The 57,671-nt window shown below is 49.0% G+C and carries 40 protein-coding genes (2 of these 40 cut by a window edge); 33 read left to right on the forward strand and 7 right to left on the reverse strand.

The features are described 5' to 3' along the window. The 5 genes in view from U9S71_RS02570 to U9S71_RS02590 are tightly spaced (at most 37 nt apart) and all read left to right on the forward strand, a layout consistent with a single transcriptional unit that may run on beyond the window. Positions 1-1,045, forward strand: the 3' portion of a protein-coding gene (locus U9S71_RS02570; protein WP_326325009.1) for a RagB/SusD family nutrient uptake outer membrane protein. The gene continues 851 nt to the left of window position 1, outside the view; the window shows 1,045 of its 1,896 coding nt (coding positions 852-1,896); the start codon falls outside the window, past its left edge; its stop codon occupies positions 1,043-1,045. Positions 1,046-1,079: 34 nt separating this feature from the next. Then, positions 1,080-2,276, forward strand: coding sequence for a DUF5000 domain-containing lipoprotein (locus tag U9S71_RS02575; protein ID WP_326325010.1), 1,197 nt, complete (start codon positions 1,080-1,082; stop codon positions 2,274-2,276). A gap of 24 nt (positions 2,277-2,300) precedes the next feature. After that, on the forward strand, positions 2,301-3,542 hold the full coding sequence (locus tag U9S71_RS02580; protein ID WP_326325011.1) for a DUF4998 domain-containing protein: 1,242 nt from the start codon (positions 2,301-2,303) through the stop codon (positions 3,540-3,542). Positions 3,543-3,548: 6 nt separating this feature from the next. Next, positions 3,549-5,192 carry an L-lactate permease gene (locus U9S71_RS02585; protein ID WP_326325013.1) on the forward strand — a complete coding sequence of 548 codons (1,644 nt, stop codon included), beginning with the start codon at positions 3,549-3,551 and terminating at the stop codon, positions 5,190-5,192. Between the two features lie 37 nt (positions 5,193-5,229). Beyond that, positions 5,230-6,726 carry a BNR-4 repeat-containing protein gene (locus U9S71_RS02590; RefSeq protein WP_326325015.1) on the forward strand — a complete coding sequence of 499 codons (1,497 nt, stop codon included), beginning with the start codon at positions 5,230-5,232 and terminating at the stop codon, positions 6,724-6,726. Positions 6,727-6,766: 40 nt separating this feature from the next. Here U9S71_RS02590 and U9S71_RS02595 read toward each other — a convergent pair whose 3' ends face one another. Genes U9S71_RS02595 through U9S71_RS02605 form a run of 3 tightly spaced genes read right to left on the reverse strand, consistent with a single transcriptional unit; the run spans position 6,767 to position 8,647 of the window. Then, entirely contained in the window at positions 6,767-7,165 is a 399-nt protein-coding gene (locus U9S71_RS02595; RefSeq protein ID WP_326325017.1) for a hypothetical protein, read from the reverse strand. Between the two features lie 27 nt (positions 7,166-7,192). Further along, a complete protein-coding gene (locus tag U9S71_RS02600; protein WP_326325018.1) occupies positions 7,193-8,026 on the reverse strand; it encodes a hypothetical protein in 834 nt (277 codons plus the stop codon). Positions 8,027-8,086: 60 nt separating this feature from the next. Next, entirely contained in the window at positions 8,087-8,647 is a 561-nt protein-coding gene (locus tag U9S71_RS02605) for a hypothetical protein (RefSeq protein ID WP_326325019.1), read from the reverse strand. A 409-nt stretch (positions 8,648-9,056) separates the two neighbouring features. Here U9S71_RS02605 and U9S71_RS02610 point away from each other — a divergent pair, with 409 nt between their 5' ends. From U9S71_RS02610 to U9S71_RS02620, 3 genes are all read left to right on the forward strand, one after another. Beyond that, a complete protein-coding gene (locus tag U9S71_RS02610; RefSeq protein ID WP_326325021.1) occupies positions 9,057-10,985 on the forward strand; it encodes a GxGYxYP domain-containing protein in 1,929 nt (642 codons plus the stop codon). Between the two features lie 134 nt (positions 10,986-11,119). Then, the gene (locus tag U9S71_RS02615; RefSeq protein WP_326325289.1) at positions 11,120-11,767 is read left to right on the forward strand and encodes a 3-keto-disaccharide hydrolase; all 648 of its coding nucleotides are present in this window, start codon (positions 11,120-11,122) and stop codon (positions 11,765-11,767) included. A 27-nt stretch (positions 11,768-11,794) separates the two neighbouring features. Continuing rightward, positions 11,795-13,162 carry a Gfo/Idh/MocA family oxidoreductase gene (locus U9S71_RS02620; RefSeq protein WP_326325022.1) on the forward strand — a complete coding sequence of 456 codons (1,368 nt, stop codon included), beginning with the start codon at positions 11,795-11,797 and terminating at the stop codon, positions 13,160-13,162. A gap of 6 nt (positions 13,163-13,168) precedes the next feature. Here U9S71_RS02620 and U9S71_RS02625 read toward each other — a convergent pair whose 3' ends face one another. Beyond that, positions 13,169-14,899, reverse strand: coding sequence for a hypothetical protein (locus tag U9S71_RS02625; RefSeq protein ID WP_326325023.1), 1,731 nt, complete (start codon positions 14,897-14,899; stop codon positions 13,169-13,171). Positions 14,900-15,151: 252 nt separating this feature from the next. Here U9S71_RS02625 and U9S71_RS02630 point away from each other — a divergent pair, with 252 nt between their 5' ends. Further along, entirely contained in the window at positions 15,152-16,822 is a 1,671-nt protein-coding gene (locus tag U9S71_RS02630; RefSeq protein ID WP_326325025.1) for a sodium/sugar symporter, read from the forward strand. 34 nt (positions 16,823-16,856) lie between these two features. On the opposite strand, the gene U9S71_RS02635 is transcribed toward U9S71_RS02630, so the two are convergent. Next, positions 16,857-17,762, reverse strand: a complete 906-nt coding sequence (locus U9S71_RS02635; RefSeq protein ID WP_326325026.1) for an AraC family transcriptional regulator — start codon at positions 17,760-17,762, stop codon at positions 16,857-16,859. Positions 17,763-17,979: 217 nt separating this feature from the next. Here U9S71_RS02635 and U9S71_RS02640 point away from each other — a divergent pair, with 217 nt between their 5' ends. From U9S71_RS02640 to U9S71_RS02690, 11 genes are all read left to right on the forward strand, one after another. Then, on the forward strand, positions 17,980-18,735 hold the full coding sequence (locus U9S71_RS02640) for an SDR family NAD(P)-dependent oxidoreductase (protein WP_326325027.1): 756 nt from the start codon (positions 17,980-17,982) through the stop codon (positions 18,733-18,735). 2 nt (positions 18,736-18,737) lie between these two features. Then, positions 18,738-19,490 (forward strand): SDR family NAD(P)-dependent oxidoreductase, encoded by a 753-nt coding sequence (locus tag U9S71_RS02645; RefSeq protein ID WP_326325029.1) that lies wholly within the window; start codon positions 18,738-18,740, stop codon positions 19,488-19,490. Positions 19,491-19,772: 282 nt separating this feature from the next. Next, positions 19,773-21,962 carry an alpha-galactosidase gene (locus U9S71_RS02650; RefSeq protein ID WP_326325031.1) on the forward strand — a complete coding sequence of 730 codons (2,190 nt, stop codon included), beginning with the start codon at positions 19,773-19,775 and terminating at the stop codon, positions 21,960-21,962. Between the two features lie 45 nt (positions 21,963-22,007). Continuing rightward, on the forward strand, positions 22,008-25,127 hold the full coding sequence (locus U9S71_RS02655) for a SusC/RagA family TonB-linked outer membrane protein (RefSeq protein ID WP_326325032.1): 3,120 nt from the start codon (positions 22,008-22,010) through the stop codon (positions 25,125-25,127). A gap of 26 nt (positions 25,128-25,153) precedes the next feature. Further along, a complete protein-coding gene (locus U9S71_RS02660; RefSeq protein WP_326325033.1) occupies positions 25,154-27,052 on the forward strand; it encodes a RagB/SusD family nutrient uptake outer membrane protein in 1,899 nt (632 codons plus the stop codon). A gap of 29 nt (positions 27,053-27,081) precedes the next feature. Then, complete coding sequence (locus U9S71_RS02665) at positions 27,082-28,272, forward strand: DUF5000 domain-containing lipoprotein (protein ID WP_326325034.1); 1,191 nt, start codon at positions 27,082-27,084, stop codon at positions 28,270-28,272. A gap of 26 nt (positions 28,273-28,298) precedes the next feature. After that, positions 28,299-29,546 carry a DUF4998 domain-containing protein gene (locus tag U9S71_RS02670; RefSeq protein WP_326325036.1) on the forward strand — a complete coding sequence of 416 codons (1,248 nt, stop codon included), beginning with the start codon at positions 28,299-28,301 and terminating at the stop codon, positions 29,544-29,546. A 36-nt stretch (positions 29,547-29,582) separates the two neighbouring features. Continuing rightward, positions 29,583-32,108, forward strand: a complete 2,526-nt coding sequence (locus U9S71_RS02675; RefSeq protein ID WP_326325038.1) for an alpha-galactosidase — start codon at positions 29,583-29,585, stop codon at positions 32,106-32,108. Between the two features lie 20 nt (positions 32,109-32,128). Continuing rightward, positions 32,129-33,865 carry a glycoside hydrolase family 140 protein gene (locus U9S71_RS02680; RefSeq protein WP_326325040.1) on the forward strand — a complete coding sequence of 579 codons (1,737 nt, stop codon included), beginning with the start codon at positions 32,129-32,131 and terminating at the stop codon, positions 33,863-33,865. Positions 33,866-33,900: 35 nt separating this feature from the next. Then, positions 33,901-35,118, forward strand: a complete 1,218-nt coding sequence (locus tag U9S71_RS02685; RefSeq protein WP_326325041.1) for a glycosyltransferase WbsX family protein — start codon at positions 33,901-33,903, stop codon at positions 35,116-35,118. A gap of 36 nt (positions 35,119-35,154) precedes the next feature. After that, the gene (locus tag U9S71_RS02690) at positions 35,155-36,081 is read left to right on the forward strand and encodes a DUF4886 domain-containing protein (protein WP_326325042.1); all 927 of its coding nucleotides are present in this window, start codon (positions 35,155-35,157) and stop codon (positions 36,079-36,081) included. A gap of 59 nt (positions 36,082-36,140) precedes the next feature. Here the strand turns inward: U9S71_RS02690 and U9S71_RS02695 are convergent, their stop codons facing one another. Beyond that, positions 36,141-37,040, reverse strand: a complete 900-nt coding sequence (locus U9S71_RS02695; protein ID WP_326325043.1) for a helix-turn-helix domain-containing protein — start codon at positions 37,038-37,040, stop codon at positions 36,141-36,143. Positions 37,041-37,309: 269 nt separating this feature from the next. Here U9S71_RS02695 and U9S71_RS02700 point away from each other — a divergent pair, with 269 nt between their 5' ends. From U9S71_RS02700 to U9S71_RS02755, 12 genes are all read left to right on the forward strand, one after another. Beyond that, complete coding sequence (locus U9S71_RS02700) at positions 37,310-40,366, forward strand: SusC/RagA family TonB-linked outer membrane protein (protein ID WP_326325045.1); 3,057 nt, start codon at positions 37,310-37,312, stop codon at positions 40,364-40,366. Positions 40,367-40,381: 15 nt separating this feature from the next. Next, a complete protein-coding gene (locus U9S71_RS02705) occupies positions 40,382-42,028 on the forward strand; it encodes a RagB/SusD family nutrient uptake outer membrane protein (protein ID WP_326325047.1) in 1,647 nt (548 codons plus the stop codon). Then, the gene (locus U9S71_RS02710; protein WP_326325048.1) at positions 42,021-44,723 is read left to right on the forward strand and encodes a glucosidase family protein; all 2,703 of its coding nucleotides are present in this window, start codon (positions 42,021-42,023) and stop codon (positions 44,721-44,723) included. The genes U9S71_RS02705 and U9S71_RS02710 overlap by 8 nt, the downstream gene beginning before the upstream one ends. Positions 44,724-44,726: 3 nt before the next feature. Continuing rightward, positions 44,727-46,349, forward strand: coding sequence for an SLC5 family protein (locus U9S71_RS02715; RefSeq protein ID WP_326325049.1), 1,623 nt, complete (start codon positions 44,727-44,729; stop codon positions 46,347-46,349). Positions 46,350-46,368: 19 nt separating this feature from the next. Then, complete coding sequence (locus tag U9S71_RS02720) at positions 46,369-47,136, forward strand: PIG-L deacetylase family protein (protein ID WP_326325051.1); 768 nt, start codon at positions 46,369-46,371, stop codon at positions 47,134-47,136. After that, positions 47,120-48,046 (forward strand): DUF5107 domain-containing protein, encoded by a 927-nt coding sequence (locus U9S71_RS02725; protein WP_326325053.1) that lies wholly within the window; start codon positions 47,120-47,122, stop codon positions 48,044-48,046. Before U9S71_RS02720 ends, U9S71_RS02725 begins: the two co-directional genes overlap by 17 nt. 36 nt (positions 48,047-48,082) lie before the next feature. Beyond that, positions 48,083-49,258 carry a mandelate racemase/muconate lactonizing enzyme family protein gene (locus tag U9S71_RS02730; RefSeq protein ID WP_326325054.1) on the forward strand — a complete coding sequence of 392 codons (1,176 nt, stop codon included), beginning with the start codon at positions 48,083-48,085 and terminating at the stop codon, positions 49,256-49,258. A 43-nt stretch (positions 49,259-49,301) separates the two neighbouring features. Continuing rightward, positions 49,302-50,075 (forward strand): SDR family NAD(P)-dependent oxidoreductase, encoded by a 774-nt coding sequence (locus U9S71_RS02735; protein WP_326325055.1) that lies wholly within the window; start codon positions 49,302-49,304, stop codon positions 50,073-50,075. 8 nt (positions 50,076-50,083) lie between these two features. Then, on the forward strand, positions 50,084-50,839 hold the full coding sequence (locus tag U9S71_RS02740) for an SDR family NAD(P)-dependent oxidoreductase (RefSeq protein WP_326325057.1): 756 nt from the start codon (positions 50,084-50,086) through the stop codon (positions 50,837-50,839). A 436-nt stretch (positions 50,840-51,275) separates the two neighbouring features. Then, positions 51,276-51,539 (forward strand): hypothetical protein, encoded by a 264-nt coding sequence (locus U9S71_RS02745; protein ID WP_326325058.1) that lies wholly within the window; start codon positions 51,276-51,278, stop codon positions 51,537-51,539. A gap of 19 nt (positions 51,540-51,558) precedes the next feature. Then, positions 51,559-54,999: a pyruvate carboxylase gene (locus U9S71_RS02750; RefSeq protein WP_326325059.1), complete on the forward strand. Its 3,441-nt coding sequence runs from the start codon at positions 51,559-51,561 to the stop codon at positions 54,997-54,999. Positions 55,000-55,146: 147 nt separating this feature from the next. Next, entirely contained in the window at positions 55,147-56,556 is a 1,410-nt protein-coding gene (locus U9S71_RS02755; RefSeq protein WP_326325060.1) for a sugar MFS transporter, read from the forward strand. Here the strand turns inward: U9S71_RS02755 and U9S71_RS02760 are convergent. Beyond that, positions 56,553-57,257 carry a GntR family transcriptional regulator gene (locus tag U9S71_RS02760; protein WP_326325061.1) on the reverse strand — a complete coding sequence of 235 codons (705 nt, stop codon included), beginning with the start codon at positions 57,255-57,257 and terminating at the stop codon, positions 56,553-56,555. The two genes, U9S71_RS02755 and U9S71_RS02760, sit on opposite strands and share 4 nt — an antisense overlap. Positions 57,258-57,596: 339 nt before the next feature. Between U9S71_RS02760 and U9S71_RS02765 the strand changes: the two genes are divergently transcribed. After that, on the forward strand, positions 57,597-57,671 hold the beginning of the coding sequence (locus U9S71_RS02765) for a hypothetical protein (protein ID WP_326325063.1). It continues 1,374 nt past the right edge of the window; 75 of the gene's 1,449 nt are visible here — the first part of the coding sequence; the start codon lies at positions 57,597-57,599; its stop codon lies beyond the right edge, outside the window.

The raw sequence follows: 57,671 nt of genomic DNA on the forward strand, positions 1-57,671 counted from the left end.
ATACACGTTTGAATCCGGCATCAGCCAGTACACCCTATCGGAAGCAACCACCACTCAGATGAGCATCCGAAATAGCGTCGCAGAGCGGTGGAATTCGGAAATTATCTGGGGGAATACGAACAGTACGTCCACCTCGTTGCAGCGGCAAGCCACGCCGCCGTTGGACCCGTCGAACAGCGTCAACCAGAACACGTTGGGGAACCTGGCACCGCCGATTAAAATCGCCGAGCAGTTCTATTCGAAGAATGGCGTACCCATCGCGGAAGACGTTACGTACGACTATGCCGGGCGTTTTGACCTGCGCGAAGCCGAGGAAGCGGACAAGTATCACTTGCAAACGGGATATACGACCGTGGGTCTCCATTTCGATCGCGAGGAGCGGTTTTACGCTAGCTTGGCCTTCGACGGTGGACTATGGTACGGCCAAGGCCGGTTGAATGACAACGATCAGTGGACCATTCAAGCGAAACTGGGGCAGGCGCAAACCCGCGTATCCAACAACCGTTTCTCCGTAACCGGTTACTGGCCAAAGAAATTGGTCAACTATGAAAACATCATCGGGGATGGAAACACCTATACCATTCAATACTATCCCTGGCCGGTGATCCGGTTGGCCGATATGTATCTATTGTACGCCGAGGCGCTCAACGAAGTGAATGGCCCGAGTGACGAAGCGTATGATTATGTGGACAGGGTGCGTAAACGGGCAGGGCTACCCACTGTGGAAGAAGCGTGGACCACCTTCTCCCGCCAGCCGGATAAATACACCACGAAAGAAGGGTTCCGCAGTATTATCCAGCAGGAGCGGCTGAACGAGCTGGCGTTTGAAGGGAAGCGCTTCTGGGACCTCCGGCGGTGGAAGCGAGCGCATATTGAGTTGAACAACCTGATTACCGGTTGGGATATCGACCAGGAAAATCCGGAAACATACTATCGCCAACGGGTACTGTATAACCAAACGTTTATGATGCGCGATTATTTTTGGCCCATCAGGGAACACAACCTGATTGTGAACCGGAATCTGGTGCAGAACCCGGGTTGGTAATGTAAGTGTAAAATTGATAATCAATAGGATAATCATGAAAAAGATAAATGTTTATGTTTGGACCGTATTGGTGGTGGGTATGATGATTGGAGGGCAGGCATGTAAGGAGGAAGCCCAGCATACGCCCATCAATAAAAACGAGGATAAGCCGTTGAGCGTCCTCAATCCAGAAGTCGAAAACCTCCCCGGCGCGGCCGAGATCACTTACAATCTCCCCCAAAGCGAGGGTGTATTGTATGTCAAAGCGGTTTATGAAATCCGACCGGGGGTTATCCAGGAGGCCAAGGCGTCGTTTTACAGCAATTCGATTCGTGTTGAAGGGTTCGGAGAGGCCGGGGAATACGACGTCAGCCTGTATACGGTGGGTCGAAATGAACAGTACTCTGACCCGTTGGTTGTTCGGGTGGAGCCGTCTACCCCCCATCTTGTTGGCGTATTTGAGTCAGTGGAGGTGGTAGACAGTTGGGGCGGCGCCATGGTGACGCTGACCAACGAGGCCGAAGCCAATATGACGGTGGAAGTCCTTACCACCGATGAATTGGGCGACTTGATTGTTGCCGAGACCTTCTACACCAAAATGAAAAACGCGAAGCTGCCGGTGCGGGGTTATGACCCCGAAGAGCGCCTATTCGGGGTCGTTGTACACGATCACTGGGACAATTACTCCGATACGCTGTTTACCGAAGTGGTGCCTTGGTTTGAGGAAGAAATACCGGAGGGGTCATTTAAAAAACTAAATCTGCCGACCGATTATACCACGGCGCACAACGGTGGTTCGGCAACCCTTGAGAAGATTTGGGATGGTAATTACGGCGGTTCGGATTACGTATCGGTGCCGGGCCATGGCATCCCGCAATGGTTTACCTTCGATATGGGCGTGCAAGCTCGCTTGTCGCGTGTCGTCACTTTCAATCGGACGCAGTCTCAATACCTGTACCAATCGGGGTCGATAAAGAAATGGAAGATTTACGGGTCTAACGACCCCAACCCCGATGGCAGCTTTGACGACAGCTGGACGTTGCTGCTGGAGTGCGAATCGATCAAGCCGTCAGGGCTGCCTACGGGTAGCAACACCGAGGAGGACAAGGCATACGCCGCTGCAGGTGAAGAATTCACCTTTCCGGAAGACATGGAGCCCGTGCGTTACCTCCGTTGGCAGGTAACGGAAAATTGGGGTAAGGTGACCCACGTGAACATCGTCGAAATCGATCTTTTCGGCCAAGTGCAATAAGTTTTACTTTAAATGTCAAAACTCATGAATACTAATTGTCAAAGCTTGCGGTTATTCGTTTGCCTGATAATCGCCATCGTCATGGCGTCCTGTGGAAAAATGGACGCCCTTTACAGTGACTTTTTGGAAGAAGGCGAGTTTATTTACCCGGGCAAAGCAGATTCGTTGCGCGCCCACCCCGGATACAACCGGATACAATTGTCGTGGATTGTCCTTGCTGACCCGAATGCGACCAACGCCGTTATCTACTGGGATAACCGTGCCGATTCGCTGGAAGTGGACTTGGGGCAGGTGGCCCGGCCGGATACCATGCGGGTGATTTTAAACGATATGGAAGAAAAGGCGTACACCTTCCAAGTGGTGACGCGTGATGAAAAAGGCAACCTCTCGGTCACTTCCGAGGTGTTGGGTACGGTCTACGGCGATGTCTACCAAAATTCGTTGTTGACCCGGGCTGTCCGGAACCTGTCGGTCACGAAGGATACGTTGGTGATCGACTGGGTATCCTCGGATGAGACCAGCGTGGGTGATTCGCTGGTTTATCAAGATAAAGAAGGTAGAATAAACCGGCTGTTTGTGCCGCCATCCGACGATACGACCAAACTGCCGTTGTACGCACCCGATTATAATTTTGTGCATTGGACCATGTTTTTGCCAGATTCACTCGCCATTGATACGTTCGTGACTGCCGATTTCGAGGTGGTTGTTGACCCTGACTTATTCGGTGGCGAAGTGGAGTTGAACAAGTCGTTGTTCGCCCAAGTTGAGTTGCCTACTGATACGTACGAGCCAAATTCGGGGAGCTCAACAATGGAACATATTTGGGATGGAACACTGAATAAGGAAAGCCCCACATTTATCACGAAAACCAGCGGGGATATGCCGCAGTGGTTTACGTTTGATTTGGGCGTGACCACCGAGTTGACCCGGATGCAGATTAATCAGCGGGGGACGAAAACAAATGGTCGTCTTTATGCCGGTGGGAATGTGCGAACAGCGGAGATCTGGGGCTCGGCGGATCCAAATCCGGATGGTAGTTGGGACAGCTGGATTTTGCTGGGCACCTTCGAGTCGGTTAAACCATCAGGTGAAGGACCGCTTACCGCGGAAGATATCGACCATGCCTTAGCGGGCGAGATGGTGACGTTTGGCGAGGATTTGCCGCCGGTACGGTATATCCGGTTTAAAACCCTTTCCAATTGGGATTCTCAAAACCGGGGCTATATAAATATTGCCCAGTTGACTTTTTGGGGCTTGGAAAATTAATTGAAGATGAGCTTGACAATACAGGCCGCATTAGCGTTCTCTCCGATTTTACTAGCGATGGTATTGTTGGTCGGTTTCCGGTTCCCGGCAAAATACACCATGCCCTTGGTGTTGCTGCTGACCGGTTGGTTGGCGTTGCAATACTGGGGCATGGATATCGCCGATGTGGTGGCGTCCACGATACAGGGGTTGTTCATCACGTTTGACGTGTTATATATTATCTTCGGGGCACTGCTTTTGCTGTCTGTGCTCAAGTACTCGGGGGGGCTGGCCAGTATCCGGTATAATTTTACCTTGATTAGTCCCGACAGGCGGGTACAGATTATCGTCATCGCCTGGCTTTTCGGTTCCTTTCTCGAAGGGGCTTCCGGCTTCGGGACACCCGCAGCTATTGTAGCGCCTCTGCTGCTGGCCTTGGGCTTTCCGGCGATGGCGGCCGTATTGATGGGCCTGATGGTCCAAAGCACGGCAGTGACGTTCGGCGCCATTGGCACTCCAATATTGATCGGGGTGAACAATGGATTGGCAGCAGGTTTTGGCGGGGCAGGAGAAAAGGAGGTTTTCTTACAGGCCGTTACCACGCAGGCTGCCGCTATCCATGCCATCATCGGTACGTTCATACCATGGTTGATGGTGGTGATGACGATTTTCGTCTTTGGAAAACGGGAAGACTGGAAAAAAAGCGTAACCATTGCGCCATTTGCCATTTTTGCAGGGTTGGCATTTACCATTCCGTACCTCTGTACGGCGGTTTTGCTGGGGCCGGAGTTTCCGTCGCTTTTAGGCGCAATGATTGGGCTGGGCATTGTTGTTTTTGCGGTCAAGCGTAAATTTTTGATCCCTAGAGACACCTGGGATTTTCCGCCAGCCGACCGATGGCAGCCATCTTGGTCCGGACAAGTAGCCATGGAAAAGGATGGGCTGGACAGTGGCACCCCCATGAGCATTTACAAAGCCTGGATGCCTTATGTGCTGGTGTCGATATTGTTGATCGTTACTCGGTTGCAGAACTTGGGGATTGGGCAGTATTTGCAAAGCCTGAAGGTTGATTGGCCATCGGTTTTGGGGACGACCATATCCGCTTCATCCTCGCCGTTGTATTTGCCCGGAACGATGTTGATTATGGCAGCTTTGGTGGCGGTGGTCGCCCATAAGTTGCCTTCATCGGGCCTTATGAAAGCAAGTAAGGAGTCGTTATCCACAACGCTGGCGGCCGCGTTCGTGCTGCTGTTTACCATCCCCATGGTGCGGATATACATCAATTCGGGGATCAACCACTATGAAATGGCGAGTATGCCCGTGGTGCTGGCCGACTGGGTAGCATCTAAAGTGGGTCAATTCTGGCCGTCGGTTTCCCCGTCGGTAGGAGCCTTGGGTGCATTTATAGCGGGCAGCAATACGGTGAGCAACTTGATGTTTGCGGAATTCCAATACAGTATTGCATCCAAGCTCCAGCTTTCTACCGTATCGGTCGTTTCCCTTCAGGCGGTGGGCGCTGCTGCCGGTAATATGATTGCTATCCATAATGTGGTCGCAGCGTCTGCGGTGGTGGGCTTAATGGGAAAAGAGGGAGTTATATTAAGGAAGACCATTGTCCCCACCATATACTATGTGCTTGTGGCGGGGCTAATCGGAATGCTATTAGCCTAATGTCTGTTAATGAAAATTTGAAATTAAATAAGCTCGTATGTTATTAAAGACTCAAACTGTATCTGTCGGGAAACGGATGTTTTTATTGGGGTTGTCATTGGTTATCTTCTTTAGTGCGGCCCAGGCGCAATCGCCCGAAGACATTTATGGAAAAGCAAAACTGATCAACCAGCCTGCCGAAGGGTATCGCGGCATCTGGTATGCGATTGGCGGTGCAGGGCAACGGGGAGCAGTACCTGCACCTTATAACTTTAAGTATAGCGGTGGACTGGGAACTTACCCCGCCAATCATTACCCTTTTTCTGTTTACTCAGCGGAAGTGGACAAGACGTTTTTCTGTTACGGCGGCACCGACGATTCGGGAAAGACGTTGTACCACATGGTTTCTTATTTTGACCACAAGACCGGTGAAGTACCACGTCCTACCATTGTGCTTGACAAAGCCACGAATGATGCGCACGACAACCCCGTGATGCAGATTGATAAGGACGGGTACATCTGGATTTTCTCTACCTCACATGGAACCGGTCGCCCGTCTTTTATCCATCGTAGCAAACAGCCGTATGATATTTCTACGTTTGAACGGATAGCGGCTACCAAGTTGGTGGCTGGAAAGAAAGTGCCGATGGATAATTTTTCTTACTTGCAAATGTATTATTCAAATGACGACGGCTTTACCGGACTATTTACGCACTACGAGAAAAAAGGAGGCCGGGTAATCGGTTGGATGACCAGCAAGGATGGCGTGGATTGGTCTGAATGGAAAGATCTTTCGCTGTTGGACCAAGGGCAATATCAAACCAGTGGTAACCAGGACCGCCGCATCGGCACGGCTTTTAATTATCATCCAACACGCAAAGTCAGGGGAGGGCTCGACTTCCGTACGAATCTGTATTATTTGCAGACAAACGATTTCGGGAAAACCTGGCACACGGTTACTGGTGCTGAAGTAACCCTGCCGCTTACGGAAGTTGCCAATGCGGCTTTGGTACACGAATATGATTCCAAAAATAAAAATGTCTATATCTGCGATGTGAACTTCGATAAACGTGGGCGGCCCATTATCCTTTATCTGACCAGCGGGGGGCCAATGCCCGGTCCGGAAGACGGACCAAGGGAGTGGCACACGGCCTATTGGACCGGCAAAAGATGGGACATCAGGAAAGTAACCGAATCCGATAATGCGTACGACATGGGGTCGATTTATATCCAAGGGCGGAAGTGGACGATTATTGCGCCCACAGCGAAAGGGCCCCAGGAATATAATACGGGCGGGGAGATGGTGCTTTGGCAGTCTAAAAACAAAGGCAAGCGGTGGAAGCGCGTGCGGCAGCTGACAAACGAAAGTGAGTTCAACCACACGTATGCGCGTCGGCCTGTCAATGTCCATCCGGATTTCTATGCATTTTGGGCTGATGGGAATGGCCGTGAAAAGTCTGAATCCAGACTTTATTTTTCCGACCGGGATGGGAATGTCTTCCAACTGCCCCAACATATGGATGGGCCATCGGGCAAGCCAATCCCGTATAACTAAGGCGATAGGAAGATGAACCGATAAAAAAAGGGATGTCCATTTAACGCTGGACATCCTTTTTAACACCTGCAAGGATTACCGAAGAAGATCGATGCTTCATCCAAAGCGAAGCGGTACCTTCCGCTAGGTGCTCGGTTCTGATGTAGCCAATAATCTTGATGGTTTTATGTCCAGTAAAGTCCGGGGCAATTAATCCCGTATTGACTAGTCCGGGACTTTTTTCACCTTGGTACTTAGCGGCAATCGAAACGCTAACATTGCCGCTGTGCTTTATCGCGGTGTCCAGCAAAAAGAGATGTGTGTTTTTTTTGTTTTGGAGACTCCAACCGATAGGCATCCGCCTGAAGTCAATTTGTTCGAAATCCAAATTCCGAACAATTTCTTGTGAAAATGCGTGAGCACTGACGATTACCAAAAGGGTTGATAAAAAAGATCGCATAAGATGATGAATTGGCTATAAATTTCATTAATACATAATCACGTCGGTATCTTTTTGAAGCACCCATTGACTATTTTTAAAGCGGAGGTCTGCCTCGCAACTCTTATTCCTAAACGAATACTGTACGAGCGCACTTTTGAGGTCGTGGTCGAAGATAATCCGGTCGATGAATAAACTGTAATGGAACGTATAGGTAGCGGGCCTTATCTTAACTTGCCCGCCTTCGGCTTCAAATAGTTTTAGCTTGTTATCTAAAAAAACAACTTTACGCAAATGCTCCCGGCGTTTGGAGCGGTCAGCACTCAGAAAAGCCCTTACCGCCTCAACAAAAGAGGTATCCGTTACGATGACCTGATAATCACCAACTGTTTTCACGGTTTGCAGCCGGTACGTTGCACAGTCAACCAATCGATCAAATTCGGTATAATTTGCCGACATAAAGAAGGATCGGAAACCCCGATGCGGGTAAAAGACCACCTCATTCAACGGGGTTGAGTTTTGCCGCCTTCGGATATCCGTCGAATCGAGATTCGATGTATTCGTAAAGCAAACGGCTACTTCAGGTTGAACGACAATGTACACTTCATTGTATGGTGCGCCATCAGCATATGGCTTTTGCCCCCCCTCGCTGACATATTCTTGAAGTAATGTGGTCACGATACTCCTGATGCTGTGTTGGACCTTGTTGTCGGAAGCATCGCGGCCATTGAGATCGTTTGCGATGATAAATGAATCCAATAGTTCCTGGGACTTGTGCTTGTATGCATTAACTAAATCGAAGGCTTGCTGACCAGAACCGTCGTAATGCATAAGAAAAAAGACAAATAAAAAGTAGTATGTTTTCACGCTTCTATCTACCATTCTCAATTTATTATAAGACGATTATTAGGATATCATCTCGCGATTAATAGGTGTAAAAATTTAAAGTAGCCGCTGGTCCGTGGAAGCTGGTTTCGCGCGCCCGGGATAGTAGACTATACCAATGTACAGGCTATCGGTCATATTGCTCAAGAAAATATCGAAATTGGCTGACTGAGGACGATTGAATATGAAAAGGTGTTCATCGTTAAGGTCAAGCGATATCGACCTAGTGGATTTGAACGTATAATAATCGTGCCCATCACGGAAATCTTTCTGACAACTACCGCCGAGAAAAGACAGCGACACACGGGTAGGGGTGTCGGTAAAGATATGATTGCCCGTCAGCTGATAGCGTGATTTTACCTCAGGAAACCTAAAGGGGTCAAACCCCGAATCCCATTCGTTGGATGCTTTTAGCTCGTTAACGAATACCGTGTCGGGAGAGGGAATCGGTAGTTTAAGCACACGTAACATGGCCTCACGCCCGTCTAACTTGATGAGTTCCCCGCCGGTTTTGAATTTAAGAAACGAATTAAAGTCTACATCTGATAACCTAGGGGCCTTTACCGACGTATCAAAGTCGCTGGGATAATTAGCGGCCTTGACAATCGAAGTCAACATGATTGTTTGGCATGCTTTATAGACAAAGAATAAAAAGGGGAGTACTAAGATTGCACTTAATATCCTCACCAAGTTCTTTTTGGATAGCATAAGTTTTAGATAGCATAAATTATCGAATGGCTATAGCAGGAGTGCCGAGCGTTCCCAGTTTCATGTTTCTTGTATTGATTAATAATTGAGTCACCTGCAATATCGTAAACTAACTTGGAATAGCAAAATTAATTTTTACGGAGATGGTCGCTCGGACAGAAATAGTTATTCGCGAGAAGAAGTTGCTTCGGAAGCTTTTTTTTGCAAATATTGCTGTCATGAACCCGACATGATTAAAATAATCATTAAGCACACAGGGCAATGATTATCTTAATCATCAAAGGCTCCATATGACAACTGAGAAACAAAAAATAAACAGATGAAAGTAGGTAAGCATTCGTTTAAAAACACCTTATTTGGAATTACCTTAGGATTCATGGCGTCCAGCCTGTTATATGGGCAGACGAACGCACCCCATACCCTTGCGGTATTCGATTTAGGATATACATTGGAAGGCGCTTGGGAAAAGCCACAGGAGGTGAAGCAGGCTTGGGACCATGCGCATACACTGGCTACCCTGCAGGGCTTGGTTAATCGAGAGGCACCTCGTCTTTACACTTATTTCGTTAAAAATGGAACGCACGATATTGATCGCTATTGGTGGGATACCTACCGGGCGGAAGGAAAGTGGTTGGCGGGTAGCGACACCGTGGTTTATCCAGATATCATCTCATTGATTGCGGCATTCAAGGATGACATCAAGGGGGTTGTCGTTTACGACCCGAGCGTGCCGGCGACCAGCAACGTCGCATCGGCGGTGGCCGGTGCTGACGGGCTGATTGCCGTCCGTTACGATCCCGATGAGGGGAGCCTCTATCATCAGCTGGTGGAAACCGGGCTGCGTTTACCGGTAAAGGTTTGGCTGGTAAAAAAGAACGGGAAACCGTTTTTCACAGGCTCGGGGAAGATACCCGGTACTTCGCGCGCTTCGAGCGGGTCGGCAAAGAATGACGCTTACCGATGGTTCATTGAGCACTACCTGAAAAAGGGGAAATGTAATACTGCTTTTGGTGCTTATTACATCGACCAATATTGGATGACCAATCCGACGCGGATAAATCGAAATCACCACACGTTATCCAACCATGACTACTTTGTCAGCCGAAAAGCCTTTTTCTTTGACCTTAGCCCCTGGGCGGATGAGCCGGCCACCGATGATCCTGCCCAGCGGCCGGGGACAGACTTGGAAACACTGAAAGAATTTTTGCTACTGGCCTATCAGCAAAATGACAACGGCAATACCTTTACCCATATCGGCGGATTCCCGCCATGGGCCTTTAAATATACACAACATGCTGGCGGAAAGCATGAAGACGTATCTACAGAATGGGAATACTCCCGTATCATCAGCGCCTACAATGCGTTTAAGGATGCAGATGCCATCGGCTACGGCGCGTTGGCCAATGCTTCTTTTTGGCAACATTATCCGCTGAAGGAAACCTATCCGCAGCACCGGGTCACGGACGACGAACTCGTAGCGCGCGGTTACCTCACGGCAGACGGTCAACTGGTGGAAAACGGAAAGGAATACCTTGTGTTTTACGTGGGCGATTACGACGCGGCCTCTTGGCTTTCGCAGACCACGCCCACGCTGTGGGACGACCCGAACCGGGGGAAGGTACCCCTCATGTGGTGCATCAGCCCGGTGTTGGCGCGACGCGCCCCGATGGCGATGGAATACCGACGGTTGTCGGCTACGGCAAACGATTATTTCGCTGCGGCCGATAATGGGGCAGGGTACCTCATGCCGGGGATGCTACAAGTCCCGCGCGAGATATCCCGATTGCCAGATGGGACCAAACAATGGGCGGCTCATAATATTCCATATTACCGAAAATGGGGCCTTTCCATTACGGGATTTGTTATTGATGGGGAGGCGCCGGGGCTGGATGAAGCCGGACTGGATGCCTACGCACAGTTCAGTCCGGACGGTATTGTGCCACAAAAGGTACCCATGACACTATTGCATGGCGAAATGCCGGTGCTACGCTCGGATGCGGACGTGAACCAGGCAGACCCAGCCGTGGCAGCACAGGTTGTCATCGACCGGGTGGATAAACGGCCATTGCGTTTCCATTGGTTCCGAAACATCTTGAAGTCGCCGACCTGGTATGTACAGGTCGTGGATGAAATCCATCAGCGCAATCCGAATATCGAACTGTTAGACGGCGCTACTTTTTTTGCTTTGTACCGCAAGTACCTGGAAGGCAACCCCGATGCAGCCAAAGGGCGATGGCCGAATCACTAAGTTAGCATATCACTACTTTCAAATTTTATGTGCATCGTACATTTTAATCCGTAACTTAACCGCTGTGAAGGTTGCCGGCAACGAGGACTTAATTTAAGATGATGATGATGCGTATAAACAGGTTGTATTTGACTGTGGTATGTATGTTTTTCTGCCTCGGCACCTATGCCGGTAATGGCGGTCGTGCGACAGTTGCGGAGGTGCCCGGGCCGGCGGTGGAAGCCGGATGGATAGCCCTTTTTGACGGCAAAACCCTAGCCGGGTGGCGGGTAAATGAAAACCCCGAAACGTTTAGTGTTAAAGATGGCGCCATCGTGGTGAATGGCCAGCGATCGCACCTTTTTTACGCCGGCGGTGTTGAGGATCATGATTTCAAGAATTTCGAATTGAAGCTGGAGGTAATGACCTTTCCGGGGTCGAACTCGGGCATTTACTTCCATACGCAGTTTCAGGAGGAAGGGTTCCCGGCTATTGGCCACGAGGTGCAGGTCAACATTTCGCATACCGATTGGCGGCGATCGGGCAGCATCTACGGCGTAGTGCATGTAGATACAGTGCCTGTGGTCGATAACCAATGGTATACACAACATATTATCGTCAAGGACAAAACGGTTCGGATATTGATTGATGGGAAGCTTATCCTGGAGTATAACGAACCGAATACCAAGACGGCACCTCATACGGGGCGTACCATTTCAAGCGGAACCTTCGCTTTGCAAGGCCACGACCCGGGGAGCAAGGTACTGTTTCGCAACATTCGCGTGAAGATACTGCCCGATTAGACGTTTAACCAAATTCTTTTATAAGCCATGAACGATAACCATTCAACATCGCGAAGAGATTTCCTCCGCACCGCCGCCGCGGCTGCTGTCAGTGCACCGTTTATTTTGGATACGGCTTTTGCCGCTCCACCCGCCCGCAAGCTTCGGCATGCCTGCATTGGTGTGGGCGGTATGGGTGCCCACGATTTACAGAATTTTAAATCCCACCCCAATGTCGAAATCGTGGCGCTATGTGATGTTGATGAAAACCATTTAAAGAAAGCCGCCGAGCTTATTCCAGGAGCCCGCCTCTACACCGACTGGCGGGAGCTGTTCAAAAAAGAAAAGCGTAACATGGATGCCGTCAACGTTACGGTGCCCGATCATAATCACTTCATCATCGCCATGGAAGCCATCGATGCCGGTAAGCATGTGTATTGCCAAAAGCCGATGTGCCATGATGTGGCCGAGGTGCGCGTACTCACCCAAGCGGCGATCAAGGCTGGTGTGATTACCCAGCTTGGTACCCAGGTTGCCTCGTCCATTGGCGACCGCACCGCAGTGCAGTGGATAAAGCAGGGCGCCATCGGAAAAGTTAAACATGCTTACCTCTGCTCAAACCGGTCGGGCATTGCGCAGTATCGCCTCGCCGGACCGCGGCCTGCGCAAGCTCAGGAAGTGCCTGCTACCTTGGATTGGGATAAGTGGATCGGTACGGCACCCATGCGGCCTTATGCGCCCGGGATCTATCACCCGGCAATTTGGCGGGCTTGGCAAGACTTCGGTACGGGGTGGTCGGGTGATATCGGTTGCCATATTTTCGATGCAGTCTGGAAGGGATTGGATATGAAATCGCCGCTCTCGGTCGTGGCGGAAGTGGAGCAGTCGTGGAAAGATTCGCCCGAGCGCAGAGGCGATACCTGGCCCCGGGGTAACCACATCACGTGGATGTTCCCCGGCAACAGCAAAACCGCATCAGAAGTTTTGCCTGTGGAGTGGTTCGACGGTGAATTCTATCCGCCGGCGGAAGTCCGTTCCTTGTATAAAGCTGGAAATTACCCAGAAGAGGCTGCGATGTTGATTGGTACCGAAGGAGCGTTGCTTATTCCGCATCAGGGAACGCCGGTACTTCTCCCCGAAAGCAAATTCAAAGATCATCAATACCCCCAGTTGGAAGAACGCAACCATTACCATCATTTCGTAGATGCCTGTTTGGGTAAAGCGCAGACGGAATCGCATTTTGCACAGACCGGGCCGATGACGGAGGCTATTTTGCTGGGCACAGTCGCCATACGGGTACCGGGTACATTGTTGGAATGGGATGCAGCCCGTATGAAGTTTCCCAATTATCCCGATGCGGAGCAGTACTTGCGCCGATCGTACCGAAAAGGGTGGAAAGTGAAAGGGTTTGGGTAGGTATTCTTAGCGGGAATACAACAATTCTACCTTGTCCAAATCGTCAAACTGCAGTTTCTTTTCATCAAGAAGCACATCTTGTTTCATACCCGGTTGGGCATGGATTTGATAGGTGTTATCGATGAAATTATTGGTGCCTTTGATTTGGTGCGTGTAATCCCCTACAACGAGGTGGTTGAACGTGCTGTTATTTACCGATATACGGCTCACAGGCCTGTTCTTGTCGGCTCCCTGCAGCATGATGTTGCAAACGCCGGAAGTCAAGCCGCTGATATTGATGTCGTCTACATGCCCGTTGAACACGATGTTGCCATTAATAATGAAGTTTCCCGAAAACAGGAAGTTGTAGCCGATACCGAAACGGAAGTCAGGGTTACGGTATCCCGTTTCCTGATCATCAAACTTGATGGCAAATCCATTTACTTGGTTAGCTTCTTGGCAAGAGAAGTTAATGGCGTTTCCCCACTCCAGATCGTGTACCCGATAAGCTGCTTCCTGTCGATAAGTGACATAGTATACCGAAGTGGGTGACGGTCTCTCGCCTTTCCAGATAATCTTAACAGCACCTTGGTAGGCACCCGTATCGATCTGCTCAATAACGAAATCCTCGCCCAATATCCATTCGTTCCCACCTGTTCTAGGCTGGCTACCAATACGGACGATTTCGCTGTACCGCGGTAAGCCATACCATTCGCGCCGTTGGTTTTCGTCAGGCCGGTCAACCACATAATGATCATGGATGGTAAGCCAATCCCAATCTTTTTCAGGTCGCCGTTTTACGATGGCTTCTGGATAAGGGTTGAGCCGATCGCCATATTTGCCCTTTGGTCCGGCGAAGATACCACTGGTAAAGGAGCACGAGCTGTTGTGTATGGAAGGGGCTTGTCCTCCCACCCAATCGAAAAACACGCCATCCGTGAAAACGGACGGATTACCCATGGAATAGATCGATTCGAATTGATATTCACCTTGTCCGCAATGATTGCCATTGTCCAGTCGGATACCTGTTCGCGCATCAAGCCGATTGACATTAGCGACGCGGATATGTCCGCCCGATCCTTGGATATCAATGCCCACTTCGAAAAATCGTTGCGCTAAAATGCCGCCGGTATGGTTTTCGCCGATATCTACGTTTGTGACGACCACATGGTCCAGCAAAAAATTTCCTGTGCTCGAATCGCCCGTGGTTTCAACAATTCCCACGTTGTGGTCGGGAAAATATACGATATGCGCAATAGAAATGGCTGCGGAACCAGCGATGGTTTTGGGTGCTAGCTGATCGGCCAATTTAATCGTTAGTTGTTCTACGCGGCACCCTTTGTGTCGTACCCTCAGTGTTGCGGCCGGCACCCGCTTGAAATCGGGCCGAGCTTGGAATCCAAAGTCGCGCTGCGCATTGTGTTGGATGATGCGGGTGGTCCCCACGCCATCTCCCCGGAAAATTTGGCCCCTTTGGCTGGATTCAATGGTACCTCTGTTAGGCATCGCGCTCCCATTAAAATGATAATCGCCAGCTGGAAAATAAATCGTTGCGCCTTTCGGAGCGCTCATCATGATAAGCGCAATCTGCTCCGTATTGAAATCAGCATATGCCGGATCATTTTTCACCAATGGCTTGCCGACATATTGCGAATCTGCCTCATCCACCTTGATGTATTGTCCGTATAGTGAGGGGGCGCTGACCAGCAGCAATACAGCGCAACACCACCATACTTGTGTGATTTTTAATAACGTCATAACGTACAATAACTACGGCATTCTAGGCCCCCGAATTTTAACGATTAGCCATTGGTTAAATACAGCCCTCAAAGATAGCCGTTTGACAATAACGGGCAACCTGTTCTGTACTGCATAATGAGACCGGATCACCAAAAATTTGCCGGGACGGCAAATATTGTATCAACCTGGGCAAACCCCGTGTATACTTTCCGGCGCGGAGGATTCTATATTTGTAGCCTGTTGAACTGTGCCAACTAATGAATAAGCCGGATGAACAAGTTAACCACAGGAGATTACGTTGTTTTTATTTGCTACTTTATCGTCGTGGCTGGATACGGCCTGTGGGTTTACTTTCGGAAAAAATCAACCGAAGCATCGACCTCGGAGTATTTTTTGGCGGAGGGCAAACTCACGTGGTGGGCGATAGGGGCTTCGCTCATTGCATCCAACATTTCAGCTGAGCAATTTATCGGGATGAGTGGCTTCGGCTTCAAGATGGGGTTGGCTATCGCATCGTACGAGTGGATGTCTGCATTGACACTAATTGTGGTGGCCGTTTTTTTTATCCCAGTGTACCTGAAGAACAAGATTTTCACCATGCCCCAGTTCCTGAGTCAGCGGTACAACAGTACGGTGGGGTTGATTATGGCGGTTTTCTGGTTATTGCTGTACGTGGTGGTCAACCTGACATCGATTTTGTTTCTAGGGGCATTGGCCATCAATAGCATATCCGGGTTTGACTTAACGGCCTGCATGTATTTTCTTGCCGCATTTGCTATCGTGATTACCTTGGGTGGTATGAAAGTGATTGGTTATACAGACGTGATACAGGTTGGTTTCTTGATCTTAGGCGGATTGGCCACCACCTACCTTGCGCTTGATTTGGTGGCGGATCATTTCGGTGAGTCGGGCGCCTTAGCGGGATTTACGTTGATGACCGAACAGGCGGATACGCATTTCGAAATGATTTTGCATCGCGATAATCCCAATTATTTTGACTTGCCCGGCTTAAGCGTGATCCTCGGTGGACTATGGATAGCCAACCTCAATTACTGGGGGTGCAACCAGTACATTACCCAACGGGCACTTGGTGCCGATTTGAAAACGGCTCGACGGGGGATTCTTTTTGCAGCATTCTTGAAATTGCTTATGCCGTTGATCGTCGTACTACCGGGCATTGCCGCGTACGTGCTATACCAACAGGGGAGTTTCCAGGATGAAATGATGGCCGACGGGACACTGAATCCCGATAGAGCCTACCCCGTACTGCTCAATTTACTTCCAACCGGCCTCAAAGGACTTTCTTTTGCCGCGCTCACGGCGGCGGTCGTTGCATCACTCGCAGGAAAAGCAAACAGTATCGCGACCATCTTCACCTTGGATATCTATAGACGGATTGGCGGTGAAAACCACTCCGAGGCACAATTGGTCAAGATTGGGAAATGGACCGTCGTCGTCTCCATGGTGTTAGCCACGGTAATAGCGCCTTACCTGGGAATCGATAAGAAGGGGGGATTCCAGTATATACAGGAATACACCGGTTTTGTATCCCCCGGTATCTTTGCTATGTTTATTTTGGGCTTTTTCTGGAAAGGAACCACCTCGAATGCAGCTTTGTATGCCACGGTGGGTGGATTTATCTTTTCGGTGCTCTTGAAATTCTCGCCCGGTTGGGTGGACTGGTCGTTTCTGGAGCCAATTGGTTTTGCCAAGCAAAATGAAAATGGTGTGTTTGAAATCCCTTTCCTCGATCGGATGAGTATCGTGTTTGGACTATGCCTATTAGGGATGTGGTTCATCAGCTTCGTGGATAGGCGTAGCGGAATTCGGCCGGAGGGACTAACAATTGACCGCAAACTATTTGGAGTGGATAAAGGGTTCGCTGTAGGATCGCTACTGGTGTGTGGTATCTTGGTAGCCTTGTATATGGTGTTTTGGTAAATCTAATGAGCAGTGAAGGGGCTACAAGTTGTCATTAAGCGATTTCATCCAACAAGGTTTCCGCGGTGCCCACATGGTTCGATCGGTATTCCATTGGCGTAACCCCCATAATGCTTTTGAACTGCCTATTAAAGTAGGAAACATTCTTATAACCACATTCATAGCAAATACTGGCAATATTCCAGTTTTCTTTTGACAGTAAGTTGGTGGCGTGCGTTACCCGTACATAATTTACAAACTGCGAAAATGTCTTTTCTGTCCGCCGCTTGAAATAACGGCAAAAAGCCGCTTCATTCATACAAGCAAGAGATGCCGCTTCATTGCTGTCGGGCTCATCCTTGAAATTTTCGATGATATAACGGATCACCTTTTCGAGCCGCTCGGCGTCCTTTTGTTTGGGCCGTACCTTTGGGATGGTGCTATTAATGGGTACCAACTGGTCTTGCAGCTGCGATAATCGATGAAGCATTTGTAGCAAAATGAGCATTGCGTCCATCCCCTTGGTTTCCATGATGGCAGGAAAAGCATGCTGTATCCATCGGTTGGGCTGGTTGAGTTTCAGTCCTACAGCAGCACGTTGGAGAAGCTCTTTAACGGCTGCCAGCTCGGGCTTGTTGAAAAAATCCTTTCCTAGGAAATCCATCTTGAAGAAAATCACGATAGCATGCGCCGTTTCGCCGGTTGCCCGGAACGACTTGTCATTGAGAAAGCAATGCGGCAAGCCAGGACCGAACAGGTAAATCTCACCATCGGAGAAATTGACGACTTTATTGCCAATGTATAATTTACCATGGCTTTTCGGAATCATGATCAATTCATAGGTGTCGTGGAAATGGAAGGGGGAGTCGAAATGCCGCTGCCGGTATTCCCTCACGATAAAACTCATATCCACCAAGGCGCTTTGGTGCTGGAAAATACTCTTCAGGTTGTGCTGTTGCATGGTCATCCTCCTTTGTTAGTGATACATAATTAGCAATTATTTTTCAGATATCCAAAATTTTAACCCACGATGTAAATAATGTATCACAGGTGGCAAATAGGGTGCTTCTCTGTTAAAGTGAAGTCGTCTAATTTAGCCGGTAATATTTGGAGCGGATAAAGAAGCGCCTTCAGATGCCGGTACGGAATAAATAACATTAAAAACATTAAATAACTAAATGGATAAAAGATTTTCAGGACAGGTTGCTGTTGTAACGGGAGGAGCCGATGGTCTGGGAAAAAGCATCAGCAAACGGTTGGCAGATGAAGGAGCAACCGTGGTGATAGTAGATGCCGATGAGCATAAATTGAACGCCACATTGGAAGAATTTGGCAATGAAGAATTAGCAATTTCAGGCTTTTCGGTCGACATCTCGGATGAGGAATCGGTGAAGCAAGCATTTACCAAAGTGGCGCAACGGTATGGGAAGCTGGATGTGTTGATAAATTCTGCGGGTATTGTGGGCCCTACAAGTACGCCGATCACAGAATACAATACCGCTCAGTTTGACCGGATTTATGGCGTGAATCTTCGTGGAGCTTTCTTAGTAACCAAATACGGAGTCGGATTGATGGAAAAAAATAGCTACGGCCGCATCCTTTTGATTGCCTCGATAGCGGGTAAGGAGGGTAATCCCAATATGGTGGGGTATTCGGCAACAAAGGCCGGCGTAATTGGTCTGGTAAAGGCTGTAGGTAAAGAGTATGCCACCAAAGGGATAACGGTGAACGGCTTGGCACCGGCAGTAATCAAAACGGCGATGAATGCCGATACGGCACCCGACCAGCTCACCTATATGACTGACAAAATCCCGATGGGTAGGTTGGGCACCGTGGACGAGGTGGCTGCTATAGCCACGTGGATCGTTTCGCCCGAGGCGAGTTTCTCAACCGGGTTTGTTTTTGATATTTCTGGTGGGAGGGCGACATACTAACGATGGAAGCAAAGAAAGTAGTCATACTGGGAGGGTCATCGGGTATTGGAAAGGCAACTGCCCATCGTTTTGCCAAGGAAGGTTATCGTGTGTTGATCGGGTCATCAAACCGGTGTAAAGGCAACGATGTCTGCGCCGCGCTGGCGGGTGAGGGTCACCGAGCGTTTGAAGTTGACGTGAGAAACAGCGAGCATATCAGCGAACTGGCTAAGTGGGTCGAAACCGAGGTGGGCAACTTTGACGTGTTGGTCAATAGCGTAGGCGTTTCGCAGGGTATGCCGGCATTAGAGAGCGAATTCGAAAAATGGGACAATGCCTTGCAAGTGATGCTCTATGGCACGGTGAAGAGTTGTCGTTTGCTTGTACCGCTGCTAAAAGACGGTGGCCGGGTGATCCACATCACTTCCATCCATCGGAACCGGGTGGAAAATGGCAGCTCGGCATACGGGATGGCCAAGGCGGCAATTACGCAATTCACGCGTTCGTTGGCATTGGAGCTGGCGCCACGGGGTATTTTGGCCAATACGGTGGCTCCCGGTTTTATTTGTACGCCCATGTCGATTAAGGCCCATGGCAATGAACTGGAGTCGGATTGGTTTAGGGATAATTATATTAAATATAACCACTTGCCACTAAAACGGCCAGGCTTACCCGAGGAAGTAGGAGGGGTGGTGTGGTTCTTGGCCGGGCCGGATGCGTCATATATGACGGGGTCGGTTGTGACCGTGGATGGAGGGCTGATGATTACGTTTTGATGGCTGCAATAGTGTATTACAACAAGCAAATAGGGTGTTTTTTCCGACTGTCATTTTTGCGGAATTTAGCGGATATAATAACTATTGCTTATAGACCTAACAGAAAGATGCTGCGAGCGATGGTTCGTTAATCAGTAGACATCACAGACAATTAATATAACTGCTATGCGTTTGGTGAAACGGGTGATATATCAGGTTTTCGTTCAATTTTTTCCTATGTGCTTTGTGTCGGCACAAGGCCAGGTTGCTAGTGACGTTGTTAAAAACGAACGGTCGGTAATATTGGATGCCGGACTTCTGAAGCGCGTGTTATCGATAGATGAAACGGGATTGCGCACGGAGGAACTTCGTGTGTCAGGACAGAATTTGCTCTCAGGTCCAGCATCGGAAATATCTTTCCGCATACATCGTGCTGTACCGAACAGAGCCCCCCAAGGGTTACCTGAACTAAAGGACGGTGATCCGGGTTTGATTTCACTAAAGGAGAATTTGGTAGAAACAGACGAGCTGCATGTGCGCAACGACCATGCGGTAAATGAACAGCAAGTAAAATGGAGAGCGGTCACCGCATGTTATGGGTCTGCCTTGGGTAGCGTGTTTAACCATCATGTTATTATCCATTCCCGGCCCAATGAGGGCGTGAACCAACTAAGGGTACGCTATAGTAGCAGCGGGATGGATGATCTCAATGGCTTGGCTGTTGATGTCATTTACGAAATTCATGAGGAATACCCCGCTATCAGGAAGTGGGTGGAGATTACCAATGGAAGTAAGTCGTGGTTGAAGTTTGATAGCTTGATGATTGACGATATATGTTTATCCGCCGATTATCTTCATATCTCCGATTTGACACCTTCTGGCAGGGGAGCCGTATCCAGCATTCGGGCATTTTCCCATAGTAACAAAACCCATGGCGTGCTACAGGTTAGTGAGGTTCCTTCAGCGCTGCGTACCATTTCGGCGCAGGGAAGCATGGGATATAGCTTGGACCATTTTGAATGGGTATTGGGGCCAGCAGAGCAATTTAGCTCTGAACCTGTTTTTACTTACGCTTATGCGGGATTGCCTACTCAAACGATTTCTGCAATATCTACAGCGATGGATAGGGCGGTCGAGACTGACTTCCAGCAGTATTTACAGCAGGTGGTGGGCATAAAGGTATTCGATCCTTCGTTATTCGCTCCCTTATGGTGCAGTTGGTCCAATTACGGACCTTTAATCAACGACGAAAATATGCGGAAGGCGGCGGACATAGCTGCCGACATTGGGATAAAGACACTGTTATTGGATGCAGGGTGGTCTGAGGCAAATAGCCCGAACGCCATCGCACGGTTCAGCGTTGTTCCAGACTCAGCGAACTTCCCCGATTTTAGCGAGACGATGGCTTATATCCGAAATAAAAGATTGAATGCGGGGCTGTGGATCACTTGCTTTCGGCATCCGACACGTTCGGCGGACCTGAAGGCATTGCCAACAGCGTATAGTTATCCCAAAGTGGAACGCGATGGAGCATTGGCAATGAGTTATGCTAGTAAGTGGCGTTTTTATTATGCGTATGATTTGATTGCATTACATGACCGTTACAATGCTACGTATTTCAAGCAGGATTTAACCAATATCAAATTCGGTGACATCGCAATTGGACATGACAGCCGTACACAAAAGGAATCGCTATTGCGAGGGCTACGGGGGCTATTTGAAGCGCAGGACGCGGTTGCTCGCATGGCTCCTGAAGTACATTTAGAATTGACCCATGAAATTTACTGGGGAACGCCAGGGACGCCCTGCGATGTCGCTGCGTTGAAATATGCGCACTATTTTCATGTACCCCCCAACGATTATTCGGGTGCAGGCCACCCGAGGCAACGCGCTGCTGTTCAACATCTGCGGAATACAGACAGCCTTCGCGCGCGTTTAATTGAGGGATGTTGGAACGCGCGCCAACAATTCTTTGCGCACAGGGGGTTACCGTTGCGGTCCATCGAATATTACGGTGCCGCTACGGTGAATTTTGAGAATAGTCTAACACCCGCTATACAACAGCGGCAACTGTGTAGCTGGTTTATGGGCGTGCCCAGTGTGTTCGCTGGGGATTTGGAGTCATTGAGCGAGCTGAACAAAAAGACATATCGGGAGGGGTTTGACCTTCTGGATCGGCTAAACAGACAATATGGTGTCTATACACATTTTCAGTTTAGTGGCGTGCCGGGCCCAACAGACACCGATTGGCACTGGTGGGGGAAACTCAACGAACAGGGATGTGGCGCGGTCGTGGTCCTGAGGGGAAGCGAGGGGCTCGCTAGTCGGCAGATTAATGTGCCTTGGGTACGGCCTGAAGTTAACTATCGGGTGCGTGCATGCTTCACTGATCAGGAAGTTGGCGTATTTTCTGGCGACGAATTAATACGTGGAAAGTTGACATTGTCATTAGAACGCTATGGACAAGAAATCCTTGAGATTAAATCTATCTAAGAAGGCGAGTTATTTTTTAACAATTTGTAATCAATTATATAAATCATGAGAAATATAAGTACGAAAAGCGTTTGTTTTGTGCTGTTCCTGTGTCTGGTGGCCAATATTACGTGGGTATCCGCGCAGGCGGTTCGGGTGACCGGAAGCGTAAAAGACACGACGGGTGTCTTGCCTGGCGTATCGGTTCAAATCAAAGGCACAAGCACTGGCACCCAAACCGACGAGAACGGGAATTATGTCATCGATGTACCAAGTCCATCAGCCGTTTTGATGTATTCAATGGTTGGTTATGTAAGCCAAGAAATCCAGGTAAATCAATTGACAGAAATTGATGTGGTTTTACAGGCCGACCCCAGCGCGTTGGATGAGGTGGTAGTCGTGGGTTTTGGACAGCAGAAGCGAAGCGATATGGTAGGATCAGTGACCTCAGTGAGTGCGAGTGATTTAAAGAAAAACCCCTCAAGCAACTTAACAACTGCCCTTGCCGGCCGGGTGGCGGGTATGATCGCTTACCAGCGTAGTGGCGAACCGGGCCAGGATAATGCTGATTTTTTTATCCGGGGAGTCACTACCTTCGGATACAAGGTTGATCCGTTGATTCTGATCGACAACATGGAAGTAACCACTACCCAATTGGCCCGTCTCCAACCGGATGACATTGCCAGTTTCAGTATTATGAAAGACGCAACCGCGACTGCAGTATACGGAGCCCGTGGGGCCAATGGCGTCATTTTAGTAACCACGAAACAGGGACAGGTCGGCAAGGCCGCTTTGTCCTTCCGGATTGAAAATTCGGTATCTACGCCAACGAGAAATGTGGAATTGGCGGACCCGGTAACGTTCATGAAACAATATAACGAAGCGGTTTATACGCGGACCCCTCTCGGACAAATCAACCCAAATACGGTGCTGTATTCGGATGAGAAAATCATGAATACAGAACTTGGTTTAAATCCGTATGTGTACCCGGCAAATGATTGGCGGAAGATGATGTTTAAGGATTATGCCATGAACCAACGAATGAACCTGAATGTAAGTGGCGGGGGCGGTGTGGCTCGGTATTTCGTTTCCGGCACGTTTAATCGGGATAATGGAGTGCTTAAAGTGAATAATCGCAATAACTTCAACAACAACATCGACTTAAAAAGCTACTCCCTCCGGTCAAATGTAGACATTAGCCTTACGAAAACCACGGATATGGTCGTTAGGCTTAACGGTAGTTTTGATGATTATTCGGGCCCGATACAAGGTGGTGCCGATATGTATCGACGTGTGGTAAGATCGAATCCTGTTCTTTTCCCGGCTTACTTCCCAAAAGACCAGCAGCATCAACGTGTTAATCACATCATGTACGGGAATTACGATACAGGCAATTATCGAAACCCGTATGCGGACATGACACGCGGGTATAAGGATTACGCATCCTCGACGATGGCAGCACAGCTTGAACTCAAGCACGACTTTTCTTATCTGACGGAAGGACTGTCTATCGAGGCGATGTTCAATACCAACCGGTATGCATATTTCGATATGGTACGGGAGTACAATCCTTTTTATTATACGCTTAATGGCTATGACCGCTTTACTGATACTTACGGAATCAGTAACATCAACGAGGCTACCGCTACGGAATACCTTAGCTATGAGCCGGGAGAAAAAACGGTCAATTCTTCATTTTATCTCCAGTCCATATTGAATTACAGCCGGAAATTTAACCAGAAGCACGGCTTAAGCGGTTTATTGGTATTCATGATGCGGGAATATCTCGATGCCAATGCGGAAGAACTCCAACTGTCGCTACCGTTCCGGAATCTAGGTTTGTCTGGCCGGGCAACGTATTCGTTCGACAATAGGTACTTCGCCGAGTTTAACTTTGGTTACAATGGATCTGAACGGTTCCACCAGTCGAGACGATATGGTTTTTTCCCATCCGCTGGTGTTGCTTGGAGTGTATCCAACGAAAAGTTCTTTGCACCCGCAAAGGATGTCATATCCAACTTCAGGTTAAGAGCGACTTATGGAATGGTGGGTAACGATGCAATCGGATCGCCTGAAGATCGGTTTTTCTACCTTTCCAATGTGGATATGGATGATGAAGGTCGTCGTGCTACGTTTGGGCGTGACCAAACATACATCCGGGATGGGGTTTCCGTAGGACGATACGCCAACCAGGATATTACCTGGGAAACCGCATTAAAACAGAATTATGCACTTGAACTGGGTTTATTCGACAAGATAAATCTTCAAGCCGAATACTTCTATGAATATCGTACAAATATCCTGATGACAAGAAGCTATGTGCCTGTCACCATGGGGCTCTCAGCGCCCGTACGGGCCAATGTAGGGGAGGCGTCGTCCAAGGGCATCGACGCGTCTGTAGACTACCAGCAATCTTGGTATAACGGCTGGTGGCTGTCGGCGAGGGGAAACTTTACCTACGCCACGAATAAATACCGACAATTCGAAGAACCGCAGTATAATGAGCCTTACCGTTATCGCGTTGGCAACTCCATCAATCAATGGTACGGTTATATCGCAGAAAAGCTGTTTGTTGATGATTATGAAGCTTATAATTCGCCGGCGCAACCTTTTGGCGAATATCGGGGCGGCGATATCAAGTATTTGGACGTCAATAATGATGGAAAGATCACCGAAGATGATATTGTGCCGATTGGCAATCCGGTGGTTCCGGAGATTGTATACGGGTTTGGGTTTTCAGCGGGGTATAAGGGATTGGATTTCTCGGCATTTTTCCAAGGGCTTGCGAATGAGTCGTTCTGGATTGATGTGAATAGGACGCATCCCTTTGCTGATCAAACCCAGTTGCTGAAAGCTTATGCCGACAGTCATTGGGCCGAAGATAACCAAGATGTATACGCGCTTTGGCCAAGGCTCAGCACCACGATTATTAACAATAATGCCCAAACCAGCACTTGGTTTATGCGGGATGGCGCTTTTTTGCGGCTGAAGCAAGTGGAAGTGGGCTATTCGCTGCCAGCCGGCATACAGAAAAGGCTACGGACCAGTAACTTCCGGATTTTTGTAAATGGAAGTAATCTTTTGACCTTCAGCAAATTCAAGCTGTGGGATGTGGAAATGGCTGGCGACGGGCTGGGGTATCCGGTTCAACGCGTATACAACATCGGATTAAACGTCAATTTTTGACAAACGAAGGTAACCAAAGCAATTTTATGATGAATAGTAAGCAATTTAAATATAGGTGTTTAGCGCTGATTGTAGGCCTGAACACTCTGGTAGCATGCGATAGTTATTTGGATATCGTGCCCGATAATATCGCCACGCTCGATAACGCCTTTACCGTTAGAACGCAGGCAGAGAAGTTTTTGCATACCTGTTATTCCTATATGCCGAAAAACGGTGATTTGGGGTCCGACCCCGCCATGCTGGGTGGTGACGAAATCTGGCGCATCAATGAGCGGGGGGGATCGATGTTTGAAATTGCGCGTGGATTGATGAATATCGTGAATCCTTATGGCGACAATTGGCAGCTGATGTACCGTGCGCTTAGAGACTGCAATATATTCCTTGAGAACATCGAAAACGTAACCGACATGGAGGCTCCCGAGCGAGCCCGGTGGGCAAGCGAGGTGAAGTTCCTTAAGGCCTATTATCATTTCTCTTTAGTAAGAAGGTACGGTCCCATTCCCCTTATTAAAGAAAATCTTCCCATATGGGCTGATCCCGATGAGGTAAAGGTAATGCGTGATCCGGTTGATTCATGCTTCAATTATATCGTGGCGCTGATTGATGAGTCGTTGGAATACTTACCGACCGAGATCGCTGATCCCATGGATGAACTGGGCCGGGTAACTGCAGCCATCGCGCTCAGTATGAAAGCCAAAGTACTGGTTACGGCAGCTAGCCCCCTATTTAATGGCAACCCGGATCAAGTGGCCTTGAAAAATCCGGATGGCCAATCCTTGTTTAACCCTGAATATGATGTTAGCAAATGGGCACGGGCGGCAGAAGCATGTAAAGAGGCGATAGAAGCCTGCCATGACGCCGGTTTTAGCTTATATCATTTTGAACCGGAATTTGGACAGTATGCACTGACGGATACGATTATGACTCAGATGAGTATACGAAACAGCCTCAATGAAAAATGGAACAGCGAGATCATTTGGGCTAATACACAAACCAAATCGACTAGTATTCAAGTATTGGCTACTACGCATATTGATCCGCAATATAGAGACAACTGGCCGTTACGGGGGGAGCTTTCTCCCCCGATGAAGCTGGCTGAACTGTTTTATTCGCAGCACGGCGTGCCTATTGAAGAAGATAAAACCTGGGATTACAGCGCGAGGTTCAGTCTTCGTGAGGCGACGGAACAGGATGAATTATACGTTCGGAAGAATTTCGTTACCGCCGGTCTGCATTTTGATCGCGAACCTAGGTTCTATGCCAACTTGGGATTCGACGGCGGTGTGTGGTATGGGCAAGGTCGGTACGACGATAAGCAACCGGACGAGCTGTTTTACCTGGAAGCAATGGGTGGACAGCGAAATGGCAGCAACCTGGCGGACCGGGGGACCATAACCGGCTACTTCATAAAGAAATATATCCACTACCAAAATGTTATCGGTGGGGGCACGAGCTACTCGGTGACCTCATATCCTTGGCCAATCATCCGCTTGGCCGATGTGTACCTGCTATACGCAGAAGCGTTAAATGAATCCGCTGGCCCCTCCGATGAAGCTTTTAAATACTTGGATCTGGTTCGGGAACGCGCCGGACTGAATGGCGTGGAGGAGTCTTGGGCCGAATATTCGACGCGGCCCGAGAAGCCGAATGAGCAAGCGGGACTGCGGCAGATCATTCGACAAGAACGGCTTATCGAGCTGGCTTTTGAAGGACACCGATTTTGGGATATACGTCGGTGGAAAGAAGCGACCAATATATTGAATCAACCCATCGTTGGCTGGGACTTGAAGCAGCAGGTCGCCAGCGCATACTATCGGCCAAAGGTGGTATACAATCAAACATTCGGCACAAAAGATTATTTCTGGCCCATAAAAGATGAGTATATCATCGTGAATCGAAATCTGGTACAAAACATAGGATGGTAATAGATATGCTATCCGTTAAAATAAATGTTATGAATATAAAGAACATCATCCTCATCGTATTCACAGGAATAGTGATTGGGCTTGTGGGTTGTTCCGAAGCGGAACGCTTGGACCACCTCGATTCCGATAAGCCTGCTCCGGAACCGGTGACAGGTCTTGAGATTACCGCCACCCCCGGAGGAGCGGTAATTACCTACGAACTTCCCGACGACCCCAACCTTTCTTACGTAAAAGCAGTTTACGAAATCCAACCCGGCGTAATCCGAGAAACCAAAGCGTCGAGGTATTACGACACGTTGCGGGTAGAAGGTTTTGGCAGTACCGGCACTTACCCGATTAAGATTTTCAGTGTCGGCAAAAATGAAAAATCATCCGAACCGGTTGAAGTGTCCGTAAACCCGCTAACGCCGCCTGTGTTATCCGTTTTTAGTTCAATCGACCTGGACGCAACATTCGGAGGAGTCAAAGTTTCTTTCGAGAACGCTAGTAAAGCCAACCTGGCTGTCGTGGTCATGGTTGATTCGAGCGGCCAGAATACATGGGCTCCGGTAACCACTTTTTTCACCAGCAGTGCGAAAGCTACGTATTCCGCGAGGGGGCTTGATGATCAGGAGAGCAGGATCGGATTATTTGTCCGCGACCGGTGGGGCAATAGGTCGGATACACTGGTGAAATTGCTCACCCCATTATACGAAGAATTTATACCGAAAGACAATTTTAAACTGGTTAAATTACCTTCGGATACCTGGCAAAACACGTTCAATTACAATATCGAAAAGATATGGGATGGCGTTACCAACAACTCCGAAAATGTCTGGATTGTTTCCGCATCCTTCGCAGTGCCGCAATGGTTTACCCTAGACTTGGGTGTCCCGGCTACGTTCAGCCGGATGAAAGTCTATCAACGGGCGAATTATCCCTACATCGCGCCGATGATCAAGGCTTTTGAGATTTACGGAAGCAATGAACCCGATGCGGATGGTGGATGGGACAACTGGGAGCTCTTGGGATCCTTTACCTCTGTCAAGCCGTCAGGCTTGCCATTCGGATCGACCACCATAGAAGATGTCGAATATGCTGTTATAAATGGCGAAGATTTTGACTTCGATGGGACGATGGCGACCCCCGTCAGGTATATTCGGTTTAAAACGTTGGAAACCTGGGCTCCGGGGGGCGGGGTGCAGACTTCAGAGATTTCGTTTTGGGGGCAGATGAATTAAGGTATTTTGATTAAATCGGAGAAATCATGAATAATAAGCTATTACTATTTTGGATATTGGTATGTTGCGTGCTAGTGGGTGCTTGTAAGAAGATGGACCGTACCTACGAAGAACACGTAGAAGAGGGTGGCCGGATTTACCCGGAAAGACCAACAAATGTGACGGTGAGCAGTGGCCTGAAGCGAGTGAAAATCAGCTGGCCGAAAGGCCCGGATCCGAGCGTCGTTAGTGCGCGTGTTTTTTGGAATGTATTTTCGGATTCCACGGAGGTTCCCGTGGAATCCACTATGGACACGGTTAGCTGCACGATCGATGATCTTCCAGAAGGCGATTATTCTTTTGTTATTGTCACTTATGATAAAGCAGGAAATCATTCGGTACCTTTGGAGGTGTTTGGGAATACGTATGGTGAAAAGTATCAGGCCCAGCTGTTGGATAGACCAGTTTTAACCTCACAGCAAAAAAAGAATGGAGAAATGTTTATCGTTTGGGGCATAGCTGATACCGCAGGAGGGGCTTTCGCAACTGACATTAAGTATGTGGATCTCAGTGGAGATACCGTGCGTCGGCAGATTGGTGTTGTGGCAGACACTACTTTTTTTCAGGATTATTTAACGGGAACCTCTTATTTTTACCGGACGCTTTTCCTGCCTGATTCTAATGCAATGGATACTTTTCACACGGTTTATTCCGAGCAACAGGTTGAAGAATATGTGCCGCCGGCGATGATCGATATAAGCAGCCGCTATCTCAAGAATTTCACGGCGCCGTTCCAAAGCGAGACATACGACGGTGCGCGATGGGGTACATTGAAAGATTGGGTCACCAATGATGCGATGCGCAATCAGGGTCCTGCTGGTAATAAGATTTACGGCGGATATGATAACATCAACAACGCCGGGTCGTTCGGCCTGCAGAAATGGGGAAATGGTGACCCCGCGATTGTGAATGGCAAGATTTATCAGACGGTTACATTGCCGGCGGGCGATTATGAAGTAACGTGGACCACTGAAGGCAACTCGGCCGCTGTAAATCGTGGTACCGCAGAGCGGTATCTGGTGGTAGCTAAAGGCAGCGATCTTCCGGATGTTGCTGACTTGGATGATGCGTTAGGTAAGGTGTCGTTTGTGACCGGCGTAGACCGATTCAATGTTAAAGTTAATTTTACCTTAGAAGAAGCTACCGAAGTGTCCATTGGCGTTTTGGTTAACTTTACTAGCGGCCAACAAGCGGTAAGAGCGGGCGCACTCTACTTATGGGGGCTTGGTTTATAAAGGGTACATGCAATAATGATAGGCAATTTGGAGAAAATGAAGTCGAGTTTGATAGCAATCGCGTTTTTGGTAATCAGTTACGCTGTATCTGCGCAGGTTACCTGGGATGGCAAATCACTTGCCATTGAGAACGACGTGATGAAACAGGTAATCTCATTCGAAGACGGCAAAGTGATGCCTACATCGATATGGGACAAACAGTTGGGGAAGGAGTTGCTTGCGCCGTCGCCACGCGTTCCTTGGTTCGAATTTGTAATCAATGAGCAGTTGGTCCATGCATTACAGCCGGTATGGAAATATAAAGGCCACGAGACAGTAGCGCTGGGCAATGGCGGAACGGAAGTGGTTATGCGGTTGGCGGGCCAACGGCATTTGAAAGGCTTGATCGTAGAGGTGCGAAAACAATATTTCCCAGCTTCTTCGTTAACGCGTGAAATGCTTAGCTTGAAGGCGGACGGAAAGCACCGGTTTAGCTTGAATAAACTTGATGACAGACTTCATTTTGTCTTTCCGCAATATGCTTTTGCGAATTCAAATGCTGCGACTAATCTTAAAGAGACGCGCATAGCAACCTATGCGCAGGAGGTGTTGCCCGGATTGAATTCCTCTGCTACATGGGATCAACGGCATCGCGTAAATAATTTAGCGTATTGCCACATGTTTGCGCCAGATTCTCTTTTCTTTTCGCTCAGCCCAGGAGACACGGCAAACGTCAAGGGGCCGTTCCAAACGATACAGATGGAGGGGTACACCCTTTTTAGCACGTACGAACATGCATCGCAGGACAGCCGCAAAGGTTTTGAAGCGATGTACCAACCGGCGGATAACGGGCAGTTCGCCAACGACGGGGCTCAGGGTGTCGTCGGCGATACCGACTTGGATAATACCGACGAGAGCTTATGGTTCATCGCCATAGAAACCAGAAAGCTGACTGATCACTTGACAATCGGTACGAAAATTCGGAGAGGTGGATACTTGGATGGCGAACGGGTTGATGCTGGCCACCCTTATGAAACGGCGTGGATGGCGTTGGCCTTTTATGAAAAGGAACAGGATACGCGAGCCATTGTGCATCGGTACATTATGGAACAGATAACAGACCATAAGCCATCGCGAGACCTGCATTTCTATTATAATACGTGGGGTATGCAGCGCGCCTCTGGAGATGTGCGAAGTATCTATACCGAGGAGCGTATCAAGGAAGAAATCGGGTATGCGGCAGCGTTGGGTGCTGAACTGTTTGTGCTGGACGATGGGTGGGAGGTAACCCAAGGGGTATGGAAGCCAAATCAACGCCTACCCGAAGGTATTGCGCCCTTGATAGCAGAAATCAAAAAACAAGGCATGATCCCCGGAATCTGGCTTTCGCCAATGGGCATAGATGCCACAGCCGACCGATATAAAGAAAATCCCGAATGGATAATCTTGGATAAGCATGGACAGCCCGTAAAAGGTCAATGGAATCATCCGGTGTTTGATTTTGTGGGCGGTTTCTACGATGTTTTTGTGAATGACTGCAAATGGTTAATCGATCAGGGTGTCCGCTATTTCAAATGGGATGCCATCAATTCTTTCCCCAGTTCCCTTGCGGGGCTACATCATGGCGATAGCACACACCGTGCACAAGCTCGCAAGGATCGGTATGACTACCTGCTCCCTTTCTATGTGACGCGGGCGATGCGTGAGCTGCGGGAATATCATCCCGATGTGGTGGTGGAAATTGATGTGACAGAACCACAGCGATGCATGGTAGGTTTGATGCCATTGCAGGAAGGTAAGTTTTTTTGGATGAATAACGGTGCGTCTGGCTACGGTGACTATAGCACCTACCGAGCCAAGTCGATGAGAAGCATCACGAATCGGTTTGCAGGTGTACTACCGAGTCAAGTATTCACGTTTGCTGTCTATCCGCACAATGCCGCACCGTTTTATGCCCAACGGTATAATATCAACACTACGCTTACCGGTGGAAGAGGATTTTGGGGAAACCTTAAACAAATGAACGAGCAACAACGCGGTGGAGTCAACTCAATGGTTGCTAAGAGCAAAAGGGTACTTCCGCATATCGCCGACCTGCCGGTTGAGGTTCAGGGACGTGTGGGTGGATCGCCTGAGTTGTATACATATATCAACAAAGAAACGGCATACGGCCAAGTGGTTGGTTTCAGTGGAGCTGCCCTATCATATACACACCAAGTTCGTGTAAATGACTCCCAGTTTTTGGGTGTGCTCAACCATGCATACTCGTTTTCCGACGGTGTACTCAGCGTTCCGTTTCAGTTCACTATGCCGGATGACACACGCGAAGCATTCATTTTAGGTAACGATGGGAAAGGAGTATCGGTTGTGTCATCCACAGGATGGATTTACGATATGGTTTTGGAAAACAATACGCTGACCATACACCTGGGTGCCGCATCCGATTTAATCCTTAAGTCGAAAGCAAAGGTGACTGCGGTATCCGTTGATGATCGGGAAATAACCGTTCCACAACTATCGGACGAGGGTTTGATGCGCTGTTCGGGAGCACGGGGACAAATTATTAAAGTTACCTGGGAATGAAAGAAACTTTGTTTTTTCAGATGAAGCATCAAATGCGGATTTTCGCGGTTGCCATGACTTTTTTACCTGTTTTGGTTTCATTAGGCCAGACTGATGGACAACGAGATGCGTTGCCGCACGTGGAGGTTTGGGAGCGGGTCGACCTGGAGCTGTTCAGTACGGAGGGTTATGCAAATCCGTTTCTGGATGTTACCGTTGACGCGGTGTTCACCCATGAATCGGGCGCGGTGGTTACGCTGCCGGGCTTCTGGGACGGGGGCGACCGGTGGGTAGTCCGTTTTTCTCCTAATAAGACCGGCAAATGGAAATATGAGATTACAGCGAGCGACGATAGCAATAATGGCTTGCATAAGGCAGGTGAACTGATGGGGGTTGGTAATAACGGAAACACCGAATTGGACCGCCGGGGCTTTGTACGTATTGCTGATAATGGACGCATGTTCAGCTATGCCGATGGGCACCCATTCTTTTGGCTGGGAGACACCCATTGGCAAGCACCGGATTACGAACGGCTGGAGGAGTGCAATGCGCCCGGCTGTGACGGGGCCTGTGGGAATAGCCAGTTCAAGCACTTGGTAAACAACCGTATTGCTAAAGGGTTCACCATCTATCAAACCTACCCCGATGCCGCAGAGAATGATGGCGGTGGTAATCCTCGGCGTTACAACTGGTGGGAAGACCGCACCAAATTGCTTAACGAGCCTGACGCGATCCGGATCAATCCTGCAGCATTCCGGGAAAACTTCGATGTGATGATGGATTACCTCGCCGATCAGGGTATGACGATTGCGTTGGGTTTCGGTGTGCACCAGCAAAATGCTGATGCCATGCACGAAAGGACACTGTTGCATTGGGCCAGGTACCTGGTAGCACGATATGCCGCGTACCCTGTGATTTGGATTACGGCCCAGGAAGTCAATGCGGTGCCCGATAATGGCGCCTATGATAAATGGAAGAAAGTGGCACAGCTCATCAGCCGGTTTGATGGTTACCATCGACCGCTTTCCATGCATACCGATCGAGACTACCCGGGTAAGTACCCTAGCTTCAATGAAATGAAGGACTTGGAGTGGCATCAGTTTTGGGCTACGCAGGGTGGGCACCTTAAAGATAACTCTGCCGAAAACCAGACTCAAGCTTATTATAAAAAATACTGGAATGCTAGTCCGCGAAAACCCTACATCGAGACCGAGGCCAACTACGAGCAACTGCATTGGCCGGAACCGATATCTGCGGACCGGGTGCGGGAGACTGCATGGCGCGCGACGCAGTCGGGCAGCTACGGATACACCTACGGTGCTTCGGGAATCTGGGCGATGAACTGGGAATCGGGTGATGGCCAGGGGTGGGAGACCTGGTCAAAGCTGAGCTGGTACGAGGCCATGGACCTGCCCGGTTCGTTCCAGATGACCTATCTTAAGGACTTCTATCAGTCGTTGGATTTCCACAAGTTGGTGCCCCGGTTTGATGATACCCAATATGTAACGGGTATGGATCAGAACAAACATTACCTTTCATCGGATGCGGACAAGACCTTTGTTCTTTATAGCAGGGCGGATGCCCCGTTATCAGGCGTATTGAAAAACCTACGTGCCGGGGCAACCTATACAGCCTTGTGGTACAACCCGCGGGACGGAACTTATTATAATGCGGCTGATGCGATCGTTTCGCCGAACCGGAAGGGGGAGTATGTGCTGCCCGAGAAGCCGGACGGAAACGATTGGGTATACCTGTTGAGGCTGAAAGGTGGTGAATGATAGCTATTTTTGATAACACTTAAATAAAGATACAAATGAAGAATAAATGGAGTAAGCTGTCGGCGATATCCGTAGGGTTGTTGATGGCATGCGGTGGGCCGCAAGAACAAAAGCAAGCGCAGCGCGATGAGCTGGTCGTGGCGGCCTATTATTTTCCCAATTACCATACAGGAGACGCGCGGCATGCCCAAAACCCCGAAAAAGGACCCGACTGGTCCGAATGGGAGTTGGTGAAAACAGCAACGCCGCGGTTTGAGGATCATCGACAGCCCTTGGTGCCCGAGTGGGGGTACCTTGACGAGAAAGACCCAGCGGTGATGGCTAAAAAGATACAGGCGGCGGTCGACCATGGCGTAAACTGCTTTATCTTTGATTGGTACATGTACGAAGATGGACCATTTCTTGAAAAAGCCCTTGATGAAGGGTTTTTAAAAGCGTCAAATGCAGATGAAATCAATTTCGCGCTCATGTGGGCCAATCACGACTGGATGGACATCCATCCGTATACATACGGAGAAGAGCATAAGGTGTTGTACCCTGGCAAAGTATCGCCGGTGCGGTTTGAAGAAATAGGCGACCACCTGATTGCGCGCTACTTCCAACAGCCCAATTACCTGAAGATTGACGGAAAGCCTTATTTTTCCGTGTATGACGTGCAGCGCTTTATCGAAGGGTTTGGAACTATGGAGGCGGCAAAGGCAGCTATGGATCGCTTGCGGGAGAAGGCTATTGCAGCCGGGCTTGAAGGTATCCACTGGAATCTCGTAGCCTGGGGCGCTCCAATCCTTCCCGGAGAAGAGGTGCCTGTGAATACGCCGGGATTAATCCGCGAGCTCGGCTTTGATTCGGCAACATCATACGTATGGATACACCATGTCGAACTGCCGGAAGTACAGACCGACTACAATGTGGTTCGCGACGCGTATTTTGCACATTGGGAGCGTGTAGAAGAAGAATATGGCGTGCCGTATTACCCGAATGTGACGATGGGTTGGGATGCCACGGCGCGGTGCGACGTGAATGTGCCTTGGCAGACGGACGAATACCCGTATATGAATACGATCGGGAACAATACGCCCGAGAATTTCAAGGCGGCATTGCAGCTGACAAAAGATCGGTTGCTGTCGGATCCTGACGGTCCGCGTATGCTCAACATCAACTGCTGGAACGAGTGGACAGAGGGTAGCTACCTGGAGCCTGATACCGTGAACGATATGGCATATTTAGAGGCTGTGAAGGCCGTTTTTCAATAAAAAATAAAGATGGTTCGATTCGTAAAAAATAGTCGGGTGAGATACTTGTTGTTGGTTGTTGCCGGTTTGATATGCTCCCATGCTTTGTTCGCTAGGGTGAACGGAGGGCGTATCCCGGCTTTGGTAGCGGGCGATACGATACGTATATTGTTGGTAGGCAACAGTTTTTCGAACAATGCAACCACCTATCTGCGGGAAATCGCCCAGTCTGATGGAAAGGTGGTGATCCTCGGGCGGGCCGAGCGACCCGGATGGTCATTGCAGCTTCATTGGCACGATGTTGAAAAGTCAGAAGCAGATCGTGCGCATAAACCGTACGGAGGTAAGTCGCTAAAGGAACTGCTTGTTGGACAGCCATGGGATGTCGTAACTCTCCAGCAGAATTCAATGAATTCGTCCGATCTGGATACCTATAAACCGTATGCTCGCAACCTATATCATTACATCCGCGAGCATCAGCCCCGAGCGGAAGTAATCTTACATCAAACGTGGGCTTACCGTTCCGATGCCAAGCAGTTTGGCAGCATTGGGGAGGGAGAACATACGACCTCCGAGAAAGCGATGTGGCAAAAGTCGCGTGCAGCATATCGCACGATTGCTGCCGAATTAGGTATCCGCCGTTTCCCGGTAGGTGACGCATTTTGGCTGGCCGGCCGAAATAAAAAGTATGGCTACAAAAGGGATATTGCATTCCATTATGAAAACCCGGTTTACCCGGCATTGCCTAATCAACGATATGCACTGCATGTGGGTTATTATTGGGGTGAAGGCAACCAGTTCTCCTTTGATCCCAACCATGCTAACGAAAATGGCTGTTACCTAGGGTCTTTGGTGTGGTACGGGGTTCTGACAGGTGAAAGCGTCCGGCACATCACATTCAAACCGGAAAATATGGACGAAGACTATGCCGCTTATTTGCGGAAGGTAGCCGCTAAGGCGGTTAAGAAATCAAAAATTAATTGATTTTCAAGTAAGGCAGACCCATTAAAACTCTGAGAATGCATCATTGATTGCGTACGCATTCAATCCGCTTGATTGTCCATCTCCAGAGAATAGTCGGTGCCTTGGAAGGATTTTCGGTATTCTTTCGGACTTTGGCCAGTTATTTCTCTGAACTGTCTATTGAAGTATGATAGGTTTTTGAAGCCGCTTTCGTAACAGATTCGCAAAATATCCCACTCTTCAGTAAGCAGTAAGTTAGTTGCATGCGTGATACGGACATTATTGACAAACTGCGAAAACGTCTGTTCCATGCGTCGTCTGAAGTAGCGGCAGAAGGCGGCATCGTTGAGGTGTATGAGGCCGGCTGCGGTCTTGCTATCCAGTTCCTCTTGGAAATTTTCGATGACGTATTTGAGCACAGGTTCCAGTCGAGCTGAGTCTTTATTGGTGAGTTTCATCGCGGATTGCGTCTCATTGAGCACCTTTACAGCCGTTTGTGGTAATCGGGATACCTCGTTGAGTAATTGTAAGAAGGTGATGAGTTCATCCATGCCCTGTTGTTGGGTGACGTTTGTAAACAAATCATGGATGGATCGTGGCAGATGCTGTATCTGTAAACCGAAGGCCGACTTGTCCAACATATCCTTGACTTTGATATAGGCTGTATTATCAAAGAAACCGTCACCAAGAAAATCCCCTTTAAAGAAAATCGCGACGGCATGTGCTTTTTCTCCCTGTTCGATAAATGCCTTTTCGTTATAGAAGCAGTGGCCGAAACCGGGGCCGAAAAGATAGATATCGCCCGCTTGAAAGGTCATGATATTTTTACCTGCATAGAGTTTACCATAGCTTTTTTTGATCCAGATGAGTTCATACAAATCATGGAAATGAAAAGGCGATGTAAAGTAGGTTTGCACATACTCTTTGACTAAAAAGCCTAAACCGGCGGGGTGAGACTGATGTTCAAAAATGACTTTCATCTATTTAAATCTGTAGTCGCTAATCGGGTTACTCGTATCCATTTGCATTGCATAATTAACCATTAAGTCGCAGATTTACAAATACGCCTTTATTTTTCATGTATATGTAAATATTGTATTGTTAATAGCAAAAGGGGTGGTGTCAGACACTCCCGATACGGGATACTTTTGCTTTATCCGATTAGGTAACCAAATGAAACAATATGGAAAATAGGAAAAAAGGTAACAACGCATGCGCTTGGATACCTTGCGCAGTATTGTGCGGGCTCATGGCTTTCAGCCAAATGGCAATTGCGCAACAGGAGGAGGTGACCCTCACCGGCAGCGTAATGGATTCGGTGACCCGTGAAGCGCTGGCCGGGGTAACTGTCGAAGTTAGCGGTCGTACGACTTCTGCGAAGACGGATCAGAGCGGTACGTTTTCGATTCGTACGGGGATACCCGCGGTTTTGGTGGTTACTTCGTTAGGTTATACGGCGGTTCAGGTAAACGTTACCAATGAACAGCCGATACAGATACAATTATCGCCAACGGCCCAAGGCTTGGAGGAAGTGGTTGTAGTGGGGTATGGGGTCCAGAAAAAAACATCTGTAACAGCGGCGGTTTCCACACTAAAGGGCGATGCGATTGAGGCGGTACCGGTAGCGAATCTGAGCAACACATTGGGCGGCCGTGTAGCAGGTGTCATTGTGAAGCAGGGTTCGGGTGAACCGGGGAGGGATGGATCGAGTATTTTCATACGTGGGATTTCGTCTACCGGAAACAGCCAACCTTTGTTGGTGGTGGATGGTATTCCCAGGGATTTTACGCAATTGGATCCCAATAATATCGAAACGTTTACCATTCTGAAGGATGCGGCCGCGGTAGCGCCATACGGGGTAGCGGGTGCGAATGGCGTGATTTTGGTGACGACCAAAAAAGGGAAGGAGGGGAAGCCTACCTTAACCTATAACGGCTATGTTGGCTTCCAGAACCCAACGGTCTTGCCCGCATACCTGTCATCGTATGAAGAGGCTTCGTTGAAAAACGCGGCAGCAAGGAACGCAGGTTTGCCCGAACCTTATTCCGACTATGCGTTGCAGAAGTTCAAAGACGGGTCAGACCCCGATGCCTACCCGAACCACGATGTGTGGAATCACATCGTTTCGAAGGACGCGCTGCTGACGAACCACAATGTCGAACTTTCGGGTGGTAGTGAGTCCATCCGTTACTATGGGAGTTTCGGATACCAGGAGCAGGAGGGTATGTGGAAGACAACGACGACCAACCGGTTTAATTGGGCCGTGAATCTGGAAATCGAGGCGAGCCCGCTAACGACGGTAACCGCCAGCATGATTGGCCGGGCAAATAATAGGCGCTATCCGCCTTCAGACCAGAATCTGGGCGGCTCGGGGCGGACAGGGCGGATATTTGAACTGGCGGGTTTTGCCCAAGTGGGATACGGGCCGCTTTTCTACAGCAACGGCATGTTTGGAAGCTATGTTTCGTCAGCGATTTTTGGAACGGGGTATGAAAAAGTAAAAAACACGACGCAGTTCAATCAACTTACGGTAGATCAGAAACTTCCGTTTATAGATGGGCTTTCGTTTAAAGGTACATTTGCCTACGACCCGGATTTTGTTGATTCGAAATTGTGGAAAACACCCATGCATGTCGCCAATATCGACACCACTCAAAGACCGTATGTCATTACCGACGCTATTTTCGGCGACCCGAAGCCCATGCTAGTCGAGAGTTTCCGGAAATACCAGCAGTTTACTTATCAGGCGAGCCTCAATTATGCGAAATCATTTTCGTTCAACGACATCACCGCATTGGTCGCGTTCGAATCAAAATCAAACTACAGTCGTGGAACGGACGTATTTGCACGGAATTACAACCTCACGATAGACGAAGTGGATATGGGGAGCCCAAACCCGGTGGATAATGACGTTGCAGGAACATCAAGCATGGCTAAACAGCTTGGACTGGTATATCGGCTGACGTACGGCTATGCAGATAAATATCTGGTGGAGGCGAGCGGCCGTTACGACGGCAGTTACTACTTTGCACCGGGCAACCGGTTTGGCTTCTTCCCAGCATTTTCACTGGGCTGGAGGATCTCTGAGGAAAATTTCCTTAAGGACCGGATGGGATGGTTAACCAACCTGAAGCTGCGTGGTTCGTATGGCGAGGTGGGCGCACTAGCCGGTAGCCCTTTCCAATACCTCAGCACGTACGGGGTAATCGGTACGGCTTATGGCTTTGGCGGTACAGCCGTGCAGGGCGTTTTTGAACGTGCCGAACCCAATCCCGACATTACCTGGGAACGGGCTAAAAAACTGGATGTCGGTTTGGAGATTGGGCTATGGAACGACCGGGTGGAGCTGGAAGCAGACTATTTCTATGAAAAGCGATCCAATATGCTGTTAAACCCCAATGTGATCATACCCAGCGAATATGGAATCGGACTGAGCCAGGAGAATGCGGGCATCATGAGCAACCGAGGCATCGAACTCGCGCTGCGGACGCACCATTCCTTTTCCGACGACCTCACCGTATCGCTCGGCGGCAACTTTACCTATGCGAAGAATAAGCTGTTGCAAGTGTTTGAGACAGACGTAACGTACAATAACCCGAATAGGCGCGTAACGGGCCGTTCGCTGGGCACGCAGTTCGGCTACCGGGCACTTGGCTATTTCCAACAGGATGATTTTGATGCGGATGGCAACCTAAATTCGGATATAGCCGTGCAGCCCTGGGGGCCGGTGCAGCCCGGCGATATCCGCTACGCCGATACGGATGGAAATGGCAAGATAGATGAAAGTGACATCGTACCCATAGGTTATCCAAACGGGGCGCCGCTGATGTTATACGGTATCTCCCCATCGGTGAGCTTCAAGGGTTTTACCATTGACGCACTGTTCCAAGGTGCCGCGAAGACCGATTGGTACTATGACGCATCTGCCGTAATGCCTTTTTGGAATGGTATGAAACCCTACAAGCATAACCTAGATTATTGGACTCCTGAAAATCCTGATGCTCGAAACCCGAGATTAACGACGTCGCCAACGACGAATAATTCGGTGCGGTCTTCGTTCTGGGTAGGGAATGCGGCTTATCTACGCTTAAAAACAATTACGTTGTCTTATACCTTGCCGGCGTCATTTGCCACCCGTATCGGTTTACAGCACGCCCGGGTTTATGCTGCGGGCCAGAACCTTATTACATGGACCGATCTGCTTTACGACCCGGAAATCGGCCCTAGTAATTCGTACAATCGGAACGGTGCGTGGTCATACCCACAGCAAAAAGTAGTTTCTTTAGGATTAACCTTTGTGTATTAACTTTATTTTTTTGTGATGAAATCTATAAGTTTAATCAGCCCTACGTCTATTTGGATATTCCTCGTGACGATCGCCTCTTTCGGCGCTTGTGATGAGTCGCTTGATGTCGTACCCAAAGATCAAATAAATGATGACATATTGTGGGAAACCGCTGAGAATGCGGATCTGTTCCTGAACAATATTTACGCGGCCGTGCCAAGTTACGCGGGTAGCGGTGACCCGTTGGAGAATTTCTCGGATAATGCCATAAACGGTGTGGCGGGGAGATACAGCGCCTCGGTGTACGGCAACTCGAGTTATACGCCGAGCAATGGCCCAAGCCAATGGGGGTATTATAGTGAAATCCGCAAGTGCAACCTGTTTATCCAAAAAGTCACCGAATCGACGTTGTCCGATACGTGGAAAGAGCTTCGGCTGGCAGAAACACGGTTTTTACGCGCGTATTTTTATTCGTTGCTGGCCTTGCATCACGGCGGTGTGCCCATCATAACGGACGTACTTGATCGGTACGCACAGGGCGACGAAATCTTTAGGGTAAGGAACACATTTGACGAAACGATTGAATTCATTACCACCGAATGTGCTGATATTGCCCAGGACCTCCCCTTAACGGCAGTGACGGGGAGGGCTACTCGTGGAGCGGCCTTAACGCTCAAGGCGTGGTGCGAGCTTTTCCATGCCAGTCCGCTCTACAATACGGCCAACGACAAGGCAAAATGGCAAAAAGCAGCCGATTCGTATCAAGCCGTGATGGAATTGGGTGTTTATGAATTGTTTTCCGATTACAGGACTTTATTTTTTGAAGAGAATAATGGCAATAATGAAGTTATCTTTGATCGGGTGCATTTGGGTGGCACGGGGATGGCCAATATGCGGGCATCTAACTATGGGCCAACCTTTGTAAATGGAACAGCAAGAGCCTTCGCGGGATCAAATCCGACGCAGGAGCTGGTTGATGACTACCTGATGGCCAGCGGTTTGCCAATCGATGATCCGCTGTCGGGTTATGACCCACAGCAGCCGTATGTTGGACGGGAACAGCGGTTTTATGCCGATATCATTTATGACGGCGCAGCATGGCTGGATGATGAAATCATCATGAAGCAAGGGGTTGGAAGTCGAAATCAGACCGATTTGAGTGATAATAATGAGGCCACGAATACCGGTTACTACTGGAAGAAAGCGATAGACCCCCAATATGCAAACCTCAATAACATTGCAAATGGCGCGAACTATATTATTTTTAGGTTTGCAGACGTGCTCCTCGGTTATGCGGAGGCACAAAATGAAGCGAGCGGACCCGATGCCGCGGTGTATGGGGCCGTAAATCGGGTTCGGGAACGCGTGGGTTTGCCCGCGGTGAAAGACGGGTTAAACCAAACCCAGATGCGCGCGGTTATCCATCGCGAGCGCCGGGTGGAACTCGCTTCTGAAGATAAACGATGGTATGATATTATTCGCTGGAAGACAGCGGAGGATGTGTTAAATGGCCATATGCATGCGGTATCCATCGTGCGGGAAAATGGACAGTGGGTCTATAAGTACGTGCGTGCGGGCGGCGGTTTGAAAGTATTTTATCCGGAGAAAAACTATGTGTATCCCATCCCTCAATCGGCTAGGGATGCAAATCCAAAATTAACTCAAAATCCACATTATGATTAACATGAAGGCTATTTTTCTAGTATTTTTCTTATCCATTGGTGTTGGCGTTTTTGCACAAGGCATGGGCGAAGTTGTCCTGGAATGGAAGCAGGCCCCGGCATCGGGGAGCATCGGGGTGATGCATGGCAAGTTGTCAAGGATTGAAATTGCAACGGGAAAGGGGAAAACAAACGGCAATGCCTTCAAGTTCTCTTCTGAGGGCGGCGGGCGCTTGCATTTGTTCTTGGATAGCACAAACGCCGATGCCGGAAGCTATTCGACGGTGGTTACGTTGGATGCGCCCACAGGCTCCTTCTCCTTCTTCCTGCGCGACGTGACCTCGGATTATCCCATTTATATACCAGCGTACGGCGTCGTTGTGTTGGAAGCCGATGATCCAAGGTCGTATGAAGCGGTCGAAAGGGCGGTTTTATCAAGGAAATCGAAAACCAAGATCCAACAGCTTACCGATTCGCCGGAGGAGGCTTCTTTTGCGTCCGTTGAAAATCGCACGCGGGACATGTCCGTACCAACATGGTTGGGCACCAGCCGTGATTTCCGGATTTTTCAGATTACGGAGGCGCTGTCCGACCAGTCGCCCGGCGAGGCCAATATCATCTCGCCGCGGAGGTCCGTAACCGCCGTAACCCTGCCCGAAACCGAAAACCAACCTATCAATTACTTGTACACCGTAGGGCGCGGTGTGGGGGTGCAAGACAATATTTCACGTCGCCTCGACCAGGGGGCTTTGCCCATCCTGCACAGCACATTGACCGATGACGATATCCAATACCATTCTACCACATTCGTCTCGTTTGAAGAGTCGGCCCTTTCGCTGGGCTCCCGGTTTGGTACTGATTTTTTGGTGGCCGATAGCCACAGTGGCGGGCACATGTTTACGGATGCACAACGCGAAATATTGGATGCCCGATTGGAGTCGGCACTTAACCCTGAAGAAGAAACCGTGTTGTATTTCCGGTCGGAGGCCATCAACACCGGTGCGGTACCCCGGTATGCATGGTTCAAAGCACCGCGACCGGGCACGGGATGGCATCATAAGAAAGACTATACGTTCGACGCCACGACAGGCTTTTCGTCGTACGCTTCGGGACGGGTATTCTGTATTTCCCGGTTGAACGGCGAACCCTTACAGAACGAAGAAATTGCTGTCCTGATACCGCCGGGCGAAAAGGTTGTGTTTGAGTTTTATGTTCCCCATAGCCCCATCGACAAGGAGCGGGCTACGGCACTGGCCGGTCAATCTTTTGCTCAAAGATATACAGAAGCTAAAAAGTTCTGGCAGGACAAACTCGCGCAAGCGGCAACCATCAAGCTACCGGAAAAGCGGATCGAAGAAATGATCAAGGCCGGCTTATTGCACCTGGACCTGATTACATTTGGGAACGATCCTGATGAGACGTTGGCTCCAAACATCGGGGTATATTCGCCGATAGGTACGGAGAGTTCGCCGATTATCCAATTTTTCAACTCGATGGGCTGGCAGGACGTCGCCAAGCGTTCGCTCGCCTATTTTTTGGATAAGCAGCATGAAGATGGGTTCATCCAGAATTTCGGAGGCTATATGGTTGAAACCGGCGCCGCCCTTTGGACCATGGGTGAATACTTCAGGTATACCAACGATACGGAATGGGCGCGGCAGTCAACGTCGAAGCTATTGAAATCGGCAGATTACCTCATCGAATGGCGCAACCAGAATAAGACAGACGAACTGCAAGGCCGAGGATACGGAATGATTTCAGGAAAAGTGGCGGACCCGGAGGACCATTTCCACCAGTTTATGCTGAATGGTTATGCGTATATGGGTTTAAGTCGAGTCGCTGAGGTGCTTGCTGCTATCGGCCATCAGGATGCCGATCGGATTGGCAAGGAAGCGGCCGCTTGGAAAGCGGATATCCGCGAGTCGTTCTTCAATGTGATGGCGCTTTCGCCGGTGGTGCCTTTGGGCGATGGCACGTGGTGCCCCACGGCACCGCCATGGACGGAATCGGTAGGATTGCGAGCACTCTATATGAAGCCGGAGGCGTTTTGGTCTCATGGTACCGTCACGGTATCGGATGCCATGCTTGGGCCCCTTTACTTGGTGTTTTGTGAGGTGATCGATACGGATGAGCCTGCCGCCAAGATGTTGTTGGACTACCATAGTGAGCTGTTTTACCAAGGCAACGCAGCATTTAGTCAACCCTATTATAGTCGACACAATTGGATGCAGGCCAAGCTAGGTATGACGAAGCCATTTCTCGAAACTTACTATAGTACGTTTGCAGCACTAGCTGATCGCGAAACGTATACGTTTTGGGAGCATCTATACAAGTTGTCTCCCCATAAAACGCATGAGGAAGGTTGGTTCCTGATGGAAACTCGCTGGATGCTTTATATGGAAGACGGGAACGCGCTGGATATATTTAAGACCATACCCCGGGCTTGGATGGCCGATGGGGAAGAGATCGTGTTGGATGGCGTGCAGAGTTATTTCGGCCCATTGCGCGTGGAAGCGAAATCGAATGTAGGTAAAGGCTACATCGAAGCGACCGTCGAAAGCACCGGCGACCGGAAGCCCGATACGGTGCGGATCAGGTTGCCGCATCCCGACCGTAGGAAACCCCTCCACGTTGATGGGGGAACATACGACGAAAAAACAGAAAGTGTTGTGGTTACCAATTTCAACGGTAAAGCAACGGTCCAGCTAACGTTTTAATGTATGTCTGCAGGTACCTTAGACATCCTCACCATTGTCGGTTACTTTATCATCATCATCGTCATCGGCGTATGGTCCAGTCGTGGTAAAAGAGACAGCGCCGCGCAGTATTTCACATCGAAAGGGATGTTGCCGTGGTGGGCTATTGGAGCCGCCTACGTAGCAACGGGCCTCAATTCTGAGCAACTGATCGGGATGAATGGTATGGGATATCTGGTGGGGTTGCCGTTGGTTAACTCCTACCTAATCGCAGTATTCGTCTATACGGCATTGATTTTTCTATTTTTCCCACTGTATCTGCGCAATAACATCGTTACCATGCCGCAATACCTAGGCGAGCGTTTCGATAGACGAAGCCAGGACGTATTCAGCGTGTTGTTATTGCTTAGTTATGTTTTTCTAAGTCTGGCTGTGGTTTTATATGGCGGTGCCAAACTGTTTGAAGTAATTTATGATATACCACTTTGGCAGGGGATATTGGTCCTTGGCGTGGTATCCGGTGCATTCACCGTTTCGGGGGGCATGTCTTCCATGATCAATGCCTCGGTATTTCAATTTATATTGATGTTTTTGGCCGGTGGGATTTTGTTTTACTTAGGTTATGCCAAACTGGAAAACGGTTGGCAGGATATCGTGGATCATGCACCGGGCGGTTTTCACCTCATGCAGCCCATGGATACGCCTATTATGCCTTGGCATGCGGTACTATTCTCCCTGTTTAACCTACAGTTATTTTACTCGTGCATCAATCAGACCCTGGTTCAGCGTGGCTTCGGGGCCAAAACGGAATGGGATGTGCGTATGGCTATCGTATTTGCCCTAGCATTTGTGCTGCTCCGTCCATTCCTGGAAATATTCCCTGGAATGATAGCGAGGGCACTTGCGCATACCGGTCACCCGGAGTTTGGGGTGGGGGCAGACCAGGTGGATAATGTCTACCCGATGTTAATCGCTAACCTCGTCCCGAAGGGTATGCAGGGGTTGATATTGGTCGGAATCCTAGCAGCGATTATGTCTACGATTTCTGCTTTCCTAAATTCGATTTCGACTTTATTTACTTATGATGTATATAAAAAATGGATCAATAGGCAAGCAAACGATAAGCAGTTAGTGAGGGTAGGTATGTGGTGCACGGTTGGATTGATGGTTTTCAGTGTGCTTTATGCACCAGTTATCGGTAAGCTGGGCGGAATCTTCATTTACTTTCAATCGTTGTCTACTTACTTGGCCGTCCCTGTGGCTACCTGTTTCTTGGCAGGGATGTTTTGGAAAAGAGCAACGCCCGCGGCTTCTCTTACCGTGCTGATCGTAGGCATCCCGTTGGGAGCATTGGTGCAACTCGTTTTCATTCCCCTTTTATTTGCACCGGTAACCATCACGGCGTACGGTCTGGATAATTTTTATGTAACGGGCGGTATTACCCAAATATTTTGTGTGCTGATTATGGTAGTAGTCAGTCTTTATACCCGTCCACGGGTTGTTACGGAAATCGGCAACCTGATCTGGACGCCGAAGATGTTGAGGCTTCCCAACGATGAGCCACGGCGGCCTTGGTGGCAGTCGGTGTGGCTTTGGTCGGGGCTTATGGCGGTGGTTTATGGCACGCTCTACATCTTGTGGTGGTAATTAGGAATGGTATATGAACATGAAAAATAAAAATACAGTACTCTGCCTGATGGCGCATCCCGATGACGCGGAGATTTTGAGCGGAGGATTATTAGCTCTTTTAGCTCAACAGGGTTGGCAGGTTGTCATTGCAACGATGACGCCCGGACAAGCCGGTTCGACCCAGCTCAATGCCGAAGAGATTAGTGTGGTGCGGCGCAAGGAAGCTGCGGCCGCGGCGGCCGTCATTGGAGGCAGCTACCAATGCCTGGAGTCGGAAGATGTTTTTATTCTATACGACAAGCCTACCTTGAGTAAGGTCATTTCTCTATTTCGAGAGGTACAACCTACACTGGTCATTACTGCAAGTCCGGACGATTACATGTTGGACCACGAAATTACCAGCCATTTGGCTCAGACGGCCTGTATGGGCGCTACCATACCCAATATCGAAACACCGGGCTTGCCCATGTTAGCGCAGGTGCCCCATCTCTATTATGCCGATGCGGTGCAAGGCAAAGATCGGTATGGCAGGCAGGTAGTGGGAGATGTATTTGTGGATATCAGCGACGTCATCGCTATCAAAGAAGAAATGCTCTGCTGCCATCATAGCCAGCGAGATTGGTTGCGGTCCATCTCCAAGGTGGATGAGTTTGTCCTACTGATGAAATCATTTTCCGAACGTAATGGGAAGATGATCGGGAAAGCATATGCCGAAGGCTACAGGCAACACCTGGGCTTTAGCTATCCGCAAGACAACTTATTAAAGAGCATACTACATCCTTTTATCTATGAAAGAAAACAATAATATTTTGGTCGCACAACGGATGGAGCACGGCTTGGATATTCTTACGATCGAAAATGATTGCTTACGGGTAGATGTTATTCCGGCATTGGGCGGTAAGATCAGTAGCATCTATAGTAAGCAATTGGACAAGGAATTTTTGTGGAATAATGCAGAGCTTTCGCTTCAGAAAAACCAAACCGGCGATGATTATGATTCCAATTTTTGGGGAGGTATCGATGAATTGTTGCCCAACGATATTCCCGAACGTATCGACGGGATAGATTATCCAGACCATGGCGAGCTGTGGACGACAAGGCTCGATTATTCGGTGTCGGGAGATGATGTCTCCGTGTATGGTGTTTTGCCATTAAGCAGATTGTATTACAAGAAAACGATCCGTCTATCTATTGATGCTCCAAAGGTTACGTTGCAATACAATATGGTCAACCAGTCGGCAGAACGTCGCCGTTTTTTATGGAAATTGCACGCCGCCTTGCGTATCAGCGAAGGCGACCAATTACTCAGCCCCGCCACAAAAGCAAAGGTCGTCAGCCCCGGGGCCTCCCGTTTCGCGGAGGCCGGTGAATTTACATGGCCCGTTATGGACGGCATCGATGCATCTATCGTACCCGAAAAGAACAACACCATGGACTTCTTTTACCTCTACGACTCACCCGAGGGAACCATGAGTTTGATCGTCGACAAGGGGCGCAGCCGGTTTTCTTATCATTATGATCAGGCCATATTCCCTTATCAATGGTATTTCGCGTCTTATGGAAAATTCAGAAATCATTATACCGCAATTCTGGAGCCAGCTTCAGCGATGCCGGTCAGTGTAAATGAAGCAGCAGATTTAAAACAATGCTCCGTATTGGAGCCCGGCGAAACATTCGACACACAAGTAGTGATTTACGCCGGTTCGAATCAATAGTTGAAAACATCAAAACAATCATATATAGCAAAGAAGATGAAGATAGAGTCCGTTGATTTTTTTTATTTGAGTATGCCCGAAGTGTTAGATATCGGCGATGGTAGTCAGGATGCAACTTTAGTTAGGGTACGCGCCGGTGGCCTCGAAGGCTGGGGCGAATGTGAGGCGGCACCGTTGCCGACCATTGCTGCGTATGTATGCCCGATGTCTCACAGTGCATGTAAACCCGTGAGATACGGGGTGGAGGGAATGCCGCTCAACGAGCCGGAAGACATTCGTAAAATCGCACAGAAGGTTCATGCCCATAGCTTTGATCTCTTACAGGCCGACCATACGCTTTCAGGTATTGATATTGCCCTTTGGGACTTGTTGGGCAAAAAATTGGACGAGCCGGTTTATAAATTGTTAGGTTACAAAAAAGCATTTCCGAAAACTCCCTATGCTTCCCAACTTTTTGGAGATACGCCGGAACAGACGTATGAGAAAGCGGTAGAATCGAAAAAATCGGGCTATCGTGCCGTTAAATTTGGTTGGGGCCCGATCGGAAGGGAGAGCGCGGCCGTAGATGCAGCTCATTTTCGGGCAGCACGCGAGGGGTTGGGCCAAGATGCGTACCTGATGATTGATTTGGGGACGGTATGGGGAGAAGATGTAGCGGTGGCCCGCGAACGATTGGCCGCGTTGAAAGAAGTAAATGCCTATTGGTTGGAAGAACCATTTACAAACATGGCACTGGGGCCCTACGCTGAATTGGCGAAAAGCGAGCCCCAGGTGTCGCTCGCCGCGGGAGAAGGATGTAATAATTACGTGCAAGCAGCGGCCATGCTCGACTACGCCGGCCTTGGGTTTATACAGATCGATACCGGCCGCATAGGCGGTATCACTCCCGCGAAGCGGGTGGCCGATGATGCGGCTGCGCAAGGAATTACTTATGTGAACCACACCTTTACTTCGCATTTAGCACTTAGCGCATCGCTGCAGCCTTATGCGGGTTTGGAAAAAGATGTTATCTGTGAATATCCGGTTGAACCGAAGCAACTCGCATTAGACATCACCACGAATAAGATCCTTCCGGATGCCAATGGACAAATCGTTGTTCCAGAGTCTCCTGGGTTGGGCATGACGATGAATAATGAAGGGCTGGAGAAGTATATCGTCGAAATGGAGATCAAGGTCAATGGGCGTGTACACTATCATACGCCAGCGTTATAATCGAAATGACATTTGTTGAAAGTGACGAAGAATAAAGAAAAATATGACTAATCATAAGGAGTTCGGGAAAAGGTTTGTTAATCAAGTCGCAGTGATATCGGGCGGTGCGGATGGTTTGGGCAAGGCCATTGCCATGCGCCTGGCTGCGGAAGGCGCTAAGTTGGCGTTATTTGATGTGAACGGCCAGAAATTGCAAGCGACTGTACATGAGCTCGAGGGCCTCGGTAGAGAGGCACTCGGGGTACGCGTGGATATCGTAAGCGAACACGAGGTAATAGCCGGGTACGAAACGGTTATCAAAAAATTTGGAAGAGTAGATGTGGTCATTAATTCTGCCGGTATAGTAGGGCCTACAAGCACGTCCATATTGGAATATGGCGTAGACGATTTTGATCGTGTTTATCGCGTGAACCTCCGCGGTGCATTTTTGATGGCTAAGTATGGGTTGACGCATATGGAGAAGTGCCAATACGGGCGCATGCTATTGATTGCGTCCATAGCGGGGAAAGAGGGGAATCCGTTCATGGCCGGTTATTCCTCGACCAAGGCCGGCGTGATCGGTTTGGTAAAAGGATTGGGTAAGGAGTTTGCCAACAAAGAGATTACCATTAATGGTCTAGCTCCCGCGGTGATCAAAACAGCGATGAACGAAGATACCGACCCGGAACAACTGGCTTATATGACCAGTAAGATTCCGATGGGGCGTTTAGGTACCGTAGATGAGGTAGCAGCTATGGCTAGCTTTATTGTTTCGCCGGAAAACAGTTTTTCAACAGGGTTTATATACGATATTTCAGGGGGCCGGGCCACCTATTAACAAACTATATGTCAAGAAAGAAAATAGTAGTCTTAGGCGGTTCATCCGGAATTGGAAAAGCCATTGCCGAACGTTTTGCGAAAGAGGGCTGGTTGGTCATCATTGCTTCATCAGATCAGAATAAATTGGATGCAGCCTACGCCGATTTAGTTGGAGATGATCATGAAGCTATCCAATTGGATATCCGGAACGAATCGCATTTACAAAATTTTGTTTCACACCTGAGGGATCAGCATACTGACTTTGATGTACTTGTCAACAGTATTGGCGTATCAGAACACCTGGGAGCGCTGGATTCGGATTTTGGAAATTGGGACAATGCGTTACAGGTCATGCTATACGGTACCGTTAAAAGCTGCCGGGCCTTGGTACCATATATGAAACAAGGAGGGCGCATCATCCATATCACCTCTATCCATTACGAGCGAGTGGAAAAAGGAAGTTCAGCTTACGGAATGGCAAAGGCGGCTATTACGCAGTTTACACGTTCGTTGGCACTGGAATTGGCGCCTCGGAATATTTTGGTAAATACGATCGCTCCGGGCTTCATCGATACACCGATGTCAATTGATTGCGATGGGCAAAGCGAATTGGAGACCGAGTGGTTTCGCGATAACTATATCAAATACGATCACCTGCCTTTAAAGAGAGCCGGAAAGCCAGACGAAATCGCAGGTGTGGCTTATTTTCTTGCGGGACCGGATGCCACTTATATTACGGGGTCGGTTATTACCGTGGATGGTGGGCTAACGATAACATTTTAAAGAAAGTAGGCGAACAGAACACTTTTGTTGTTGGTCACATAACCAATCGGATATAAACTGAGTTCGCTGATTAGTTCCTAACCCCACATCCATCACGTCTTTGGCCAGTGATTATCAGCTGTTTTTTAGTGGAAATTATGGCGTAGTTGTAGATGGGAATGTAGCTAACTTCATGGAGACTGCAATCACGGAAAATTCAATGTTGCCGCTGTCTTTTACACTCGACTTTCAGGTACCGACGAGGTTTAGCTATATGAAATACTTTATCCGCAAGCCTCGTGTATGTTTTTTGGTTTTTGCCGGCTATATTTGTATCTCGTTACTTAATCTTATCAAAACTACCGCTTATCTTACCAATATGTATATAGACCGATAAGGGTTTATTAGTTTTGGGAAGAAAGTACGACATGGACATTGATATAATTCTACAACAATCATGAAACTAATCCGTTTTGGAAATCTTGAGGCTGAACGCCCAGGCATTTTGGATGAACACAATGTGAGGTGCGATTTATCCAATCGTTTCAGCGATTGGGATCGCGAATTTTTCAACGGTGGCGGAATGGAGAAATTAAACGAATACCTATCCATCCACCCCCGCCCGAGTGCCGTCGCCGAAAGCGAACGTTGGGCTGCACCCGTTGCCCGACGGGGCATCGACGGGCTGGGGGAACAAAAGCAGATTTGCGAACCCGCATAAAACAAAAAGATCGAAATCTATGGATATCAAAAAGGTACTCATCGCTAATCGCGGTGAAATCGCTATCCGTGTCAGTCGGGCATGCAATGAGTTGGGAATCGGCACCGTCGCCATCTATACATTTGAAGACCGGTATTCGCTGCACCGGTACAAGTCGGATGAAGCGTACCAAGTGGGCGATGACCACGATCCATTGAAGCCTTACCTCGATATCGAAGCCATCATCGACATTGCCAAGGAAAGTAGTGCCGATGCGATACATCCGGGTTATGGCTTCCTATCGGAGAATGCGGCATTCGCTCGCCGTTGTGCTGACGAAGGTATCGTATTCGTGGGACCCTCGCCAGCGGTAATGGATATGTTGGGCGATAAGGTGAGGGCCAAGGAAGTAGCCCAAGAGGCCGGTGTACCTATCATTCAAAGCAGCGATAAAACGTTGGATGGGATGGCCGATGCCCTTGCGGAAGCATGCCGCATCGGGTATCCGCTGATGCTGAAGGCAGCAGCTGGTGGTGGCGGTCGGGGTATGCGCGTGGTGCGCAACGACGCCGACCTGGAAGCTGCATTCAATAGTGCGCGAAATGAAGCGCTTAAAGCATTTGGTGACGGGACGGTATTCTTGGAAAAATACATTGAAAACCCACGCCATATCGAAGTGCAAATCGCGGGCGACCGCCATGGTAACGTGGTCCACCTCTATGAGCGCGATTGCTCGGTACAGCGGCGATTCCAGAAAGTGGTGGAGGTAGCCCCGGCCGCAAACCTAACGGATGAAACGCGAAACAAATTATATGTATATGCGACGGCCATCGCCAAACATGCAAGCTATGATAATATAGGTACGGTCGAGTTTCTGGTGGATGCCACGGGTAGTGTGTATTTCATCGAAGTGAACCCCCGCATCCAGGTGGAACACACGGTAACCGAGCTGGTGACGGGCATAGACCTGATCAAAACGCAGCTTTATATTGCCGCGGACCACCGGCTCACCGACCAAAGGGTTGGTCTGGGCAACCAGCAAGCCATCCCACTAAATGGCTACGCTATCCAATGCCGGATAACAACAGAAGATCCGACGACGGATTTCAAGCCGGATTATGGCACGATTATCACCTACCGAAATGCTGCTGGATTCGGTGTGCGGCTCGACGAAGGAAGTGCCTACCTAGGAATGAAGGTGAGCCCATTTTTCGACTCGATGCTCGTGAAAGTGAGCACCCATGGAAATACATTGGCCGAAGCAGCTAAGCGGATGGATAGGGCACTCCGCGAATTTCGAATACGGGGAGTGAAAAACAATATTGGATTTCTCGAGAACCTCGTTACCCATCCGGTTTTCCTTTCGGGAGAGGCCACAGTGGGGTTCATAGCGGCACATCCCGAGCTGTTAAAACCGGTGGGGCGGCTTGACCGCGGCACCAAATTGCTTCAGTTCCTCGGGGATATATCGGTAAACGGCAATCCGGACGCGAAAGGCGCATCACGGCCGCTGCACTTGGAGGTGCCCGCCGTACCCGGGGTCAATATACAGGCGTCATATCCTAAAGGGACCAAAGATCGTCTTACGGAGCTTGGCCCAGAAGGCTTTTCCAAATGGTTGGTCGATGAAAAGCGGATACAATATACCGATACCACCCTGCGCGATGCGCACCAGTCACTATTGGCTACCCGCATGCGTACGTACGATATGCTGAAAGTGGCGGGAGGCTTTGCAAAGACACATCCGCAAATTTTCAGTATGGAGGTGTGGGGCGGGGCCACGTTTGATGTGTGCCTACGCTTCCAATTGGAAAATCCGTGGCAGCGGTTGGCGAAATTGCGAAAGGCCATCCCCAATATCTTGCTGCAAATGCTAATTCGCGGATGCAATGGGGTGGGGTATGCGGCGTATCCCGATAACCTCATCGAAGCGTTCGTAGAACGGAGTTGGGAAACGGGTGTTGATATCTTCCGGATTTTTGATTCGCTCAACTGGATGGAAAACATCACTCCTTGCATCGAGATGGTGAGGAAGCGCACGGGGGGGCTTGCAGAGGGTACGCTTTGCTATACAGGTGATATCCTTGACCCATCGCGTACCAAATACGATCTGAACTATTACCTGCGCAAAGCTAAAGATTTAGAAAGTGCGGGAGCTCATATATTGGGTTTGAAGGATATGTCAGGCTTGCTGAAGCCATACGCAGCGCAAGAACTGATCACGGCGTTGAAGGATACGGTGAAGATTCCCATACACTTACACACGCACGATACGTCGTCGTTGCAAACAGCTACCTACCTCAAAGCCATCGAGGCCGGTGTAGATGTGGTGGATTGTGCACTTGGTGCACTTTCTGGGCTTACTTCTCAGCCGAACCTCAATGCCGTAGTGGAGATGATGCGTTTTCACGAGCGCGAAACCCCGTTCGATGTGGATAGCTTGAATGCATACAGTAACTATTGGGAGGCGGTGCGCACCTACTATATGCCGTTCGAATCGGGTATGAAGGCCGGATCTGCTGAAGTTTTCCGACACGAGATACCGGGTGGGCAATATTCCAACCTGAGGCAGCAAGCCACTGCCCTCGGTTTGGGCGATCGTATAGTCGATATCAAACGGAGCTACGGCGAGGCAAACAGGCTGTTTGGCGACATCGTGAAAGTGACACCCAGCTCGAAGGTGGTGGGCGATATGGCGCAATATATGGTGGCCAATAACCTCACGGCAGAAGACGTGATGGCTAAGGGCGCTATCCTGTCGTTTCCCGACTCAGTGGTGTCGTTTTTCAAAGGCGATATCGGTCAGCCAGAGGGCGGATTTCCTATGAAACTGCAGCAGATGGTGCTGAAAGAACAGCAGGCCTATACCGAACGGCCCAATACACACCTGCCACCATTAGACATGGATTCGGGCTTCCGCGATTTTCTGGCAAACTTTGGCGACGATCTGGATTTTACCGATTATTTGAGTTATCAATTTTATCCGAAAGTATTTGCCGATTATTTGCTGGCTTATCGGAAGTATGGCGATGTTTCTGTCGTGCCCACACGGTATTTCCTGTATGGGATGGAACCGGGCGAAGAGACCACCGTCGAAATTGCTAAGGGTAAAACACTGCTAGTAAAGCTGGGATCTATCGGTCCACCGGACGCGGAAGGTAAACGGATTGTTTTCTTTAAGTTGAACGGGCAGACACGGAACCTCGAAATACACGATGTCAGCTCAAACGCTACGCGTAAGGAGAATAAAAAGGCAGACTTGAGCAATCCTCAGCAGGTGGGGTCGCCATTGCAGGGGCTACTGTCTGCTGTGTTTGTGACTGAAGGGGATGCTGTAGCGGTGAACCAACCGCTCTTCATTATCGAAGCCATGAAAATGGAAACGACCGTCACCGCAGCGGTAGCGGGCACGGTGAAGAAGATTGTGCTTAGCGCGGGCACATTGGTAAATACCGATGATTTAGTGCTTGAAGCCGAATAGTACGTAATCCTTGCACATGTCGAGTGGATTGTAATTATCTGATTGATAGTCAGTATAATTTAACGATTTAGCTTTTTTGCAAATTATCATTGCCTACTCTCGGTTTTTAGGTACTTTAGCACCGTATATACCAGACAAAACAAAGCTATGACGCAAGCGGAAAATAAACCGAATTACCAGGTAGCCCTATCCACATTGACCACGTTGTTTTTTATGTGGGGCTTCATCACCTGTATGAACGATATTCTCATTCCACATCTGAAGGAGCTTTTCCAGCTGAGCTATTTCCAGGCGATGCTGGTGCAGTTTGCTTTTTTTGGCGCATACTTCGTTGGCTCGGTGATCTATTTCCTCATTTCCTATCTGTATGGGGATCCGATCAATAAAATTGGCTACAAGGGTGGGATTATCATCGGTTTGGTGATTTCGGCATTGGGATGTGTGCTTTTTTATCCTGCGGAGACGATGGCGATATACTCCATGTTCCTGTTGGCCTTGTTTACATTGGGATTGGGGTTTACCTTATTGCAGATTTCTGCGAACCCGTACGTTGCCATACTCGGTAGTCCTGAAGGAGCGTCGAGCCGGTTAAACATGGCGCAGGCGTTCAATTCATTGGGCACCACCATTGCGCCGGTACTAGGCGGTTACCTGGTTTTTGAATTTTTCGCCGACGGCGGTGAAATTACCGCGGAGGCTACGAAGATTCCATATTTGATTTTCGGGTTGCTGTTCATGTTGGTGGCGGTGCTTGTCTGGTTTGTACGCTTACCTAAATTCAAGGCAGAAGAGATAGAAGGCGGAAAGCTTGGAGCACTGGCATTCCCGCAGCTGCGGGGTGGTGTAATGGGTATTTTCTTTTACGTGGGTGCTGAAGTCGCTATCGGAAGCCTGATCATCAGCTTCATCGGTCAGCCGGAGATTATGGGCGTGGGAGAGCATGTGGGCAAGAATTATCTTGCGCTATACTGGGGCGGTGCGATGATCGGCCGTTTCCTTGGGGCAATCTCATTGAATGACAAATTGAAGGGGGCGCGTAAAGCAGTATTCATGGTCGTAGCGGCGCTGCTCGTTTTTCTCTTGATATACAGCATCGTTGATCTGACATTCGCGCAGGTAGCTGCGTTTCTGCTGTTTATCCTGCTCAATTTCGGCGCTTTTGCAATTGGCCGGTCGATGGCCGCCCGTACGTTGCTGGTGTTTGCGTTGGTGAACATTGGGCTACTGCTCGCCACTGTTTGGGGTACGGGCAGCTGGGCCATGTGGACCCTCTTGGCTGTTGGTTTGTTCAACTCCATCATGTGGTCCAATATCTTCACACTGGCCATTACGGGCCTGGGCCCACATACGAGCCAGGGAGCTTCTTTATTGGTGATGGGTATTCTGGGCGGTGCGTTGATTCCACTGTTGCAGGGGTGGATGGCCGATACCATTGGGCTGAAGCCGTCATTTATCATCCCAGCCATTTGCTATGCCTATATCGCCGGATATGGATTGTATTGTGGCCGGAAGCTTGGTACGGTTAAGAAATCGGAACCGGTCGGCGGGGGGCATTAGAAATAGTCCTGGATGAAATATTCCGCTGTGTTGCAATAGAGGAAGGAATAAATAAGCAAACCTGGTTTGTTGGTGTGCATACTACGTTTCATGTGCAAAATGGGCACGCCCGAATTGATGGAAAGTAGTTTGGCAATGGGCTTATCCGCCATGACAGCCCATATTTTCTGCTCACCTTCTTTGATTTCTACCCCGTGGTATTTTCTTAACGTTTCAAATAATGAGTTGTTGGCAACGTTATGCATGGTGAAGCGGGGTAAGTCGATATCAGTTATATAGGTCTCTTCGTACAGCGTGGGTAGTCCGTTTACGTAACGGAGCCTTGAAAGGTATATGCAGCCAGCCTCCTTTTGTTCTTCCGTTAGATCGTATGGGAAATCGGCCGGCCATGCCATCCGTTTAGATTTTACCAGCATTTCGGTCCGTAAGTTTTTCTTACCTACACCTGCGGTTGATCCTTTGAGTGATAGGATGCCTAAACCATTTTTCGGTTCGGATACAATGCTTCCCTTACCGTGGTGACGAATGATATATCCCATCCGTGTCAACTCACCTAATGCCTGCCGTACGGTAGGGCGGGTGGTTCCATAGGTTTTGCATAGATCGTTTTCAGAAGGAAGTAGATCGCCTTTTTTATAATGGCCATCGTCGATTTGTTTTTTCAAGTCGTTAATGAGCGTCTTATAAAGAGGTGTGTTCATATGTGTATGGTCGATGATGTGCCAAATAAATGATACAAATCTAACTAAAATATCCATGTTGTATATACAAGTGGTGGATTAGGGGTGTTTTTTTTGTTGTTTATTTCAAGTTATATTACGCTTGTATATACAAATTATTTTTTGATTAAATTATAATTTATTATTATAAATCCTTATAATCAGTAATTTACAATTATTTTTTCTTTTAAAAATATATTTATTTTGATTTTTCTTGTGTATACAAGAGTTGTTAATATCTTTGTGTAATTATAAATGTAATTAGCCATGTAAACAATGTCTCGGTATCATGATAACTGAGTATAGCTACCTAACTTACGAATGATGAAGCAAACTTTTTTCAATGCATTTTTGACGCTGCTTGTCTGCTGGTTTCCATTTGCGCTCTTGGCACAG

The organism is Parapedobacter flavus (assembly GCF_035818675.1).
Lineage (GTDB): Bacteria > Bacteroidota > Bacteroidia > Sphingobacteriales > Sphingobacteriaceae > Parapedobacter > Parapedobacter flavus.

Coding starts and splice junctions, on each gene's coding strand:
- U9S71_RS02620 (WP_326325022.1), top strand. CDS start 11,795: ATGAACGATAACCATTCAACATCGCGAAGAGATTTCCTCCGCACCGCC.
- U9S71_RS02750 (WP_326325059.1), top strand. CDS start 51,559: ATGGATATCAAAAAGGTACTCATCGCTAATCGCGGTGAAATCGCTATC.
- U9S71_RS02695 (WP_326325043.1), bottom strand. CDS start 37,040: ATGAAAGTCATTTTTGAACATCAGTCTCACCCCGCCGGTTTAGGCTTT.
- U9S71_RS02575 (WP_326325010.1), top strand. CDS start 1,080: ATGAAAAAGATAAATGTTTATGTTTGGACCGTATTGGTGGTGGGTATG.
- U9S71_RS02580 (WP_326325011.1), top strand. CDS start 2,301: ATGAATACTAATTGTCAAAGCTTGCGGTTATTCGTTTGCCTGATAATC.
- U9S71_RS02610 (WP_326325021.1), top strand. CDS start 9,057: ATGAAAGTAGGTAAGCATTCGTTTAAAAACACCTTATTTGGAATTACC.
- U9S71_RS02755 (WP_326325060.1), top strand. CDS start 55,147: ATGACGCAAGCGGAAAATAAACCGAATTACCAGGTAGCCCTATCCACA.
- U9S71_RS02675 (WP_326325038.1), top strand. CDS start 29,583: ATGAAGTCGAGTTTGATAGCAATCGCGTTTTTGGTAATCAGTTACGCT.
- U9S71_RS02665 (WP_326325034.1), top strand. CDS start 27,082: ATGAATATAAAGAACATCATCCTCATCGTATTCACAGGAATAGTGATT.
- U9S71_RS02640 (WP_326325027.1), top strand. CDS start 17,980: ATGGATAAAAGATTTTCAGGACAGGTTGCTGTTGTAACGGGAGGAGCC.
- U9S71_RS02745 (WP_326325058.1), top strand. CDS start 51,276: ATGAAACTAATCCGTTTTGGAAATCTTGAGGCTGAACGCCCAGGCATT.
- U9S71_RS02705 (WP_326325047.1), top strand. CDS start 40,382: ATGAAATCTATAAGTTTAATCAGCCCTACGTCTATTTGGATATTCCTC.
- U9S71_RS02645 (WP_326325029.1), top strand. CDS start 18,738: ATGGAAGCAAAGAAAGTAGTCATACTGGGAGGGTCATCGGGTATTGGA.
- U9S71_RS02655 (WP_326325032.1), top strand. CDS start 22,008: ATGAGAAATATAAGTACGAAAAGCGTTTGTTTTGTGCTGTTCCTGTGT.
- U9S71_RS02585 (WP_326325013.1), top strand. CDS start 3,549: ATGAGCTTGACAATACAGGCCGCATTAGCGTTCTCTCCGATTTTACTA.
- U9S71_RS02735 (WP_326325055.1), top strand. CDS start 49,302: ATGACTAATCATAAGGAGTTCGGGAAAAGGTTTGTTAATCAAGTCGCA.
- U9S71_RS02715 (WP_326325049.1), top strand. CDS start 44,727: ATGTCTGCAGGTACCTTAGACATCCTCACCATTGTCGGTTACTTTATC.
- U9S71_RS02700 (WP_326325045.1), top strand. CDS start 37,310: ATGGCTTTCAGCCAAATGGCAATTGCGCAACAGGAGGAGGTGACCCTC.
- U9S71_RS02730 (WP_326325054.1), top strand. CDS start 48,083: ATGAAGATAGAGTCCGTTGATTTTTTTTATTTGAGTATGCCCGAAGTG.
- U9S71_RS02660 (WP_326325033.1), top strand. CDS start 25,154: ATGATGAATAGTAAGCAATTTAAATATAGGTGTTTAGCGCTGATTGTA.
- U9S71_RS02685 (WP_326325041.1), top strand. CDS start 33,901: ATGAAGAATAAATGGAGTAAGCTGTCGGCGATATCCGTAGGGTTGTTG.
- U9S71_RS02605 (WP_326325019.1), bottom strand. CDS start 8,647: ATGTTGACTTCGATTGTCAAGGCCGCTAATTATCCCAGCGACTTTGAT.
- U9S71_RS02630 (WP_326325025.1), top strand. CDS start 15,152: ATGAACAAGTTAACCACAGGAGATTACGTTGTTTTTATTTGCTACTTT.
- U9S71_RS02720 (WP_326325051.1), top strand. CDS start 46,369: ATGAAAAATAAAAATACAGTACTCTGCCTGATGGCGCATCCCGATGAC.
- U9S71_RS02740 (WP_326325057.1), top strand. CDS start 50,084: ATGTCAAGAAAGAAAATAGTAGTCTTAGGCGGTTCATCCGGAATTGGA.
- U9S71_RS02635 (WP_326325026.1), bottom strand. CDS start 17,762: ATGCAACAGCACAACCTGAAGAGTATTTTCCAGCACCAAAGCGCCTTG.
- U9S71_RS02670 (WP_326325036.1), top strand. CDS start 28,299: ATGAATAATAAGCTATTACTATTTTGGATATTGGTATGTTGCGTGCTA.
- U9S71_RS02760 (WP_326325061.1), bottom strand. CDS start 57,257: ATGAACACACCTCTTTATAAGACGCTCATTAACGACTTGAAAAAACAA.
- U9S71_RS02625 (WP_326325023.1), bottom strand. CDS start 14,899: ATGACGTTATTAAAAATCACACAAGTATGGTGGTGTTGCGCTGTATTG.
- U9S71_RS02680 (WP_326325040.1), top strand. CDS start 32,129: ATGAAGCATCAAATGCGGATTTTCGCGGTTGCCATGACTTTTTTACCT.
- U9S71_RS02710 (WP_326325048.1), top strand. CDS start 42,021: ATGATTAACATGAAGGCTATTTTTCTAGTATTTTTCTTATCCATTGGT.
- U9S71_RS02600 (WP_326325018.1), bottom strand. CDS start 8,026: ATGGTAGATAGAAGCGTGAAAACATACTACTTTTTATTTGTCTTTTTT.
- U9S71_RS02590 (WP_326325015.1), top strand. CDS start 5,230: ATGTTATTAAAGACTCAAACTGTATCTGTCGGGAAACGGATGTTTTTA.
- U9S71_RS02725 (WP_326325053.1), top strand. CDS start 47,120: ATGAAAGAAAACAATAATATTTTGGTCGCACAACGGATGGAGCACGGC.
- U9S71_RS02595 (WP_326325017.1), bottom strand. CDS start 7,165: ATGCGATCTTTTTTATCAACCCTTTTGGTAATCGTCAGTGCTCACGCA.